This is a genomic window from Paenibacillus sp. 2TAF8 (assembly GCF_052114825.1).
In the GTDB taxonomy this organism is placed as follows: Bacteria; Bacillota; Bacilli; order Paenibacillales; family Paenibacillaceae; genus Paenibacillus.
Map to the genome: position 1 here is coordinate 1 of NZ_JBFRFN010000022.1, position 57,671 is coordinate 57,671.

52 protein-coding genes and 1 riboswitch (1 of these 53 running past the window's edge) are annotated in these 57,671 nt (G+C 47.3%); of the genes, 40 read left to right on the plus strand and 12 right to left on the minus strand.

Going from position 1 to position 57,671, the window contains the following annotated elements; genetic code table 11:
• Positions 1 to 332: hypothetical protein (locus AB4Z30_RS24230; RefSeq protein ID WP_441930000.1), on the plus strand; the 332-nt coding region annotated here is incomplete at its 5' end.
• Between the two features lie 71 nt (positions 333 to 403).
• Here AB4Z30_RS24230 and AB4Z30_RS24235 read toward each other — a convergent pair.
• Complete coding sequence (locus AB4Z30_RS24235; RefSeq protein WP_441930001.1) at positions 404 to 799, minus strand: type II toxin-antitoxin system death-on-curing family toxin; 396 nt, start codon at positions 797 to 799, stop codon at positions 404 to 406.
• 1 nt (position 800) lies between these two features.
• On the minus strand, positions 801 to 1,094 hold the full coding sequence (locus AB4Z30_RS24240) for an AbrB/MazE/SpoVT family DNA-binding domain-containing protein (RefSeq protein WP_441930002.1): 294 nt from the start codon (positions 1,092 to 1,094) through the stop codon (positions 801 to 803).
• Positions 1,095 to 1,337: 243 nt separating this feature from the next.
• On the opposite strand from AB4Z30_RS24240, the gene AB4Z30_RS24245 reads away from it, so the two are divergent.
• The 3 genes from AB4Z30_RS24245 to AB4Z30_RS24255 all read left to right on the plus strand — a co-directional run bounded on the left by AB4Z30_RS24245 (position 1,338) and on the right by AB4Z30_RS24255 (position 3,966).
• On the plus strand, positions 1,338 to 2,075 hold the full coding sequence (locus AB4Z30_RS24245) for an ABC transporter ATP-binding protein (protein WP_441930003.1): 738 nt from the start codon (positions 1,338 to 1,340) through the stop codon (positions 2,073 to 2,075).
• A 16-nt stretch (positions 2,076 to 2,091) separates the two neighbouring features.
• Positions 2,092 to 3,345, plus strand: a complete 1,254-nt coding sequence (locus AB4Z30_RS24250) for an ABC transporter permease (RefSeq protein ID WP_441930004.1) — start codon at positions 2,092 to 2,094, stop codon at positions 3,343 to 3,345.
• A gap of 210 nt (positions 3,346 to 3,555) precedes the next feature.
• Positions 3,556 to 3,966 carry a hypothetical protein gene (locus AB4Z30_RS24255; protein ID WP_441930005.1) on the plus strand — a complete coding sequence of 137 codons (411 nt, stop codon included), beginning with the start codon at positions 3,556 to 3,558 and terminating at the stop codon, positions 3,964 to 3,966.
• Positions 3,967 to 5,081: 1,115 nt separating this feature from the next.
• Here AB4Z30_RS24255 and AB4Z30_RS24260 read toward each other — a convergent pair.
• On the minus strand, positions 5,082 to 6,350 hold the full coding sequence (locus tag AB4Z30_RS24260; RefSeq protein WP_441930006.1) for an NAD(P)/FAD-dependent oxidoreductase: 1,269 nt from the start codon (positions 6,348 to 6,350) through the stop codon (positions 5,082 to 5,084).
• A gap of 194 nt (positions 6,351 to 6,544) precedes the next feature.
• Here AB4Z30_RS24260 and AB4Z30_RS24265 point away from each other — a divergent pair, with 194 nt between their 5' ends.
• The 5 genes from AB4Z30_RS24265 (at position 6,545) to mutY (ending at position 12,163) form a co-directional block, all read left to right on the plus strand.
• The gene (locus tag AB4Z30_RS24265; protein WP_441930007.1) at positions 6,545 to 8,239 is read left to right on the plus strand and encodes a two-component system sensor histidine kinase NtrB; all 1,695 of its coding nucleotides are present in this window, start codon (positions 6,545 to 6,547) and stop codon (positions 8,237 to 8,239) included.
• Positions 8,240 to 8,460: 221 nt separating this feature from the next.
• On the plus strand, positions 8,461 to 8,895 hold the full coding sequence (locus AB4Z30_RS24270; protein WP_090924929.1) for a BrxA/BrxB family bacilliredoxin: 435 nt from the start codon (positions 8,461 to 8,463) through the stop codon (positions 8,893 to 8,895).
• Between the two features lie 187 nt (positions 8,896 to 9,082).
• Complete coding sequence (gene nadE, locus AB4Z30_RS24275; protein WP_441930008.1) at positions 9,083 to 9,892, plus strand: ammonia-dependent NAD(+) synthetase; 810 nt, start codon at positions 9,083 to 9,085, stop codon at positions 9,890 to 9,892.
• 363 nt (positions 9,893 to 10,255) lie between these two features.
• A complete protein-coding gene (gene acpS, locus AB4Z30_RS24280) occupies positions 10,256 to 10,672 on the plus strand; it encodes a holo-ACP synthase (RefSeq protein WP_441930009.1) in 417 nt (138 codons plus the stop codon).
• A gap of 102 nt (positions 10,673 to 10,774) precedes the next feature.
• Entirely contained in the window at positions 10,775 to 12,163 is a 1,389-nt protein-coding gene (gene mutY, locus AB4Z30_RS24285; protein ID WP_441930010.1) for an A/G-specific adenine glycosylase, read from the plus strand.
• Between the two features lie 775 nt (positions 12,164 to 12,938).
• On the opposite strand, the gene AB4Z30_RS24290 is transcribed toward mutY, so the two are convergent.
• Positions 12,939 to 13,550 (minus strand): superoxide dismutase, encoded by a 612-nt coding sequence (locus tag AB4Z30_RS24290; protein ID WP_123066845.1) that lies wholly within the window; start codon positions 13,548 to 13,550, stop codon positions 12,939 to 12,941.
• 419 nt (positions 13,551 to 13,969) lie between these two features.
• Between AB4Z30_RS24290 and AB4Z30_RS24295 the strand changes: the two genes are divergently transcribed.
• The 9 genes from AB4Z30_RS24295 to AB4Z30_RS24335 all read left to right on the plus strand — a co-directional run bounded on the left by AB4Z30_RS24295 (position 13,970) and on the right by AB4Z30_RS24335 (position 23,462).
• On the plus strand, positions 13,970 to 14,395 hold the full coding sequence (locus tag AB4Z30_RS24295; RefSeq protein ID WP_342554104.1) for a GNAT family N-acetyltransferase: 426 nt from the start codon (positions 13,970 to 13,972) through the stop codon (positions 14,393 to 14,395).
• Between the two features lie 299 nt (positions 14,396 to 14,694).
• Positions 14,695 to 15,300 (plus strand): signal peptidase I, encoded by a 606-nt coding sequence (gene lepB, locus AB4Z30_RS24300; RefSeq protein WP_441930011.1) that lies wholly within the window; start codon positions 14,695 to 14,697, stop codon positions 15,298 to 15,300.
• Positions 15,301 to 15,477: 177 nt separating this feature from the next.
• Positions 15,478 to 17,445 (plus strand): tRNA epoxyqueuosine(34) reductase QueG, encoded by a 1,968-nt coding sequence (gene queG, locus AB4Z30_RS24305; protein ID WP_441930012.1) that lies wholly within the window; start codon positions 15,478 to 15,480, stop codon positions 17,443 to 17,445.
• A gap of 15 nt (positions 17,446 to 17,460) precedes the next feature.
• Positions 17,461 to 18,486, plus strand: coding sequence for an HD domain-containing phosphohydrolase (locus AB4Z30_RS24310; protein WP_441930013.1), 1,026 nt, complete (start codon positions 17,461 to 17,463; stop codon positions 18,484 to 18,486).
• Positions 18,487 to 18,665: 179 nt separating this feature from the next.
• On the plus strand, positions 18,666 to 18,929 hold the full coding sequence (locus AB4Z30_RS24315; protein WP_441930014.1) for a YneF family protein: 264 nt from the start codon (positions 18,666 to 18,668) through the stop codon (positions 18,927 to 18,929).
• 55 nt (positions 18,930 to 18,984) lie between these two features.
• Entirely contained in the window at positions 18,985 to 19,578 is a 594-nt protein-coding gene (folE, locus tag AB4Z30_RS24320; RefSeq protein WP_441930015.1) for a GTP cyclohydrolase I FolE, read from the plus strand.
• A gap of 112 nt (positions 19,579 to 19,690) precedes the next feature.
• Entirely contained in the window at positions 19,691 to 20,563 is an 873-nt protein-coding gene (locus AB4Z30_RS24325; RefSeq protein WP_441930016.1) for a lipoate--protein ligase family protein, read from the plus strand.
• A 71-nt stretch (positions 20,564 to 20,634) separates the two neighbouring features.
• A complete protein-coding gene (locus AB4Z30_RS24330; protein WP_251511618.1) occupies positions 20,635 to 20,859 on the plus strand; it encodes a hypothetical protein in 225 nt (74 codons plus the stop codon).
• 326 nt (positions 20,860 to 21,185) lie between these two features.
• Positions 21,186 to 23,462, plus strand: a complete 2,277-nt coding sequence (locus tag AB4Z30_RS24335) for an S-layer homology domain-containing protein (RefSeq protein ID WP_441930017.1) — start codon at positions 21,186 to 21,188, stop codon at positions 23,460 to 23,462.
• Between the two features lie 138 nt (positions 23,463 to 23,600).
• Here the strand turns inward: AB4Z30_RS24335 and AB4Z30_RS24340 are convergent, their stop codons facing one another.
• On the minus strand, positions 23,601 to 24,893 hold the full coding sequence (locus tag AB4Z30_RS24340; RefSeq protein ID WP_441930018.1) for a Fe-Mn family superoxide dismutase: 1,293 nt from the start codon (positions 24,891 to 24,893) through the stop codon (positions 23,601 to 23,603).
• Positions 24,894 to 25,097: 204 nt separating this feature from the next.
• Positions 25,098 to 26,117, minus strand: coding sequence for an alpha/beta hydrolase (locus tag AB4Z30_RS24345; protein WP_441930019.1), 1,020 nt, complete (start codon positions 26,115 to 26,117; stop codon positions 25,098 to 25,100).
• 425 nt (positions 26,118 to 26,542) lie between these two features.
• Here AB4Z30_RS24345 and AB4Z30_RS24350 point away from each other — a divergent pair, with 425 nt between their 5' ends.
• Positions 26,543 to 27,286, plus strand: coding sequence for an IclR family transcriptional regulator (locus AB4Z30_RS24350; RefSeq protein ID WP_441930020.1), 744 nt, complete (start codon positions 26,543 to 26,545; stop codon positions 27,284 to 27,286).
• 159 nt (positions 27,287 to 27,445) lie between these two features.
• Positions 27,446 to 27,559, plus strand: a riboswitch (TPP riboswitch).
• Between the two features lie 492 nt (positions 27,560 to 28,051).
• The gene (thiC, locus tag AB4Z30_RS24355; RefSeq protein WP_441930072.1) at positions 28,052 to 29,830 is read left to right on the plus strand and encodes a phosphomethylpyrimidine synthase ThiC; all 1,779 of its coding nucleotides are present in this window, start codon (positions 28,052 to 28,054) and stop codon (positions 29,828 to 29,830) included.
• Between the two features lie 78 nt (positions 29,831 to 29,908).
• Here the strand turns inward: thiC and AB4Z30_RS24360 are convergent, their stop codons facing one another.
• The 5 genes from AB4Z30_RS24360 to AB4Z30_RS24380 all read right to left on the minus strand — a co-directional run bounded on the left by AB4Z30_RS24360 (position 29,909) and on the right by AB4Z30_RS24380 (position 33,820).
• Positions 29,909 to 30,352: a hypothetical protein gene (locus tag AB4Z30_RS24360; protein WP_441930021.1), complete on the minus strand. Its 444-nt coding sequence runs from the start codon at positions 30,350 to 30,352 to the stop codon at positions 29,909 to 29,911.
• A 97-nt stretch (positions 30,353 to 30,449) separates the two neighbouring features.
• On the minus strand, positions 30,450 to 31,124 hold the full coding sequence (locus AB4Z30_RS24365) for a hypothetical protein (protein ID WP_441930022.1): 675 nt from the start codon (positions 31,122 to 31,124) through the stop codon (positions 30,450 to 30,452).
• Positions 31,125 to 31,262: 138 nt separating this feature from the next.
• Positions 31,263 to 31,430 (minus strand): hypothetical protein, encoded by a 168-nt coding sequence (locus AB4Z30_RS24370; protein ID WP_186375609.1) that lies wholly within the window; start codon positions 31,428 to 31,430, stop codon positions 31,263 to 31,265.
• A 500-nt stretch (positions 31,431 to 31,930) separates the two neighbouring features.
• On the minus strand, positions 31,931 to 32,788 hold the full coding sequence (locus AB4Z30_RS24375) for a zinc ribbon domain-containing protein (protein ID WP_441930023.1): 858 nt from the start codon (positions 32,786 to 32,788) through the stop codon (positions 31,931 to 31,933).
• 81 nt (positions 32,789 to 32,869) lie between these two features.
• A complete protein-coding gene (locus AB4Z30_RS24380; protein ID WP_441930024.1) occupies positions 32,870 to 33,820 on the minus strand; it encodes a helix-turn-helix transcriptional regulator in 951 nt (316 codons plus the stop codon).
• A 344-nt stretch (positions 33,821 to 34,164) separates the two neighbouring features.
• Here AB4Z30_RS24380 and AB4Z30_RS24385 point away from each other — a divergent pair, with 344 nt between their 5' ends.
• The 7 genes from AB4Z30_RS24385 to AB4Z30_RS24415 all read left to right on the plus strand — a co-directional run bounded on the left by AB4Z30_RS24385 (position 34,165) and on the right by AB4Z30_RS24415 (position 39,406).
• On the plus strand, positions 34,165 to 34,863 hold the full coding sequence (locus tag AB4Z30_RS24385) for a response regulator transcription factor (protein ID WP_441930025.1): 699 nt from the start codon (positions 34,165 to 34,167) through the stop codon (positions 34,861 to 34,863).
• On the plus strand, positions 34,856 to 35,962 hold the full coding sequence (locus AB4Z30_RS24390) for an ATP-binding protein (protein ID WP_441930026.1): 1,107 nt from the start codon (positions 34,856 to 34,858) through the stop codon (positions 35,960 to 35,962). Before AB4Z30_RS24385 ends, AB4Z30_RS24390 begins: the two co-directional genes overlap by 8 nt.
• Before the next feature lie 79 nt (positions 35,963 to 36,041).
• On the plus strand, positions 36,042 to 36,908 hold the full coding sequence (locus AB4Z30_RS24395) for a M15 family metallopeptidase (protein ID WP_441930027.1): 867 nt from the start codon (positions 36,042 to 36,044) through the stop codon (positions 36,906 to 36,908).
• Positions 36,909 to 37,077: 169 nt separating this feature from the next.
• Positions 37,078 to 37,719, plus strand: coding sequence for a VanZ family protein (locus tag AB4Z30_RS24400; RefSeq protein ID WP_441930028.1), 642 nt, complete (start codon positions 37,078 to 37,080; stop codon positions 37,717 to 37,719).
• Positions 37,720 to 37,823: 104 nt separating this feature from the next.
• A complete protein-coding gene (locus AB4Z30_RS24405; RefSeq protein WP_441930029.1) occupies positions 37,824 to 38,033 on the plus strand; it encodes a hypothetical protein in 210 nt (69 codons plus the stop codon).
• A 638-nt stretch (positions 38,034 to 38,671) separates the two neighbouring features.
• Positions 38,672 to 39,079 (plus strand): hypothetical protein, encoded by a 408-nt coding sequence (locus AB4Z30_RS24410; RefSeq protein ID WP_441930030.1) that lies wholly within the window; start codon positions 38,672 to 38,674, stop codon positions 39,077 to 39,079.
• 12 nt (positions 39,080 to 39,091) lie between these two features.
• Complete coding sequence (locus AB4Z30_RS24415; RefSeq protein ID WP_441930031.1) at positions 39,092 to 39,406, plus strand: hypothetical protein; 315 nt, start codon at positions 39,092 to 39,094, stop codon at positions 39,404 to 39,406.
• A gap of 193 nt (positions 39,407 to 39,599) precedes the next feature.
• Here the strand turns inward: AB4Z30_RS24415 and acnA are convergent, their stop codons facing one another.
• Positions 39,600 to 42,314: an aconitate hydratase AcnA gene (gene acnA / locus AB4Z30_RS24420; RefSeq protein ID WP_441930032.1), complete on the minus strand. Its 2,715-nt coding sequence runs from the start codon at positions 42,312 to 42,314 to the stop codon at positions 39,600 to 39,602.
• 340 nt (positions 42,315 to 42,654) lie between these two features.
• On the opposite strand from acnA, the gene AB4Z30_RS24425 reads away from it, so the two are divergent.
• The 13 genes from AB4Z30_RS24425 to AB4Z30_RS24485 all read left to right on the plus strand — a co-directional run.
• Positions 42,655 to 43,674, plus strand: a complete 1,020-nt coding sequence (locus AB4Z30_RS24425) for an amidase domain-containing protein (protein WP_441930033.1) — start codon at positions 42,655 to 42,657, stop codon at positions 43,672 to 43,674.
• Positions 43,675 to 43,813: 139 nt separating this feature from the next.
• On the plus strand, positions 43,814 to 44,914 hold the full coding sequence (locus AB4Z30_RS24430; protein ID WP_441930034.1) for a D-alanine--D-alanine ligase: 1,101 nt from the start codon (positions 43,814 to 43,816) through the stop codon (positions 44,912 to 44,914).
• A 59-nt stretch (positions 44,915 to 44,973) separates the two neighbouring features.
• Positions 44,974 to 45,297, plus strand: a complete 324-nt coding sequence (locus AB4Z30_RS24435; RefSeq protein WP_110899160.1) for a hypothetical protein — start codon at positions 44,974 to 44,976, stop codon at positions 45,295 to 45,297.
• 195 nt (positions 45,298 to 45,492) lie between these two features.
• Positions 45,493 to 46,494 carry a UV DNA damage repair endonuclease UvsE gene (gene uvsE, locus AB4Z30_RS24440; protein WP_441930035.1) on the plus strand — a complete coding sequence of 334 codons (1,002 nt, stop codon included), beginning with the start codon at positions 45,493 to 45,495 and terminating at the stop codon, positions 46,492 to 46,494.
• Positions 46,495 to 46,603: 109 nt separating this feature from the next.
• Positions 46,604 to 47,467, plus strand: coding sequence for an inositol monophosphatase family protein (locus AB4Z30_RS24445; RefSeq protein WP_441930036.1), 864 nt, complete (start codon positions 46,604 to 46,606; stop codon positions 47,465 to 47,467).
• 291 nt (positions 47,468 to 47,758) lie between these two features.
• Entirely contained in the window at positions 47,759 to 48,076 is a 318-nt protein-coding gene (locus tag AB4Z30_RS24450; RefSeq protein WP_441930037.1) for a hypothetical protein, read from the plus strand.
• A 269-nt stretch (positions 48,077 to 48,345) separates the two neighbouring features.
• Positions 48,346 to 49,671, plus strand: a complete 1,326-nt coding sequence (locus tag AB4Z30_RS24455) for a stalk domain-containing protein (RefSeq protein WP_441930038.1) — start codon at positions 48,346 to 48,348, stop codon at positions 49,669 to 49,671.
• A 767-nt stretch (positions 49,672 to 50,438) separates the two neighbouring features.
• Complete coding sequence (locus AB4Z30_RS24460; protein WP_441930039.1) at positions 50,439 to 52,226, plus strand: cache domain-containing sensor histidine kinase; 1,788 nt, start codon at positions 50,439 to 50,441, stop codon at positions 52,224 to 52,226.
• Positions 52,201 to 53,754: a response regulator transcription factor gene (locus AB4Z30_RS24465; RefSeq protein ID WP_441930040.1), complete on the plus strand. Its 1,554-nt coding sequence runs from the start codon at positions 52,201 to 52,203 to the stop codon at positions 53,752 to 53,754. The genes AB4Z30_RS24460 and AB4Z30_RS24465 overlap by 26 nt, the downstream gene beginning before the upstream one ends.
• Positions 53,755 to 54,011: 257 nt before the next feature.
• Positions 54,012 to 55,301 carry an ABC transporter substrate-binding protein gene (locus tag AB4Z30_RS24470; RefSeq protein WP_441930041.1) on the plus strand — a complete coding sequence of 430 codons (1,290 nt, stop codon included), beginning with the start codon at positions 54,012 to 54,014 and terminating at the stop codon, positions 55,299 to 55,301.
• A gap of 139 nt (positions 55,302 to 55,440) precedes the next feature.
• The gene (locus AB4Z30_RS24475; RefSeq protein ID WP_441930042.1) at positions 55,441 to 56,343 is read left to right on the plus strand and encodes a carbohydrate ABC transporter permease; all 903 of its coding nucleotides are present in this window, start codon (positions 55,441 to 55,443) and stop codon (positions 56,341 to 56,343) included.
• Positions 56,344 to 56,345: 2 nt separating this feature from the next.
• A complete protein-coding gene (locus AB4Z30_RS24480; protein ID WP_090924547.1) occupies positions 56,346 to 57,185 on the plus strand; it encodes a carbohydrate ABC transporter permease in 840 nt (279 codons plus the stop codon).
• Positions 57,186 to 57,399: 214 nt separating this feature from the next.
• Positions 57,400 to 57,671, plus strand: the 5' portion of a protein-coding gene (locus AB4Z30_RS24485; protein WP_441930073.1) for a rhamnogalacturonan acetylesterase. It continues 913 nt past the right edge of the window; 272 of the gene's 1,185 nt are visible here — the first part of the coding sequence; it begins with the start codon at positions 57,400 to 57,402; its stop codon lies beyond the right edge, outside the window.

Here is a 57,671-nt window from a genome sequence, read left to right on the forward strand (position 1 = left end):
GATCTAATCTAGGTCTGAACGTGAAAGCGGAAGGGGAGAGTGCAACAATGGCTCAATCCGAACGCAATAGTAACGTGAACGACCGTGAGCGCAACGCAAGCAGCAACTATGCCAGCGAAAATCGCGGCATGCTGGATCTAGGTCTGAACGTGAAAGCGGAAGGGGAGAGTGCAACAATGGCTCAATCCGAACGCAATAGTAACGTGAACGACCGTGAGCGCAACGCAAGCAGCAACTATGCCAGCGAAAATCGCGGCATGCTGGATCTTGGTCTGAACGCTAATGCGGATGCAGAAAGCGAAACGATGAACATGGTGGAGAGCAATCGATGATATGAGTTTTTCACTGTAATATGAAGAAGCAGGGGCTCCGGAGCCCCTGCTTGTTTTTATGAGATTAGAACCTATAACTTTTTTGAATGTTCATCAATGATGTGTACGATGTTATCGAATGAGTACTTTCCTTCAGCTATATGAACCATAAATTCAACAGCGTAAGCACGCTCCATTTTAAGATGATAACCATTGACGCGTAGAAAAGATTTGGTTACGAGATATGCAGTTCTCTTGTTCCCGTTATGAAAACAATGGTTTTTGACCAATGACTCCAGCAAAGCAGTGGCTTTATCGAATAAGGAGGGGTAGGCATCATTTCCGAATAGACTTTGCATCGGTCTCATGACAGCTGAATCCAGCAAAGCGTAATCTTTAACCCCAGCTTGTTCTGAGTCATTCATCTTTTTCATCATGAAATGATGTGCAGCTACAACTTCTTCAGTAGAAAGAAAGATGGTTGTCATCTTAACGATCTCTTAAATCATTCAAGATATCTTCATCTTCTTCAAAAACATCATAAAAAGCCTCTAACACCTCTGGTCGTACATTTTCAGGTAGTTTTAATTGCTTGACTTTTTTAATAATAATCTCACCCTGATTATTTTCTACAAATTCAATCTCATCCCCCTGAGATACATGAAGCTTATCAAGCATAACTTTTGGGAGACTTATACCCAAACTATTTCCCATTCTGCTAATCTTACGGGATAAAATTTTTCTCTGAACGCTACTGTTCTTCAATTCAGCCCCACCATTCATGATATATTCCCCCTGTATTAATTAGTATGAACGAATTTAAAGGAGTGATACCGAAACTTTAAAGGTAGTTAATATAAAGGTGTAAGTATGTAAGGGTGTAAGTATGTAATAACATTTTAACATAGATCAATAGAAATGAATGCCCCACTTTTGCTCAATTTGATCAAACATGATAAACAAAACTCATTTACAATATAAATAGTTCATCACGTATAAAAAGGACAAGAACAGGAGTGTTAAGCCATGCAGCACGCATCGCAGGAAGAAATAGATTTACCTAATTCCATCCTGAACGTACATATTCGCGAAGCAGGTTACGCGCCAGGGCAGTCTACGATCCGGAATATTCGGATGCACGTGGCGCCGGGAGAGTTGGTCGGGATTATCGGGCCCAATGGTGCAGGTAAAAGTACAACCATCAAGACATTGCTTGGCCTGCTGGAGCATGCCGATTATGATGTAACCATTGGTGGGGAAGGGCGTTATGCCTACATTCCCGAACAGCCTGTTTTTTACGAGTATATGACCTTGTGGGAACATCTTGATCTGGCTGCTGCAGCGTATGAAATAGAAGAAGATGTATTCGTGGCGAGAGCGGAGGAACTGTTAGTCCGTTTTGGTATGGATCATGTCCGCAATGATCTGCCAGCGAGTTTCTCGAAGGGCATGCGTCAGAAAATGATGCTCATGATCGGTTTTCTCTCCTCACCGGATATCTATATTGTGGACGAGCCATTTATCGGTTTAGATCCACGTGCGACAAAGGATTTTCTGAAATTACTTGATGATGAGCGCCGCCGTGGAGCAGGCGTGTTAATGTCTACACATGTGCTCGATACGGCGGAACGGATCTGCGACCGTTTCATTCTGATTGCTGCAGGCAGGTCGGCAGCGGAAGGAACGTTAGATGAAATTCGTGCTACGGCTGGAATGCCGGAAGCGTCGTTGTTTGATTGTTTTGACACGTTAACATCGGATTGAAGAAAGGAGAAGCCTGATGGTTGAGCCCAAACGTTATACCCCGAATCTTCTATATCGGAGAAGACAGAAAGAGCATCTTCGAGAACAGTGGCGCAACTTCAAACTTGTGGTGGACTGGACAGTCTGGCTGTATCTGCTGATTCCGGGTCTGTTATATTTTATTGGCTGGTACACGAGTTTATGGACGAAAGCACTGCCAACATGGGCAACCGGTATATCATTTCCTCTACTAACGGGGATTATCGAACTGATCATCCTGACGGGTGGAGTTCTGCTTTTTATCGAGGAAGCCGATGTATTATTCTTGAAATCCAGAACAGTCTGGATGCGAACACTGATGATACGCGGGCTTTGGCGGGTGACGGTGTTACAATTTGGAAAAATGATGCTTATTACCGCGTTTATTGCCCCGCTGCTCGTTCGCGTGTATGAGATGTCACTATTACAGATCGTGCTGGCAAGTATTTGGCTAGGAAGCGCAGCTTCACTTCAAGTCATTGCTATACATATTATCAAAGTTCGATATACGGGATGGCGTCGCTGGCTTTCGTTGGCCTCACTTGTGCTCGCCATGGGATGGATGGCTGTTCGCACATCAGCTTGGATCTTAGGAGACACGTATACGTGGAAAATCATGCTCAGTATTGCCACCGTTCTGCTACTGCTCATTACGATGATCCAGATGAGATTACGCATGAAAGGTACGTTTGAAGGCGATGTGCGCGAGGATTTGCGAAGCAGGCTCAGATTGACTGCACTGATGTTAAGTCAGGCTGTGAGCAAGCCGAAGTCTCCGCAGACACGAACCATCGTATTTCGTAAACCTCGCAAATTATTTCGTAAACGTTCCATTCGGAATCGGACAGCAGAGATTGCGTTTAAAGCATTTTTTCGTAATTCCGAGACGTTGAAATTGTATCTGCAACTAGGTGGGTTGTCTATCGCAGCGGTAGCCTTGCCGCCGTTTCCAGTCAATGTCATCGTGTGTGGGTTACTGGCGGTTATGCTAACCGTGATGTTGTACCGTGCGTGGGATGGACTGGCAACCTCGGAGTATGTTCAGCTTGTTACGTATGATTCTGCTGCGCTGCATGAGGCAGGTTCCATCATGGTGCGTATGTTGTTGCTTCCACTTGTTGCGCTGGTGGGATATGTCATGGGATTGTTTTGGCTGGGCTGGCTTTCCGGTTTTCTGACAGCTGCATGCACGGTAGCATTAGGTTATGGTTCAGTGGCCGTTGCAGGCCTGATCAGGCAGACTCGTTCATGATTTGTTTTTGCATCACAAGGCTTGAAAGGAATTTGCTACCCGAAGCATATCACTTGGTTGAACTGCCCATGCTATAGAAGAAAAGGTATGTGAAGCATTTGAATGTTATGGATGTCCTGTTCATGTACGTCTTGATTCATGGATGGTCTTGTATTTCAACGGGTTTCACAGACTGAGGATATAAATATCTATAGTGAGGAGGGGTAGCGCATGATGGATAACGGTGAGCTTCAAGTACATTTTTCCGATCCTTCGGCACTGCTTGAGGCAAAAGCAACCTTGGAGGAATTAGGCTATAAGCCATATCAATCTGCACCACTTGAATTATATATCCCGACAGATCGCCAGGACCCGCAATCCGCTGTAGAAATAGTGCAATCACATGGAGGGAGTGCGGTGTTCGCTTCCTCAGTGGATGCACTGGATCAGTTCCAAAACGTATCCATTCCAGCACATCTTGTGAATGAGGACTGGAACGAGAGTTATGCACGCGGCGGGAGCCAGTCAGTAAATTACGGTCAGAATGTTGATCAAGGTGTAGACCAAGGCGAACATAATTATAGTGATGATCCCGTTTATGATGATTCGGCGGATGGATTTTCCGGCAGTGTTAAGGCTTGAAGGTAGAACTACGAAACAGGGAGAATCGGGAAATAGAGACATGGCTGTACCGAAGCTTAGAATTAGAGTGGCCACAACAGCAGTGCTTGATGCCATTAACAACTCTAATAACGTGACAACACCAGTCCTGACCAAAGTACCAAGAGCAGTACCAAGAGCAGTACCAAGAACATTCTAAGAACGGTACCAAGAGCAGTACAAGAACAGCACCAAGAGCAGTACAAGAGCAGTACAAGAACAGTACAAGAACAGTACAAGAACAGTACAAGAACAGTACTAACAACACACCAATTACAGTTTTGCACCAACATATTAGTCCGCAACTATTTTGCATTAAACGATAAGGTGTATCTGGAACAGCAATAGAGCTGTCAAAAGTGTTAAAACAAAACAAGGGCACCCCGGTCATGGATAATGACATAAGGGGTGCCTTTTGTTTTGCGCAAGCGTAGGGGGCAGTAGATTTTTTAGTGTCTCATCTGCCAGTGCTGTACCTGATCATTTTCTAACGATCACAGAGAACGCTATTTGCTCTATTTAGAGGTGTTTGAAAATCTAACGATCTCCAGAGAGCTTATTTTAGTAGAAATGGCTCATTTCAAGCTGGAAAGGCCTGTTTTGTGCCAAATAGCGTTCCTGGTGATCGTTAGAATTTAAAAAGGGTCAATTTTCACGAAATAAGGTTTGTGGTGATCGTTAGCGTTCAAACCTTATGCCTGCCCAACACGTAGTGCACTGCTTCATGACGAGGGTGGTCAGTCACAGCAACACAATGCAGTAAAACACAGTACAAATTCAACAAAGTACAATTCAACACAACACAACACAACACAACACAACACAACATAAACACAAACACAAACATAAACACAAACATAAACATAAACACAACACAAACACAAACACAACACAGTATAGTACAATGCAACATTTCATTTAAATAAGTGGGCATCAGTCCATACTACGCCCCGCAATTCATATATGAACACATTCTCCCAAAAGCCAGAGCCAATAGATAGGCCGTTTACCCCAAGAGGTGCTTACCTACCATCCAATTATCTCTGCATCTGATCACCAACCAACCAACCAACCAACCAACCAACCAACCAACCAACCTATACGTTGGCATGTCTGTACTCAGCAGCATTCATGCCAGCAGTGTATCCTGTGGAGAAAGCAGCGGTAATATTATAACCGCCGGTATAACCGTGAATATCGAGTACTTCTCCGCAAAAGAATAGTCCGGCCAGCAGCTTGGATTCCATCGTTTTAGGGTATATTTCCTTTAGGTGAACTCCGCCCCCGGTCACAAAGGCTTCCTTAAGGGATCTTGTGCCGTCTGCGCGGAAAGTAAAGGACTTCATTAGCTCGCACAGGTGACTTAACATGCCTTTCGGAAAATGGTGAAATGTGAGGTCGTCTCCAATTTCGGCACGTTTCATCAGTAGAGGAATCAGACGCTCAGGCACCCATGCTTTTAAAATATTTTTGACAGCCTTACGTGACTCCTGCTCTAGGCCTTGTTTCACTTGTGCTTCCAGCGCAGCAGGAGTAAGGTCAGGAAAAAGGTCGATGCTCATGGTGACCTGCGTAATTCCGGACTTCATCTGAACCTTGCGAATAAACTGACTGCAACGCAGGGCAACCGGGCCGGATACGCCAAAATGAGTGAAGAGCATATCTCCGCGATGGGAGATGACTGTTTTGCCCTTGGCATCCAGTACAGACAGAGCAATATCACGCAGAGACAAGCCCTGCAGCTCTTTGGATTGAATCCAGCTCTCACCGGATACAATCGGCACTTCGGTTGGATATAGCTCTGTAATGGTGTGGCCAGCTGCCTCAGCCCAAGGGTATCCGTCACCTGTGGAACCGGTTTGCGGCACGGATTTGCCGCCTGTGGCAATAATAACGGAGCGGCCGTGAATGATTTTGCCTGAAGCGAGCTTAACACCTTGCACTTGCTGGCCGTTATGAATAAGTTCTTTAACAGGCTCTTTCGTACGGATCTCGACGCCAAGAGAAACAATTTTCCCGACCAGCGCATCAACAACCGTCTTGGCTTTGTCCGTGACAGGGAACATTCTTCCGTTGTCTTCTTCTTTCAAGGCAATGCCGAGATTTTCGAAAAAACGCATGATGCCCTGGTTGTCCAAATTTTGAAACGAGCTATATAAAAAACGTCCATTACCCGGAATATGGCGAATTAACTCATCGGTTTCTTTCGCGTTTGTTACATTACAGCGCCCTCCGCCGGAGATGCCCAATTTGCGGCCCAATTGATCTCCTTTATCCAGTAGCAGCACAGAGGCTCCATGCTCGGCTGCAGCCACACAAGCCATCAGACCTGCGGATCCGCCACCGATTACGATAACGTCATACATTCGTGATTACCTTCTTTTTGATTGATTTTGTCTGTTTTTTATAGACAATGTCTACTACTGACTTTTTCTGAAATCAGACAGGGTTATAGGGTGTTCTTTTTTGCAGCCTTAAGCGATATATTGTAATATACTGTCGCCTATGTTTTAATCAGAATTAAATGAGGGAATGTGCGGGCAGAGGAGGAGATGACGTTGTGGTTGCGTTAAAGGACATTCTTTTACAAGTACTGCTTGCCGGATCGGCAGTATTCCTGATTCCCTTATTTTATCTGGGTCTCACCAAACAACAGGTCATGCGAATGGATCATGCAGATAAAGTGAATTTCAGTTTCGCGGCAACAAGTGTGATCAGTATGCTGCTCTGTCTGCTTTTTGCATTATCTGTAGGCTCCGAGACCGTTCCTATATCCCTGAGTATTATCCCGGTAACTCTTGCGATTCTATATTGTAAAGCCCACATAGGTGCTGCCTTGTCCATACTACATATTCTCTTCTATTTTCTGTTAGCACATCCCTATGATCTGTACGGATTTCTTCTTCATACGGGTATTCTTCTCTATCCTATTGTATGGTTGTCTGCCAAACGATTCAAGCATAATACATGTTCCCGCAAAATGAATACGGTCATCGCGCTGATTGCCGCTGAACTGGCTGTTGCAAGTTTGTTATGGATGGTTTATGTCTATCCTGATACGACATATTCCAAACTCTATCTGATTTTGTCGGCACTTGGATACATGGCAGGTGCACTCGCTGCTGGCAGCATGAGTCAGCTGTGGCTGGACCGGATGGGACGTTATCGCGGAATGGAACAGCAACTAGCTGAAGTGCATCACCATTACATGAGTGAAACGGAGAAACTGCACCAGATTCTGAATGCAGTGCCTCTTTCTATAGCCACGGTAGACGTCGACGGCAAAGTTGTATTTGTAAACGAACTGATGAAGCAAACGGCAAAAGAACAGCTACCCTGCACGTCAGCGCATAATTTGATTGGACAGCACGCCAGTCAATTTGTAGAGCAGGAGCAGGCGGAGAAAATGGAACACTGCATCCAGCAAGCCGTTGTGCATGCTGAAGTAAGTGTGTTGACGGTGCGATACGGATCGCATGTATTTCTTTCCCGAACTGTGCCCATCTATGCCAATGCTGCGAAAGATTCAAAGGAAGTCTCGGGAGCTATGCTCATTATACAGGATGTTACCGAGCTTGAGATGCTGCGCAACGAACTGGATAATGTGGATCGGCTAAGCTTGGTGGGACAGATGGCGGCAAGCATTACGCATGAGGTGCGCAATCCGATGGCTGTGGTGCGTGGATTTCTTCAGCTTATGCAGGAAAAAAGTCCGGATTCCCTGAATCATTATTATCGAATAGTAATGGAGGAACTGGATCGAGCCAACAGTATCATTAATGATTTTCTGTCTCTTGCTCAGAACCGGATCGCGGAGAAAGAAGAATCACAACTGCACGATATTATCCACGAACTGAGTCCCTTGCTCTGGGCTGACGCCAATCTTCGGGGACAGAGCATCGAGCTGATGCTGGCCCATAATGTGCCCAAGCTCCATCTGAATGCAAAAGAAATCAAACAGGTCGTACTTAATCTTGCTCGTAACGGAATGGAAGCGATGAACGATAAAGGAGTGCTCACCTTGGAAACACGCATGGTTGATGACAAGGTGGAGTTGTGTGTACACGATACGGGGCCGGGGATTCCGTCCGTGAAACAGGAGAAGCTGTTCGAGCCTTTTTACACAACCAAAGCAAAAGGCACCGGACTTGGATTGTCCATGTGTCTGAGCATTGTCGAGCGGCATAATGGTACAATCTCCGTTGAATCGGAAGAAGGGCAGGGAACGACATTTAAGGTTGCCTTTCAACGTTAGAGCGTCAGCATATTTTGCCAGACCATTAGCCATAATAATTGAGAGAAAGCTGTTCCGCAGGTGTTGTCTGAACCTTGCTTTCATTGCATGGGGATGTATAATAGGAATAGCACAGCGTGTATCCATTTTTTTCGATATGGACGCATTCGTTGGTGCATGGCTATTGTACTCTGACTTTTCAAACGAGATCATAGAACAACCATTATAAGGAGTGAAACTGAATGTCGATGTCATTTGATCAATACATGAGAGATATGGTTCAGCCAATGCGGGATGAGCTGACTCGTCTGGGAATCCAGGAGCTGCGTACACCGGAAGAGGTTGAAGCAAGCTTGCCGGATGCTAAAGGAACAGCACTCGTCGTAATTAACTCTGTTTGCGGATGTGCAGCAGGTCAATGTCGTCCAGGGGTTGCTCAGGCACTTCAGAACGATTTAACACCGGATCACCTCTACACTGTATTTGCAGGTCAAGACAAAGAAGCAACGGCAAAGGCTCGTGAATTCTTTGCACCATACCCACCATCCTCACCGTCCATCGCTTTGTTGAAAGACGGAGAACTCGTTCACTTTATCGAGCGTCACCAAGTGGAAGATCGTTCTGCAGAGGAAATCGCGGCTGACCTGACAAGTGCATTTGAACGTTATTGCCGTTAATCTGCTCCATAGAACGCCCCGCACTTCGGACGCCCGATGCCGGGGCGTTTCATTTTGGACAGATCAGGTTATTGAACCATTCGGGCTTTTCTAGCTGGACATCAAAATACCTTTCAAGCTAAGTATCAGAATACCTTCCAAATGGGGCATCAAAATCCTATCTTAGTAGAAACGGGGTGTATGAACGATGAGTTTGCAACAACAGATCATCGCTGAATTGAAGGTTAAACCAAGCATTAATGAAGCCGAGGAAGTACGCAAGCGTGTGGACTTTCTGAAAACGTATGTGAAAAATTCCGGTACCAAAGGACTGCTGATTGCAATCAGCGGCGGTATTGACAGTGCGGTAGCTACAGCACTTTGCAAACAAGCAACGGACGAGCTCACTGCAGAAAACAATCAAGAGTACAAAACGCTGGGTGTGTTCCAGCCTTATGGAGAACAAGCGGATATTCAGGATAGCTATGCTGTAGCCAAGGCATATGATCTCAAACATGTGGTAGAAACCAACATTGAAGAGGCCGTGAATGAAATCGCGCTCGAAGTAGAGCAGGGCTTCAAAGCCCTCGGCAGTCCGCGCCATATGACTCACCAAGGCAAGGGCAATGTAAAAGCAAGAACACGTATGGTGATGCAATATGCGCTTTCTTTTGAAGAAAACCTGCTAGTCGTAGGTACGGATCATGCATCCGAAGCAATTACAGGCTTTTACACCAAATGGGGCGACGGGGCCGTGGATATCACACCGCTGAGCACGCTGAACAAACGTCAGGTTCGTCAACTCGCTGTTTACCTGAAGGTGCCGCAATCCATACTGGATAAAGCTCCTTCGGCGGGGTTATGGGAAGGTCAAACCGATGAGGACGAGCTGGGTATTTCATACGAAGCGAACAGCGATTACCTTGAAGGTAAGCATATCGACCCGGCTGCGCAAGAACGTCTGGAGTCATTTTACACACGCACACATCACAAACGTAATGCGATTCCTGGTATTTAATTCGAGTGATCAAAGCATTGAACGTGTGAATGCCTCAGTGTGTGTAGCATTGTTATGAATTTGCATGGGAGGGCTTCGAAAGAGACTCTGGTTTGAAAAGGGGTCACTGCTTAGAGCGGTGGCTCTTTTTTGTTGTTTTCCATCATCGTATGCATTTTGTATTGGGTTGGGTTGGAACGGAGCGGATATCCAAGTTGATGGAGGTGTGTTTCGTTAAAATTTTAGCAAAATTGGAAATGCGGATAGTGGATGCTCGCATCCGTGTACGCCTCCTGCTACAATAGAATACGTGTTCGGAAAGTTGCGGATCGTTGAAGTATGGATTATCTTTTACAGCCTAAAAGATTAAGCGGGTGAATCGTTATGATATATGGCATTGGCAATGATGTATTAGAGATTAATCGTATGCGCAGGCTGTTGTCTGGTCGCCATGCAGAGGTGTTTATGAAACGTATATTAACTCCAGCTGAACGTGAGATCGCCGCTGGCCGCGGGAAAAGGATGACGGAATTTGTATCGGGGCGTTTCGCGGCCAAAGAGGCCGTGTCCAAAGCATTTGGCTGCGGGATCGGTGCTGTCATGGGTTTTACAGATATTGAAGTGTTGCCCGATCCGTCGGGTCGCCCGGTTGCTTCGTTGTCCAGTCAAGCTTGGGAACGTCTGCAGTTGCCGTATGACATACAATATGAGATTCATCTAAGCATTACCCATCAGACGGAGCTGGCAGCAGCATTTGCGATTGTGGAGCAAGTACATGAAGCGAATGGGCTAGATATATAAGATGGTTGGCGAACGAAAAGAGCATAGAGCAAGAGCAAATGAGTGAGAGTCAGACTGGGAGTCACATAACTGAGAATCGTGGATACAGGAAAGGAAGGGCATATGGGTTTACAAGAACAGAAACGACATTTCAGCGTGAACTTGCTGGATTGGTACATGATTAATCGTCGGGATTTACCGTGGCGTCGCCACAATAATCCGTATTTTACGTGGGTTTCGGAAATTATGCTGCAACAGACACGTGTAGATACGGTTATTCCGTATTTTAACCGATTCATCGGAAATTTCCCGACCGTACAGGCTCTTGCCGAGGCACCGGAGGAAGAGGTGCTGAAAAACTGGGAGGGGCTCGGATATTATTCAAGGGCACGTAATCTTCAGGCAGCGGCAAGGCAGGTTATGGAGCTGCATGGTGGAGAGATGCCGCAGGACAAGCAGAGCGTTTTTGCGTTAAAAGGGGTCGGCCCGTATACAGCCGGAGCCATTCTCAGCATTGCCTTCAACCAGCCGCAGCCAGCGGTGGACGGCAATGTGATGCGGGTGCTGTCCCGATATTTCCTCATTGATGAGGATATTATGAAGGGCAGCACCCGGGTTTTGATGGAAGAGCTCGCGGGAGAGCTCATTCCGGAAGGGCGGGCGCGTGATTTCAATCAGGCGCTGATGGAGCTTGGGGCGCTGGTGTGTACACCCAAAGCGCCGCACTGCTTGACTTGCCCAGTGATGGAGCATTGTTCCGGCAGAATTGCCGGAAGAGAGCTTACGCTGCCGGTCAAGACCAAAGCCAAGCCGCCGCGCCCTGAGCAGCGGCTGGTTGCTCTGGTGGAAGGCCGCGGCGCTCATCGCGGCCGTGTGCTTGTGCGCCAGCGCCCGGATACAGGCCTGCTGGCCCGGATGTGGGAGCTGCCGCATGTGCTGGCGGCGCCTGCCGCAGCGGGCAAGGCGGCAGCGCCGCTGGCGGATGAGCCGGCCATGGCTTTGCTGGCCGGCAGTCTGTGGGCGGAAGGCTTCGCTGCCCGCCCGGAAGGGCTGGCTACCCATGCGGAGCATGTGTTCAGCCACATTGTCTGGAGCCTGCAGGTGTACAAGTGTACGGAACAGGACCAGAGCAGCGAGCTTCCGCTGATCGCCGCGGAAGCCAGAGCCGCCTACGATGCGCAGGCGGCATCCCTAGCGGAAACAGCATCCGCTGATCCTGCTAAACTAAAGACAGATGCCGCGCCAACAGAACGCGCATCTGTAGCCGAAGATGGGTCAGAGCCTGACATGACCCCTTCGTCAAATCACCTAAGCTCGCTCAGTAAGCCTAGCGACTCCCTGTCAGCACCCATCGCCGCTCGTGCGGCACAGGAAGTCCTGACAGGTAAAGGCGATGGCCTCATGTATCAATGGATCGGCCCGGAAGATATGGAGAAACTCGCGTTCCCTAATGTATTTCTGAAGTTGCTACGCAACTATTTCGCTGGAGCCTATGATGAAGTTAACGATTAATAATGATGGCCAATTGGCTAAGCAATAGGATTAGATGAACCATCTCTAAGGGATGTGGGGAAGAAAGTGGAGAGGTGCCGTTATTGAATGGAGAGATTCCTTCTAACGATCTCCAGGAACCTTATTTTGCGAAAAATGAGGCCTGCAAAATTCTAACGATCATGAGAGACGCTATTTTCCTCGAAAACGTGTAGTTGGCGCAATATTACTTCGGAAATAGATAAATAGCGTCTCTGGAGATCGTTAGAATTTAGATTGGCTGAAAAAAGCGCAATAGCGTTCCTGGTGATCGTTAGCGCAGATTGGCATTGTTGAAAGGCGCCGCAGAGGTGAAGAGCTTTTTCGCGCCAGCGAGGACATGCAAGCGAGGACATGCTTCTAAATCCTCTGACTGTTGCTGTGCTCCGGAATATCCAGAACCATTCTGCTGGATCTTGAATGTCTCAGGTTATCGGACCGTATCTAAGCAAATTCCGGCGCTTTCAGAATATCCTGCATTTTTCTCGGCATTCCCCTGACGCATCCAGTCATGTTCCGGCAGAGGTTGCAACATCCCGTGACGCCCTCTACACGTCCTTGCGCATCCCGGAATTCCCACCATATCTTAACACCTCTTGACGCGCTCTGGAACGTGTGTTCATGTCTCGCCGTATTCTGCATGTCCAAGCACATGCAGGCATGTTCTGTGCATAAGTCCAAATACGCCCCACTCAACAAAAAAGAGCCTGAGTCGATCACAAGGATCGATTCAGGCTCTTTTATTCTATCCGCAGTCTTATTTCGCTGCAGCGTAACGTTTGTTAACTTCATCCCAGTTGATTACGTTCCAGAATGCACCGATGTAATCAGGGCGTTTGTTTTGATATTTCAGGTAGTAAGCGTGCTCCCATACGTCCAGACCCAGAACTGGAGTCAGACCTTCGAAGAGCGGGCTGTCTTGGTTAGGCGTGCTAGTGATGGACAATTTGCCATCTTTGCCTACAACGAGCCATGCCCAGCCAGAACCGAAACGAGTTGTAGCTGCTTTAGCGAAATCTTCTTTGAACTTGTCAAAGCCGCCAAGTTCGCTGTCGATTGCTGCTGCGATATCACCTGTTGGTGCGCCGCCGCCGTTTGGTCCAATGATTTCCCAGAACAAGCTGTGGTTAGCGTGTCCGCCGCCGTTGTTACGAACCGCTGTGCGGATGCTTTCTGGTACGCTGTCCAAGTTAGCGATCAGATCTTCCAAGCTTTTGTTTTGCAGTTCAGGAGCGCTTTCCAGAGCTGCGTTCAAGTTAGTTACGTAAGTGTTGTGATGGCGATCGTGGTGGATTTCCATCGTTTGTGCATCGATATGTGGTTCCAGTGCATCGTTAGCGTAAGGAAGTGCTGGTAATTGAAAAGCCATAGTGAAATACCTCCTGAGATTTTGGGATTTGTTGTTTAAGGTACATATGTAATAATACCCTTGCCATTATTATTAAACCGCATTCGGGACAATTAATCAACATTTTTGTTTATTAAGTCCCCCGAACCGTTAATCAAAAACCAGGCCAGAGATAACAAACATATTTTACCCATTATTACTAAAATTATAATATTTAGGCGAAAAAAAACGTTAAAATTCATACTTAATCAATGTAAACGTTTACAGTAAAGCGCTTTCAGAAGAAAATGCGTGTTTTATGGAGAAAAGTATGGTTTAATTGACGAAGAAGCGGTATTTTCTCGTTTTTTGTCATTATATGAACATCGGGTTTTTGGTAAAAGGGGACCCCCTTTTTTGTAAAACCTCATCTTAAGCTAACGAAAAGGGAGATTTGAAACATGCACGTTCGTTCCTTTCAGTTGAGTGATGCAAGCCAGATGACGGAGCTTCTCCAGGTTGCACTATCGGAAGAGTGTTATGAGAACACGATGGGCCCGTTTGCCCGTCAATTGTCATGGGATTCTGACCTGATCATGGTTGCGGAAGAAGAGGGAGACCTCGTCGGCGCTTTGATTGGTACGATTGATCAAAACCAGGGATGCATCTATCGTATTGCGGTTCATCCAGACTATCGTCGCCGCGGTGTCGGCAAAACTCTTGTCGAGGCTATGGAACAGCGGTTCCAGCAGCGCAAAGTCAGCCAAATTTGGGTGGCTGGTGATGAGCACAACAAAGCAGCCATGCCTTTATACGAAGCAATGGGGTATGGTGCCAGTAAGATTCTGAGTGCTTTTCAGAAACTTAGTATTTTGTCCAAGGCTTAATCGGTGCAGGTGAATTCGGTGTAGGTTAGACAAAGAAATAAAGAGATTTTCATTTTATATTAGGCATATCTGTTCACGCACTATGACGTGAGGGATATGCCTTTCTATTTGTATGAGGATGCAGCGCTTGATATGCAACCTGTTTTCCTTTTTTTCCAGATTGCGGTTAGAAAGAGTCTATTCGTTCGTATGCTGGTGGTCATCTCCAATTGTTTCGCTCTGACAAATAGAGTAGACTGAAAGGGAGTCTTACCTGTCAACAAATGTTTAATCTACAAATTGATAAATGAGGTGTCTCTTTGAATTCTAACATGCCTTCTGTGGAGCATTCGACTTTCGATGAGCAGAATCAGAATTCTGTGCCTGAGCAGTCTGGGAAGTCCTGGACAGCCGAACTGTGGGATTGGGTGAAGACCATTGTGGTTGCTTTTGTGATCATGATGCTGTTGAACCTGTTTGTATTTAATCTGTCGATGGTCAAAGGACAGTCCATGCAACCAACGCTGGTGGAGCATGATCGTCTGTTTGTAAACAAAATGGTATATCATTTCGGTGAACCATCCCGGTCGGATGTGGTTGTGCTTCGTGACCCGAGTGAAGGTACGGGGAAGAAGGATTACCTGGTGAAACGAATCGTGGGACTTCCCGGTGATACAATTGAGGTCAAGGACCATCATCTATATGTTAATGGCGTTCAGCAGACAGAGAGTTATACGGACATTGAAGTGCAAGACCCCGATTTTGGACCGATAACGCTGGAGTCGGATCGTTTCTTCGTGATGGGAGATAATCGACATGAGGGCAAAAGCAAGGACAGCCGCTTGTTTGGGAGTATAACTTCCAGCGAGATTGTCGGCAAAGCCGAGTTTATTTTCTGGCCATTCTCCGAGATGAAAAAGCTGTAAAATGTTGGACTACAACAACTTCGAAACGAAATTTGCGTTTAATCATACAGGCACGTAGACTGTACATTCTATTTTAAGCTAGACATATATCGTTATAGTTAAGCGCCTGGTCTCTTAAGTGAGGCGGGCGTTCATTGTTTAAGGGTTACGTGCCTGAAAGAAAAGAGGGAAGAGAAAATGACGAGCGTACGGACCGGGGCAGCACAGGCCGCCTCCGTATGGGAAGCGTTAAAGCAGGAGATCAAGGCAGCTGGCCCGGAACTGGGCATAGATGATATTGGGTTTGCTTCAGCGGACCCCTTTGTGTCGCTTAAATCGTTGYTGGAGCAGTCTCGGGATAAGGGATATGCGTCAGGATTTGAAGAACCGGATATTGAAAAAAGAGTGCATCCCGCCCTGCCAGATAGCGAACCTGCTTCCCTGATCGCCATAGCGGTAGCTTATCCGTCCAAAATGGTTAATCCGCCGAAGTCGGAGCCTGGCGCGTACCGTGGCATTTTTGCTCGTTCGGCTTGGGGGCAGGATTATCACCAGGTGCTTCGCGCGGCGATGGACAAGCTGGTGAACTTTATCCGTGAACGCGTACCGGAAGCGATCATTGAAAGTATGGTGGACACAGGTGCGCTTGTGGATCGTGCTGTATCGCAGCGAGCAGGGATCGGATTCAGTGCCAAGAACTGCTCGATTATATCGCCAAAATTCGGTTCGTGGATATTCCTGGGGGAGCTTGTCACGAACATTCCGTTCCCACCAGATACTCCCGTAACTGAGGATTGCGGTGAATGCACGAAATGCATTGATGCCTGTCCTACAGGTGCGCTGGTTGGCCCTGGCCAATTGAATGCGCAGCGCTGTATTTCTTTTTTAACCCAAACCAAAGGGTTCCTGGATGAAGAGTTTATGCTGAAAATCGGCAACCGACTGTACGGTTGTGATACGTGTCAGATTGTATGTCCGAAGAATCGGGGCAAAAACTGGGATCATCATCCTGAGTTTCATCCCGATCCGGAGGTTGTAAAGCCTTTGCTGCTGCCGCTGCTGGATATCGGCAACCGTGAATTCAAAGAGCGTTTCGGTCAAAGTTCCGCCGCTTGGCGGGGCAAAAAGCCGATCCAGCGCAATGCGGTCATCGCACTGGGCAATTTCAAAGACAAAAGCGCTGTACCGAAGCTCACGCAGGTACTGAAACGTGATCCGCGTCCGGAGCTGCGGGGGACCGCTGCCTGGGCGCTGAGCAGAATTGGAGGAGAAGACGCCATGAGAGCTATTGGGGAAGCTGCCGCGATCGAACAAGATGGGAACGTGCTAAGTATGCTGCAGAAGGCCAAGGAGAGATTGTTATCATCCGAGACCTTACCCGATTCGTCACAGGCTGAGCAAGTCAATGTGACGAAGCATGTGCAAGAGATAAAGGAAGAACAAGTGGAGAAACAACAACAAGCAGGTACAGTGGACGCTTTGCATTACACACAAGCTGCATCTTTATCTCAGGTAAGAGACACGGAGTTTGGAAAGGACACACCGTGGACTACGAATGGGAGTACAAGTGAAGGCGACAGTGAGCCTGAGGGGTCTGTTTCCTCTACCAAGCCCGAAGCAGCCGCATGGAAGCCTTCCGCAGTAACAGGGCTTCACGGCAAACCTGTGTATTATGATGAGGTGCTGACACCGATTGGAACACTTACCTTATGCGCAACTGACGAGGGGCTATGTCATATCGATTTTGGTGCTTTTCATGTAAGGGAGGCTCATCTCCAGCAGTGGGCACGTACGTGGGTCGGGGAGTATCGATATGAGAAGAATGAAGAGAAGCTTAGCGAAGCTGCTGAACAGTTACGGCAGTATTTTGCAGGAGAGCGAAAGATGTTCGACTTGCAAATCCAGCGATATGGCACCGCATTCCAGCTACAAGTTTGGGAGGTTCTGTCCGATATATCTTATGGAGAAGCCTTAACTCACCAACAGGTTGCGGAAAAAATCGGCAGGCCCAAGGCTGTACGCGCAGTTTTGGATGCCATCAGCAAGAATCCGATCCCGATTATTATTCCCTGTCACCGCATAAGCGGTAAAGACGGAACCCTGGTGGGTTACGCAGGCGGTCTGCAAACCAAGGAGCAATTGCTCGCATTGGAGCAGCAATCGTAAGAGCGGGGGACGTTCATGAAGTATGTAAACGTGGAAAGCGTGGAGGCGGGAGAGATTTTGGGCAAAACAGTATACTCCAGTAACGGTACGGTATTGCTGTCTGCCGGAGTCGAACTTACCGTGTTTATGGTCAATACGTTGAAGCGTATCGGGGTAACCACGCTGTACATCCAGGATGAAGCGTTTAAAGATGTGGATACAGAAGATATTCTGGATGAAGCCACGAAACGAGCCATTATCAATGAGATGAGCGTTACGCTGGAAGCGGTACGATCCGGAAAAGACTGGAGCCCGAAGAAAGTCGCGCTTAGTATAGACAAGTTATTGAATGATGTCCTGAATGGGCGCGAACTGCTGGTGCAGTTAACCGATATCCGAACCCAGGACAATGCACAATATGTTCACGCGATGAACGTCTGTTTGTTGTCTTCCGTTATTGGGCTGAATATGGGACTCAATTACAATCAGCTCAAGGATCTGGCTGTAGGCGCCCTGCTACATGATATTGGAAAAGTAGGCGAAACTCCTGGTACGATGCCTTCTTCTAAGCTACATCATACATGGCGCGGCTTTGAAGTGATCAAAAATAAACGTGAGTTTAGCTTGCTCGTTGCACACACTGCGCTACAGCATCATGAACATGAGGATGGCAGCGGTGTACCAAGAGGCATCAGGGGCAAAGATATCCATCTATTCGCCAAAATTGTCAGTGCGGCTAACATCTATGATAATCTCATCAACGGTTTGTCAGGTAGTAGCATGCTGCCGCATGAAGCGTGTGAGGAGATGATGGCGATGTCCGGGACGAAGCTGGACCGGGATATTCTGATTGAGTTTAACAAAAGTGTATCTGTATATCCCAACGGGACTGCTGTTCGGTTGTCTACGAAGGAAACGGGCGTCATTGTCCGCCAGCACCGTGGTCTGCCGGGCAGACCGATCATTCGGGTGGCCCGTGGTAGCACACGTTATTCTCTGGATGTGGTTGAGATTGATCTGGCCAAACAAACAACGGTCTTTATCGAAGGTGTGCTGAGTTAAAGCAGGAAAACTGGAAAATGCGTTTGCTCAGGACGTGTGGAAATGCTATGATAACTCTCAGGAAATCTGGTCGGTGTCATGTCTTCATCATGGATATAAATCTTTATTGATCATGATGTGTACAAGCACAGATCATTCGTTTTTTTAGATTGCATATTGCATACAGAGGTGTCTAAGAGATGGAGATTGTAATACCGATTATTACATTGATTGTGGGTCTGGTCGGTGGATTTTTCATCGGGGTGTTTTACCTGCGTAAACAGCTTGAGAAAATGCAAAGCGACCCTGACATGCTACAGAAAATGGCGAAACAAATGGGTTACAACCTGAATGGCAAGCAAATGCAGCGTGCCCAGCAGATGATGAAGAACCAGCAACCAGGCACAAAAATGCCTCAGCCGACTCAACATCCTGCGCGTAAAAACTCGGGCCGCCGAAAATAATAGCTGTGGGTGATTAATCGCTTGCAGGATGTGGTTCGAAAGGAGGCGCTTGAAAGTGGCTGGTGTTAAAGATTATTTGAATTCGAAAGTATCCGACAATCGGGAGAAGATCGAGTACCATGTCGAACAGATTCTCAAATTAATTGGAGAAGATAGTACACGTGAGGGGCTTCTGGAAACGCCTGCGCGTGTAACCCGAATGTACGAAGAGATTTTTGGTGGATATGAAGTAGATCCCCGTGACGTGCTGGGTGTCACCTTTGACGAGAATCACGAAGAGCTGGTCATCGTGAAAGATATCGTGTACTACAGTCAGTGCGAGCACCATATGGCACCGTTCTTTGGTAAAGTCCATATTGGATATGTACCGAGCGGGAAAATTGTGGGTCTGAGCAAAATGGCACGCCTGGTCGAAGCGGTAACACGCCGTCTTCAAGTACAGGAACGAATTACATCACAAATTGCGGATATTCTGGCAGAGACTGTTGAACCCCATGGGGTAATGGTGGTTGTTGAAGGCGAGCACTTGTGCATGTGCTCCCGTGGTGTGAAGAAACCGGGCAGCAAGACGGTAACGTCTGCTGTACGTGGCTCTTTCCGCGATAACCCTGCACAGCGTGCCGAGTTTCTGTCTTTGGTGAAAGAGTAAATGATAAATAAGCCGAGTTCCTTGGGGAACCGGCTTATTTATATGGGCGTTGTTTTCGTAATGTCGCAGGGTCTGAAACTACATATGAATTGATAGTCGGAGGTTATGGACGATGAGTTTATCTTCCCAATCCAATCAACTGCCAGAGTCGGAGAAGAGTGTTTCGACTGAAAAAAGGATATTACCTGACAAGCATACATCTCTGCGTTTGCAGATTTGGGAGACACCCCTTATGCGCCCTGACAGCAGCGTTCTTGATGCTTTTGCATGGGAAGAAGTGATGTGTAGACGCGTAGGTGCTGGACATCTGCCTGTTGCTCATATTTGGCGGCATCCCGATGCCTTTGTTGCGGGTCTGCGTGACCGTAGGCTGCCGCGCGCAGTTGAAGCGATGGAACGTATTCGAGGCGAGGGTACAGCCGTATGTGTACGGCCTTCTGGTGGAGCCGCAGTTCCGTTGAATCCGGGAGTTGTGAATGTGTCGCTGATCTTGCCTAATCCGGGCCATGCGATTAATATTCATGATGATTTCCGCGAGATGGCTTCGATTATCGCCGAGTCGTTAATCCCTTGGACAACTCAGGCAGAGACCGGTGAAGTGCAGGGGGCTTTCTGCCCCGGGGATTATGATGTCAGTGTAGGCGGTTTGAAATTTTGCGGGATTGCCCAGCGGCGTCAGGCCAAAGCCTATATCATCACGGCATTTATCATTGTGGAGGATCAGGGGGATCGGCTTGCTTCTGAAGTGCGTAGATTCTATGAAGAGGCCTCGGGGGGAGTAGCCAAAGGATATCCTGAAGTAAAACTTGGTACCATGGCAAGTTTGCAGGAGCTGGCAGGCGTGCCGTCAAGTGCAGCGTATACCGCATCGCTGGTGCGTACCCTGCGCAGAAGGTACCCATATGCAGAGATAGAGCGGGTGCTTTCTGTTGGTACGGATGAAGTTTTGCTAACAGCAGAGCAGATGAAACTGCGGTACGACTAGGTTCTTTTTCGGCAGGCTTGGAATTGGGTAACAGAGATGGTATGATGTGATTTCGGAAGGAGAGGATTAGAGTGGAAACATTGAGATATACATACCTGTATGAAGTCGTTTCGACAGGTGAAAAATCAGAATTCAGCCAGATGGCAACCAGTAAAGAAGAGGCTGCTGCCTTGATTGTGGCACGTATTGCTGATCTGGAGTTCACAGAAGAGTCCGATATCAAACTCGGTGATCTGATCGCCATTAGCAAACAGGTTGGCGACAACTATGTAGCGTGCGAGGGTTGTGCTTCTTAACATAGCTATGTTATGTATGAAGTGTAATATGAAGTTGATATTTATGCGAATCTCTAATGAGAGGTTCGCTTTTTTTTGCGTGGATTTCATCTTGCGAGTCAGATAACATCGATAAAACGTGAAATATGTCGTATTTTGTTCAGAAAATGTTCAGAATATTTTGATATGATCTCCCCATAAATATAGACGAAATTTCTTTGAGAAGGGAGATTAAAGATATGCAGGCTGCTAAACAGGGAAATAGAAAGGTCCATAGTTTAACAAAGATTTGTATAGTCATGATCTTGATGCTGGCTTTACCGTTTTCGACATGGGGGGCAAAGGTAGTGGAGGCAGATTCAGGATTTGAAGTGGTATCTCCTCACTTGCTCTCACCTACGTCGGCTAAAATCACTATAAGATTAGATCATACAGCTACAATATATTATGATCTGCAATCAACACCTTTTCCAAGTACCTCTGACTCTAGCCTAGAGGAATACAAGGCCAATGCAATCTCAAATCAGACGTTTTTTGAGATTCAACAGGGGGTAGATAAGACGATTATTCTTACTAATTTAACCCGTGAAACCAATTATTCAGTTGTTATCATGGAAGAACAAGGAGAGGGCAATCCTGTCAAAATCCTTGTAGCGGAAGGTTTTCAAACTTTGGTGACTCCAGATAATGTAAAGGCAACGTTAGTTAGTGATAAAGTGCATCTGACCTGGACGAAGGAGCCTGAGCGGACATACACCGTCTATAAGTATGAAGGTACTGCCGCTCCTGCTAATCCAGCCGATTGGATTGATATAACCAATACCCTTTCAGTAGAAAATGAAGTTCCGGACTTGGTAGATGGAAAAACGTATATTTTTGCTGTAACGTCCACGTATCAAGATAGCCAGGAACATTCTGTATCCGATTATGTCGTTTCTAACGTAATCACACCTGGGTTGCCAGCAGCACCAGCAGCACTTACTCCTCAGACTATTAATGGACAAGTTCAGTTGAATTGGAATAGTGTATTTGGGGCAGACGGGTATGTCGTATATATGTATCAAGGCAGTACTGCGCCACAAGATCCTGAGAGTTGGACTAAAGTAGCGGGGCCAATGAGTGCATTGCAGTATACCGTTTCAAATCTAACGAGCGGTCTGCCTTATGTATTTGCTGTTCGATCTTCAAGCAGTGCGGGGATGTCAGAGTTTAAAGTGTCCGCCTCGGTAACACCGCAATCTCAAGGCAATAGCGGGGGAGAAGTGGTCGTGTCGCCTTCTCCAACACCTTCTACATCTTCACCTACTTCTCCATCTCCATCACCGGTCTCTTCTGCTCCACAGAAGGAGATTATTAAAGTGGATGTGGCAAATGGCGAGCAGGCATCCACCATTGATTCGTTGGAAATCATCCGGACTCGTGGAACAGATGGTACGATAAAAGACGAGCTTGGATTGAATCCAAATAAAGCGCAATCGGTCATTGACCAGTTGAAGAAAACGGGATCACGTACCGCTGTTGTTCTGATTCCAGACGTGAAAGATGAAGTCTCTCAGTGGGACGTGAAACTAGCGCGGGAATCAATTAAGTTGTTCACTGAACAAGGAATTGAATTGGTTATTTCCAATCCAAACGTGAAAGTAACCATCCCAGCCTCATCTATGAAAGACAGAACAGATGATGTATATTTCCGCCTGGTGCCTGTAAAGAAACAGGAGACACGTCAGACCATTGAACAAAGGTTGCTGACTAACGAGACGATTACTCAAATCGCTGGCACCAAAGACATTCAGGTTCTGGGACGTCCGATGACCATTGAAACGAATCTGCAAAGTCGTCCAGTAACGCTTGTCCTGCCAGTAGACAGCAAACAGCTTGCAGGTGTGAAACCAGCGGATCTTGGCGTGTACATCGAACACAGCAACGGAACAAAAGAGCTGGTACACGGTAAAGTAGTGACATTGAATAAAGATAATAACCAGCAAGGCATCGAGATCAATGTGGATCAGTTCAGTACCTTTTCTGTGGTACGGGTCAAAGACTGGGCTGATGACACGGCAAAAGCCAAACCGTATATTCGCGGGTATACAGACGGTCGTTTCCAACCGGAGTGGTTCGTAACACGTGCCGAGATGGCGGCACTTATTACGCGCGTAACAGGCACTGTGGAGGCTAAGAGTGAAGCATCATTTACTGATGTTAAAGGTGGCCACTGGGCTTATGACAGTATCTCTTCTGCTGTCCAAGCCGGGTACTTCTCAGGGTACACAGACGGCAGCTTCCAACCGGAACAAGGGATGACACGAGCAGAGATGGCGGGTGTATTACAACATTTGCTGAAAGGTGAACAGGCGACGACATCCGAAGCAATGACTACATTCACGGATGTGAAGCAGCACTGGGCCCAGGAAGCAATCGCTCGGCTAGATGCAGCAGGTGTTCTTACGGGATACACGGACGGTACATTCCGTCCTGAAAAGCTTGTATCGCGTGCTGAAGCCGTGACCATAATCAACAAATTGATTGGTCTTCAGCCTGCAGCAACAACGCTAAAAACCTGGTCGGATGTGTCTGATACCCATTGGGCTTACCAAGCGATTCAGGCCGCATCCATCAAGGAATAATGACGAGCATATTGAACTCGTGAAAATAAATAAAGTTAGTTGGACAAATTATCGGCTTGCATGGCGATAAGGGAGACATGTTCTAAAGAGATATCTTCAGTCTTTGACTGGAGATATCTCTTTTTTTACATTCGTTGCCTAATAAGGCGGCCACAGTAGCTTTCGTGCCGTTTCGTACCGTTCCGCGACAGCAGGCCAGTAGACGACATTCCACCAGTCTTCAATATACTTTTTTCGTTCGTTTTGATGCTTGAGATAGTAGGCGTGCTCCCATACATCCAGTGGAAGAAGTGGAACGATGTCCGATTGGGACAAATTCTGATGTTTTTCAGCCTGCAAAATTTCCAAACGATGTGCTCTCGGACTCCAGACCAGCATGGCCCAGCCGCTACCTTCCACCTTGTTAGCAGCCTCGGTAAATTGATTTTTGAATGCTTCATAGCTGCCAAAATCACGTTTGATCTGCTCTGCAAGCATGCCTGTAGGTTTACCGCCACCGACCGGGTTCATAATGGTCCAGAAGATGGTATGCAAATAATGCCCTGCTCCATTAAAGGCTAGCTCACGCTCCCAATGTTTGATGAGTTCAAAATTGTTCTTTTTTCGGGATTCCGCGAGTTTCTTCTCCGCAACGTTCAAACCGTCCACATAGGACTGATGGTGCTTGTCATGATGAATGCGCATCGTCAGTTCGTCAATATGCGGCTCCAGCGCATTATACGCGTAAGGGAGGGGAGGCAACGTATGCCCGCCAATGGGAACCGGCTTTTCTTTTACCGGGGTAGAAGCAGGCAGGGTTTGAGCAGGAGCCACCCCACTCGGCGATGGTTGGAGTGACGACGATTGCACCTGTGCGGAAGCAGCAGGGGATGCATTGGTTTGCCCGACAGAAGAAGCATGTAATTCCGTTGCTTCTAGACGTGCGTTCGGAGTGACCTTGGAGTTAATGTTGTGTAGAGCATTCTCCAGCAGTATCGATGATGCTGGTTCTGTTTCCCGCAAAATGCCCGGCTGGCTCAGCGTTTCTAATACCCCCAGGAAATACTCCGATTCGCGAATGATATGCAAAATGAAAGTTTGAGCAAGTGGGACTGCACGCACCGCTGCACTTTGCTCAAGCATGATATAAAGCTGCTTTATAAACTCTCTGGACTGATGCTGTGATGTCTGGACGAGTTGATCGATACTTCGCATGATATAGGGAGCAGGCGGCTGGGTTGCTGGCAGCAGCTGTTTTATCAACTGATTCGCCACTCGCTCACTGTTCGCAAAGGCGGCTTCCCAGTCCTCCAGAAGTTTAACGTAGGAGGGTTCAAGGTCTGGAACCAGTGCGCGTAGAATGAGCGTATGTTCTTTCTCTTGCTCTTTCCAGAAACGGATTTCTTCCAGCGTCCGTAGTGGAAGCAGATGGCCGTATCCATCGCAGTTCATATGCGTTATACCTCCAATCTTTCAGATTATTTTACGAATAAGGTACTTCTTTCAAGGCATGTGCCAACATACGAACCCGCTGTTCGTCCAATTACCTTTGCTCTGTCTCAACAGTGTATTCTTGGGACGCATTGTCCTATGAGTATAAAAAAAGAGCCCCAGAGGGCTCTAGACATATCGAAATGTTGTATATCATTTTTAATATTACTGCTGGTTTTGCTGTACATCCTCACTGCTTGTCTTCGTCACGTGACTAAGGAAAGTCGATACGCGGCGCAGATATTCCTTCGGATGCTCCCGGAAGATCAGTTCATGATGCGCGCCTTGCACAATCCATTCTTCTGAATAAGGATTCGTCTGATTGGCGGCAAGTTGTTCAGCAATCGGGTAAGGGGCCTTCTCATCTTCTGTACCGTGAATAAAGAAGATCGGGAAAGGATAGTCCTTTTTCTTCACTTCCTGATAGGGTATTTGTTGCAGGCCGGTACCGTTCAAGACAGGGAAGAGTAACTTCATAATCTCCAGCGTTGGTTGACGAGGGAGATTAATCTGATTATGAATGTTGTGGTACAACGTATCGGGCTCCAGCAGGAAGGTACTGTCCAGAATCATGGCATCCACTTCATTGGTCAGAAGTCCAGTCTGTAGTGAAGTCCCTGCTCCCATGGAAAATCCCCAGACAACCAGTTCCTGTGCTCCACGCTGCTTCGCAAACTGAATGGCTCCCAGCAATTGCTGAGACTCGGCTTTGCCGCCAGTAGCCACGGCTCGGTTCACCTGAGAGGCAAAGCCGTAATCGAACATGACCACATTAAACCCGAGCTGGTGTGCGTAATGAGCCAGATCATACATAGGCACCCAGGTTTCCTCACGGTTCGCTCCGTAGCCGTGGCTGAAGATAATAGTTTTGCCTGTATCGGTGTTTGCAGGGATATACCAGCCCTGCATGGTTCGGCTACCGTCGGCTGCAGGGAATGTAATGTCTTCATATTTCATGTTTTTGGCCTGCATCGGGTTCGAAAACACCGGTGCGACCGTAGGGTTGGAGAGCACCCATGCAATATAACCGTGTAAGGCAATAAAACAGAACAACAGAAAAAATACAACGGAGAGCAGCAACGCTACGATAATATGCTTGAACCGAATCAGCCTTGGTGACAATGAAGAGGGCAGATCGGACACTTTGGTATGCAGCGGGGCTTCGCTCTGTGATGTCGGATACATGCACGCCCCTCCTTTAAATTTCGGTTGAAGAACAATTTTGCAAGATCATAACGACGTGAAAAAAATAGCATTTTGATTCTTCTAAATACGTATTTACGACGATGACACATCCTGATGCTAAAGTCATATTTTTATTCTTATATCTGAAAGGGTTCCTGTCTTTATCGTATGTCTCGATATAGTCAAAGTCAATCAAATGAAGGCATTTGTTACGCAATTGTTATATAGTTCTTAAGATATAGAGGTAACAATTCCATAGTGTGTAAATTACAGGAGATTAGGATGGGTAAAATGGATATTTTGTTCATTTTTCAGCTTGCACAGCACCTTCAAAACGGTTCTTTTTAGTTTACAGATGAGACCGTTTCTCATATAATTTATGTAACCAAGTTTCATGTGATGAAACATGAGGAGGGCATCATGCCATGGAAGACCGCAAGCTAACCGTTCGGGCTGTAGAACGGGCGCTGGATATATTATTATGTTTTACCACACGCAGTGATCTTGGACTCACCGAAATTGCCAGCCAGATCGGTTTACACAAGAGTACGGTGCATCGGTTGATGGCTACGCTGGAGGATCGGGGGTTCGTGATACGAGATGCAGCGACTGAAAAATACCGACTAGGCATCCGCATCTGGGAACTGTCCGCACATATGTCACGTAGTGATGATCCTGCGATTTTACTGTTGCCTGCAATGGAACGGCTACGGGATCGGTTGGGTGAGACTGTAAGTCTCTACCTTCGTGATGGCAGTGAACGGATACGTATTCAAGCAGTACAGAGCGATCAGGCCATTCGGCGGGTCGCGCCAGTAGGTGTCAGACTGCCGCTTTCCGTAGGCGCTTCCAGCAAAGTGTTAATGGCATTTGCCGCTGATGAGGATCGCGAGGAACTGATGAACGGCCCGGAATGGCCTGTATTTATCGACCCGGACGTGTATCTGGCACAGATGGAAGACATTCGTGTGAACGGCTATGCTACCAGTTATGAGGAACGTGAGCCGGGAGCTGCTGCCGTCTCCGTGCCAATTATGGATCGCAGAGGTAGCATTGCAGCAGCACTTTCCGTGTCTGGACCTGTTAGCAGGCTCTCGCAAGAGACATTACATGAGTACGCACCTGTGTTGAAAGAAGCTGCTCTGCAAATGGGACTTATGTTGTCGTAGGCGGGCTCTTGTTTGAAGTTTTGCTCGAAAGGGATTTTATCTCTGGAATATTAAGGTTGTATTTATGTCCAGATTACGCTAGTCTGTAATGGACGACCCGGCGGGGTCGGTTGAATGTTATATTTTAAGTTGAACAGCGGCTTGATTGCCGCAATACGTTTACGTTACTGGGGGAGTCCGAATTGTCCGGACTGAGACGGGATCGCATGAGATTCCGGACCCTTTGCACCTGATCTGGATCATACCAGCGTAGGGAAGTAATCGGCCATATGACCACAAACACTACGGGCGTTAACTTGGGATAGATGCTGTTTTGCGGCAGATAGATCTTGTTGCGAGTGTGGTGATGGACATCAGTCGGTTCCTTCGGAACCGGCTTTTTTATATACAGCGGTAAGCAGAGACTCATTCGTTGTGCTTCACGATCGTTAAGTCCCTTGAAGAAAGCATGAGATTCGCAGATTAGTGCGGACGGGATGATCGGAGAGCATAACAAATGCCAACATCAATGCTTGAATGTCAAGGTGAAGTGTCTCAGTTTCATGTTCGTGCTGACTGTACATAAAAATCTGTCTCTTGGATCTTATTTGGCTGCTTGGGCAGGATCATTCCTGCTGTGCTTCTGTGCTCTTGGGATTCCCGGGCAGGTGTGGTAGTTGCAACTGACGCAATTGTGGAGACATAGCGCAAAAGAAGATCACAGAGGAGGAAACAGGAGACATGAGTACACATAACCAAACGGGGCAGCAGATGGGGATAGAGGAAATGGGACACGATGGTCATCCGATGGAAAAGGAAACCGGAGTGGCTGGAGGGGTTCAACCCTTCCCGGGCAGCCGCAAAGTCTACATTCAGGGCTCACGACCGGACATCGCTGTACCGGAGCGTGAAATTGCCCTTCATGACACGAATACTCCCCAAGGGGTGGAGCATAATGAGCCGCTGCGTGTCTACGATACGAGCGGCCCGATGACCGATCCCGAATTCCAGATGGATATTCGGAAGGGGTTACCTGCGCTCCGAAATCACTGGATTATGGAGCGCGGTGACGTCGAAGAATATGAGGGGCGAGCGGTTAAGCCGGAGGATAACGGATTGAAGTCCGGAGGCCGAAGAGCCGGGGCAGAAGAGTACCCGGGATTCCGCGGGCAACCGCTACGTGCTAAGGCCGGGAATTGTGTCACACAGATGCATTATGCGCGGCAAGGCGTGATTACGCCAGAGATGGAGTACGCTGCTATACGTGAAGGTGTAGAGCCTGAATTCGTGCGGCAAGAACTGGCAAGTGGGCGGGCAATTCTTCCCTCCAACATCAATCACCCGGAGAGTGAGCCGATGCTGATCGGTCGTCATTTTCATGTGAAGATCAACGCTAATATTGGTAATTCCGCTGTATCTTCCTCCATCGAGGAGGAGGTCGAGAAGATGACCTGGGCTGTGCGCTGGGGATCGGATACGGTGATGGATCTCTCGACAGGCAAAAACATTCATTCGACACGGGAATGGATCATCCGTAACTCCCCGGTGCCGATTGGTACAGTACCGCTCTATCAGGCGCTGGAGAAGGTGAATGGCGAGGCGGAGGCGCTCACCTGGGAGTTGTACCGAGATACGCTGATTGAACAAGCAGAGCAAGGTGTGGACTATTTTACAATTCATGCAGGTGTGTTGCTCCGCTATATTCCGATGACAGCGAAACGGATGACGGGCATTGTGTCTAGAGGCGGGTCAATTATGGCAGCGTGGTGTCTGGCACATCATCAGGAGAACTTCTTGTACACCCACTTTGAAGAAATCTGTGAGATTATGAAAAGGTATGACGTAGCGTTCTCCCTCGGAGATGGACTGCGTCCAGGCAGCATCTATGATGCCAATGACGAGGCACAGATGGCGGAGCTGGCAACGCTCGGGGAATTAACGCAGATTGCGTGGAAGCATGATGTGCAGGTCATGATTGAAGGGCCGGGACATGTGCCGATGCACAAGATCAAAGAAAATGTGGATTTGCAGATGGAAATCTGCCAGGAAGCGCCGTTCTATACTCTCGGACCGCTGACCACGGACATTGCACCGGGATATGATCATATTACGTCTGCGATTGGGGCAGCGATGATCGGTTGGTTTGGTACGTCCATGCTCTGTTATGTCACGCCGAAGGAGCATCTGGGGCTTCCGAACAAGGATGATGTACGTGAAGGGGTTATCGCTTATAAAATAGCCGCTCATGCCGCTGATTTGGCCAAAGGCCACCCACGCGCCCAGCGCCGGGATGATGCGCTGTCGAAGGCACGTTTCGAGTTTCGCTGGCGGGATCAGTTTAATCTGTCTCTTGACCCGGAACGGGCACTGTCTTACCACGATGAGACGTTACCCGCAGAAGGGGCGAAGGAGGCACATTTCTGCTCCATGTGCGGGCCAAAGTTCTGCAGTATGCGTATCACGCAGGACATCCGTGCCTTTGCCGCTGATCGCGGTCTGAAGGACGAGGAGGCAGTCGCCGCCGGGATGCAGGCGAAAGCGGAGGAGTATCGGTCGCGGTCGTAAGCTTCCACAATAGAAAAAGTGACCCGACAGGACTGTAGTGCCTGAGCTTGGGTCACTTTTTTATGGTTAAGTCACAGGTTACTCGTAATATCCCTTCGCATACACGGCTGCTGTTGAGAAGCAGAGATGTTTCATTTCATCCTGCTGATTTTCGGGTGGCATCTCCAGGAACCACGGCTCCTTCATATCCTCTCGGGTCATGGGTACCGGACGCCACAGAATCAAACCGATCTGATCAAATTGATAACTGCAACCAAGCTCGGGATCTTCTCGGTCATATGGCGCAATCGCATCCAGTTGCGGTATCAGAACGTCAGCTTCGGTGCCGAGCAGATTGRGTTCTCCCAGCATACATGTAAACTCATCACTTTCATAAAACTCAATAAAATGTGCTTTGCCTTCGGCGTCATACTCCACTTTGGGATCAAAGCTGAAAGCTTCCGTTTGTTCAACTTCATTCTGTGTCATGCCCAGCCGGATATCCCCGATAGATTGACCTGGTTCAACCGAGAGATTTTTCATGGTTTCGCTACCTCCGAAATAAAAGTGTACATACGTTTAACTATGGTGATTAGGTCCCTGTTAGTTTTACCTTGCAACGAGTGTGCTTCCAAGCTACCTATACTTTCTTCGTGATACCGATATCCCGCTCCAGATTCGCGCCTAATAAAGAAAGCGGCGTATATATGGTAATACCTGCATTGGCAGACGCCTGCTCAGCAGCAGGAGCCATGGAGAGCTGAGCAGCGACAATACAAGTATCTTTGCGTTCAAGAGCAAGCTGCTGCAAGGCTTCTTTTAATGCCTTGATATAGCCTTCTTGATCACCTCGCATAACCATGTCGAATAGACCGGGGAATAACACAGACTCTAACTCAGGCTTGTCCTTTCCTGCCAAGTGTCGATCTAAATAGTCACGGTATCGAGCCATCGTCGGCTCTACGGTGGCGGGGTTGGTAAACGCAAGCAAATACCGCTTCGGATGTTTCACCATCATCGCGAGCAACGAATCGTCAATACCCGTTACCATAATCGGTAACGGTTGTATTTGTTCCAGCACGGCTGCGAACAGGGTGCATGTCACAAGAATGGCGTCAGCGTGACAGCGGCTCATCCATTGCAGTGTCTGATTTACTTTTTCCCGAACAAGGGCACTATTGAACTCATCATCATGCTTGAGCCGATCAAGACCGGGGTCTACATAATGAACCAGTTCGAGATTATAGGAAGTCAGTGCTTGTTCAATCAACCTGATATTGGAGTAGTGCGCGTGAAAACAGGCAATGGTGCTCATAGGCAATCCCCTTTATGTAGAGTGACTATAAGACGCGCCTGGATCACATAATGTGCGTGAACCATCGGTAAGAAACTTCGCGTCTGAAATGTCACCTTTTACACGTAGTATAGGGAGCAGCCACAGAGATGTAAAGAGTTATCTCATGTTCATGGATACGTTCTTCTTCGCCATTTTTTGCTGTAAAATTTCATGGAAGGATAGGCCTTGAGTGTTCTCATTTTCCTTTTTGGGCGCATTGGTCTCCGTGTTGCGCGGATATTGGTGGTGATACGGGATCATTTGCTGAATAGGCATGCGGATCATCTTGGTTTCCTCCTTACATGCATGATGGACATGCATCGTTAGTTTGTATGTATTTTCAATATTCGTTTTGTTGGTGATAACAGAATGAACTTGCCTTGTACACATATAGGTACATATGACTTGTTACATGAAGAGGCGGAGATACAATCGTTATTCCGACTCGGATGTAGTGATTTTACCCGGTATTCAGAAGATGTAAACGGTTTTAGGGAAATTCAGGAACAAAGAACCTGATATGAAAGGAAAGGTATGGGATCATGGTATCGGTTGTTATGCGAATGGTCCTAATTTTAGGGAAGTCAATGGTGCTTACCTCTAAGACATATGTCCAAGTGACTAGGTATGGTATATGCTAACTAACTTGGTTCTATGGTCGGGGTATATTGCTCGAAAAATGTAACAAAAGCTGCCAGGATTCCTTGGCAGCTTTAGATTTTCTTATTCAATTCCCTCTTTAAATAGCCTTCTTGAAGAGGGGATATCCGTTAGTATTACTTGTTTTACCTGCGTTCGTTTACCGCAATATATACATCCACCTGTGTATGTTCTGGATCTAAACTCCGCTCATCGTAATACTCAAAATCTCCAGTAAATGTTCTGTCACTCTGATGGCTCCACGCCCACACCGCTCCCCACACTTCGCTGACAACTTCAACCATCGGTCCAGTTCTCGAAGTAAACACTGCATAGGTAGCAGGAGGTAAATGTACCTCATCGAAACCTTCAGGCAATAGTTCTCTCTCGCCGACGTCATGTCCGATCAAAATGGTATATTCACCGGCAATGCCATCTGCGTAATCCGTGTAACAGCCGTAGCGTGGAGCTTCAGTAGACGGAATGTGTTCGGAGGCAAAATAACGCCCCCACAACGCACCGATGCTGCCTTGGCCGCTCATCTCAACCGCGTTGGTTGTACGTGCGGACAGTCCGGCTAGGCGTTTGCCCGGAAGGGTGACATAGCGAGCAGGCTCCCCGGAAAAAGGAGCATTCTTTGCTGGATCAGCTGTATCTGTAGGAGAGAGTTGCTCATCTGGACTTGTTTTCCCTGGCATAGTTTTCTCTAATACAGCAGTCCCGTCTTCACCGCTCTTTACATTTCCTGCATTACGCCATCGCTTAAGAAAAGGGAGTTGGTTGCGCAGCATCGAACGGGCTGATTCCTCGTCCATGCCTTCTTCCCTGAGAATGGTGGTGCACATCTCGGTCATGCCTTCTAACGTCATGCCTGGCTGCTCAAACTTGCCATTTTTGTAACAATAAATGCAGTATTCCCGGGTGGTGCTACCATCTAACTCCGTGCCGAATTGCTCGGTGCTGGTTAGTGGCATTCCACAGCTTTGACATACGGTAACGTTCATTAATCATTCCTCCTCGGTTTTATGTACAACTTCAAACTGAACATAGTTAAAGTATACGGGGAGGAACTGGACAGCTGTCTGTCAGGTTTGAGTTGAGGTTTTATAATTTTGCACAATCTGCTCTGCCATACGGCACACATTGTCACGAATATGCAAAGGCTCCAATACCTCTACGTCCGCGCCAAAGCTGAGAATAAAGCCATATAACCAGTTATCCTCAGGGAAAGCGATCTGGCTAATATAATACCCGTTGCCGTCAGGCAATACATTTTCGATACCAAACCATTCTTCCGCGAGATGACGGGCACGGGCATGGAATTTCAGCGTAAGTCCAATGTGATTGTTCGGACGGCTCCATTCCTGCTGCCACGGCCTGTCCTGAAGGTTGATGGATTGGCGTTCAAAATGCTGCTCGGCAAGCACAACCTCTTTCATCCGCACCAGCTTGAACATACGGAATTCATTCCGTTCATGGCAAAAGGCGTACAGATACCACGCGTGCCTTTTTAGTACAAGGGTGTGTGGATCAACCGTGCGACAGGTCTCTGCACCTTCGGCGCTGCAATAGGCAAAATGAATGCATTGAAGTTGATCGATTCCCTGATCAATGACTTTTAATTTCTGTTGCAGTGCTTCAGGGTGTGTCCACGTTGAATAATCCACGATGAATCGGTGTGTGCTTGCCTGGAAATCTTCATTTTTGGCTTCCGGTACGATACTGCTCAGCTTCTCTACCAATAACTCACGCGCAGTATTCGTATGAGTGGTTGAAATGCTGCGCAGTGCCGTGACGATGGAAGCAAGATCCTTGTCAGTTAACAAGTTGCGATCCAGCCGGTAACCTTCTGCCAGACCGATTCCACCGCTTGCGCCCTGATATGTCAACACCGGAATTCCAGCTTGTCCTAATGTGTCGATGTCCCGATAAATCGTACGTATGGATACTTCAAACATGTCAGCTAGGTCTTTCGCCTGTAATCGCCTGCGATTAATGAGCAGTACTACAATGGCTAACAAACGCTCCAGTTTCATAGCTACGGTTTCCTTTCATTTATGGGTCTATATAAATGGAATATTTCTTTTACACTTGAACGGAGAGGACAGAAAAAACCTGGAGAAGCGAAGCGCTCGCTGAGAGCTTTCTGAAAGAAAGCTGCTTCGGAAGCATATGCTTATCACCGGATTTTCCCTGTAGAAAAGGGAATCAAAAAAATCTGGGGATAACAGCGATCGGAGGGTTAGTCTGTCATCGGAGTGGACTGTGTAAAACTTTTGTTCTACTTATATAACATTGCTTTCAATTGTGTATCTGGAAGTTATCTGTTAGATTCATAGGTATTATATGCTCAGCATCCCATATAGGAGTGAAATAAGCAATGAAGCGAATTACGATTCTGATAGCGGACGATGAAATAGAGATCGCGGATCTGGTTGCTTTACATCTACAAAAAGAAGGCTATCATACCGTCAAGGCATCTGACGGACAGTCGGCACTACAGGCCGTTCAGACACAAGCTATTGATCTGGCGGTACTGGACATTATGATGCCGGGAATGGACGGGTATGAGGTAACCCGTAAAATCCGGGAGCAGCATCATTTTCCGATCATATTCCTGAGTGCGAAAACGTCAGACATGGATAAAATTACAGGGCTCGTGATGGGTGCCGATGATTATATGACCAAGCCATTTAATCCGATGGAACTTGTGGCTCGCGTTAACTCTCAACTACGGCGTTCTTTGCAATTCAGCCAGTCCACAGCTGCAGCGCAGCGCTCGGTTTTAGAAAAAGGCGGACTTGTCATTGTACCGGACCAACATAGCGTGACACTTTACGGCAAACCGCTGGAGTTAACACCGAAGGAATTTGACATCTTAGTGTTGCTTGCCAGCAATCCTAAACAGGTTTTCAGTACAGAAAGCATTTTTGAAAAAGTTTGGGGCGAGGCGTATTTTGAGAGCGGCAATACCGTCATGGTACATATTCGAACACTGCGCAAGAAGCTCGGAGAAGATGTGAACAAGAACAAGTTCATCAAAACCATCTGGGGTGTGGGGTACACGTTCAATGACTAAACGGAGAAGTTTTCGCACAACGATGATTATGATGCTTGGTCTGAGTATGTTGGCTTCTGGCGTCGTAACATTTATCGTGTATAAGCTGTTACAGATGTACTACGCTGGGGTGAGACGGGAAGATCCGCTGGCGGAATACCGGAATATGATGAGAAGTATTGGCGATTTATATGTCTTTATGCTGCTCTTTATCCCGCTTGCGATTTTATTTTTCTACTTGTTTACCAGGCGTTATGTCACGTATTTCAAAGAGATTTCCGCAGGCATTAATCACTTGGCGAATGGAGACTTTCAGCATCGTGTGCAGATTTCGTCCAAGGATGAATTGGGTTCGATTGCAGAGAGTGTGAATATGGCGAGCCAGAAGCTGCGAGAGGCAATGGAACGAGGGGATTTTGCCGAGAACAGCAAAGACCAGCTCATCGTAAACCTTGCGCATGATCTGCGTACACCGTTAACTTCCGTGCTGGGCTATCTGGATTTGTTAATGAAGGACGAGCAGTTGACAGAGGAACAGGCACGTCATTTCACAGCAATTGCGTTTACCAAGTCCCAGCGGCTGGAGAAACTGATTGATGATCTGTTTGAGATCACACGGATGAACCACGGCAGGCTGCCTGTGCGCAAGACACAACTGGATCTGAGCGAGCTGTTGAAGCAGATGAACGAGGAGCTTTATCCTGTTTTTGAAAAGAATCATTTGCTCACCCGTCTAAAGATTGATAACGATCTTACCGTATCCGGAGATGGGGAGTTACTCGCCCGTGTGTTCGAGAACCTGCTGATTAATGCTGCGCGGCATGGTAAGGACGGCATGTACGTGGACATTAACGGATTCCGGGATGGCAATCAAGTGGTCATTCAGGTTATCAATTATGGGGGGCACATTCATCCCGATGATCTGCCGCACATCTTCGATATGTATTACACCGGAGATCGAGCACGGACCGTGCAAGAGGGAGGCACGGGTCTTGGGCTGTTTATCGCACGTAATATCGTGGAGCAGCATGACGGTGTAATATCGGCTGTAAGTGATGTGGTACACACGATGTTTGAGGTTCGTCTGCCTGTTTTCCAGCAGGTTTCTCAAGAAACTTAAGAAAAATTTAAACATTGCCCTGCGTTTTCTTTAAATTGTTTTGTCTATCCTTGAATCATGAGAGGAAGGAGGAACAATCATGAAAAAGTGGGGCTTTCTACTATGCATCATGTTGCTCGGGTATATTGTGACGCAATCGACGGCTGCTTTGCAGCAGAAAGAAGAGATGCCGATTGTCATTTTGGACACCGATGAAAAATACGCGGGTTACCAAGAAGCTGCAACTCAAGAAATGAAACAGCAAATACATAAAGGCAATCTCGTATTGATCAATTCAGAACATCCAATTCACCCGGAAGGTATTCGTTCCGATATTGTATATGTAGCGGATGAAGAAGATTTGCTTCAGGGTTATGGCATCATGGATCAGACGTTGATGTTATCCCGTGAGGTCACAGCAAAATTTCAGAAGATGGTTGAGGCTGCTGGTAAAGAGGGAGTGCGCTATTTCCTGATGAGCAGCGGTTACAGAGATTTTGAGAAGCAGGACGAGCTGTATCGGCAAAAGGGTTCGGACTATGCGTTGCCTGCGGGTTACAGCGAGCACAATCTGGGGTTATCCCTGGATATAGGTTCAAGTCTGGCTGCAATGAGTGAGGCTCCTGAGGGAGTGTGGCTGGAAAAAAACGCGTGGAAATACGGCTTTATTTTGCGATATCCCAAAGATAAAGTGAACGTGACAGGCATCCAATATGAACCCTGGCATTTCAGATATGTTGGCATGCCGCATAGTGCGGTGATGTACAAGAACCATATGGTTTTGGAAGAGTATCTGGAGATGTTAAAAGAAAAGAAAGACGTGACGGTTGATCTCGATGGCGCTACATATGATATCCATTATTATCAGGTTTCGAAGGATACGAAGATTTATCTGCCAGAGAATGATGCCTATGACATCTCCGGTGATAATATGCAAGGAGTTATTGTTACGGTTAAGAAAAGCTAGTGACCAACTGTTGCTAGAATGATTTGTAGATCTAACAGCCGAAGGCTTGATATATATTGGATGCATACGAATCGGTTTAAAACAGGACGCCATCGGCTGGGATTAACAAAATAGGTCAAAATACGGCTGGTATACGGCTTCACGGCCTGATCGGGGAGGTAAAGACAGCATGAGACAGAATAAGCCGAACGAACAGTATAGGCAACAGGGACAAAAAAATCATCAAAAAATCAAACTTTTTGATGTAAACCAACGTCATAAGAATCATAGCCACCATCGCAATGAGATAAAACCGAATCTGCTTCGAATCGTCTGGATTGCTCTATTCGTGATCTATCTCTATTTGCTGACCAAGCTGATTTTATTTAAAGGAGAACCCGTGGATGTAGGACTGGTATGGGACAGACTGATGGCGTTGCTGCGTCAACCAGATCTGATTCATACACGAACTGTAAATCTGACGCCATTTCAGGAGATCAAACGAGACTGGCATAGTCTCTCCGTGCATCATCGATCAGGAACAGCAATTCACTTGGTGGGCAATATCCTTGCATTTGTACCGTTTGGTGTATGGATTACGGCCATGGTACGCCTTTCTTTTTTCGCCGGGATTCATGTGCTGTTTCTATCCTTTTTACTTAGCCTGGGATATGAAGTGACACAGTTGCTGACGGGGATGGGCATCTTTGATGTGGATGATCTTATGCTGAATACCCTTGGTGGAATGATCGGATATGTGTTGTATATCGTATTACTGGTATTGAACAGGCTATTCAATGAAGGAAGATCGAGAGTAGTGGTGAATAACTAGATTATTAGCGATGAGAATCCCTAGGAGAGTAATTAGACGAAATAGTGATAGTTATAACTGTGAGAAAGAGCCCATTCTCGTGGCCTGTCTAAGGAGGAATTACATTGATTATTATGGCTGTACTATTCATTAGTGCAGGGTTTATGTTTCTGGTATATCCGCAGAGTACAACAGGTGTTACAGACCAGCAAATCAAGGAGCGTCGATCCGCAGCAAGGTGGATCGGAGCAACTTTGATCGTCATGTCGTGTTTCTTTCTGACCATGGGCACAGTGCAGCTGCTCGATCAATCCTCACATTATATTGGGCATTAAGAGAATCTCCCTATAAACGCACAGCTTGTAGCGATGCGTGAGAGGGAGTTTTTTTATAAAGGCACGGAGGTGGCGGGGATTTAGGAAAACCCGAAAACCCGAAAACCCGAAAACCCGAAAACCTAAATCTATAATCACCATTGTTCTGTTCCTCTCGCAGCGCTAACGATCATGACAGACCTTATTTGGCTGATTTTGCCGAGTTATAAATTCTAACGATCACCAGAAACGCTATTTTCTCAATTTCATCTGAAAACAGGATAAATTCGGGGGGATTTACTTAAATAGCGTTCCTACGGATCGTTAGAATTTCAAACGGCTGCTTTGGGGCGAATTAAGGCTTCTCATGATCGTTAGAGTCGTTAAAATTTAMGGTTGCCCGTTCCTTGGCGTTTATTTCTTAACTTTAGCTCCTTTCCTGCGACGGATACAATCTTGTCTCGTTCACCAACGGGAATCTATATCTGGATGTTACACTTTAGAGCGTTTGCTTGAGTTGTTTTAAGCGGACACTTTTGCGATACTGTTTAATAGTTTAGTTGAGAGACACCGATGAGATGCTCTAATTCTGTATCTTAAAGAAGAGGCGATGTTCGCCAATACCTGTAGGTTCACTACACTAGGAGGAGGGGATTGAATTGATTTTGTTAGCTAAACAGCTTACCGAAAGAATGAGAGCGCTGATCGCTATCGAAAGCGAGATCGCAGACGCAACACATAGACAAGAAGGGCAACATGTCGTAAGAGAGTTGGAAGAGAAAAGGTCCACTCAGATTCGCAGCTTCACGCGAGATGAATTATTAGTGATCAAAACGGTAATGAATGTTGGCCGATGCGAAAGAGGTTATCGTTATTATGCCAACTCAGAGCAGTCAGATTATTATGAGATCATTCACCTGCCTATTGAGTTGAACGAACATGAGTTGATGCAGAAGTATTCTTATTATCTGGTACATAAAACGGAAAGCGAGCTTGCAGATGGTATGGAGTATTACACGGCTGTTTCTGAACAGCTGAAGGAAGGTATGGCTATTCTGAAACTCTAGGAGGTAGATCGGATGATTATGAAAATTTCATATTACACACCTGACGGTTTCTATTATTATGTCCCTGACGAGTATGCAGAGCAGATCGAAGCGTGGAGAAGCGAATTTTCTGATTTTCTGCAAAGTATTGAAGGTAAACATCCGTTCACTCAATATATGGAATCGTTTAATTTCGATGATGGACTGGAATATGGGACGTATACTCGTAGTTACGGCGGGGATGACTTTATGGATTGGATCAACGTGGAAAAGTTAAAATGCAGGGGAATCTATCGCATTCCTGCACCACCAGACGATTCAGAGGTGGGAATCAGGATCGATTTTTGAGTAGATTGCAGCAGAAAGGTATCAACAGCAAAGCGAAAATGACTAAAACAAAGCAAAAATGACTGACGCAAAACAACATTAAACCCGAGTCCCACCTCAATACTCAGAATTAAAAGCCCCACTTCATCGTGCATGCTATGCACAGGAAGCGGGGCTTCGTTATTTCATTTTATCTCATGAAAGATAAAGTGTATTAAGCTTTTTTCATCATTTGACGCAGTACTGTTTGCAGGATACCACCGTTGTGATAGTAATCCACATCAACCATACTGTCCAGACGAGCGATGACAGGGAAGTCGAACTGTGTACCGTCTTCACGAGTTACGGTTACTTTCAATTCTTGACCTGGTTTCACATCGTTGCTCAAACCTGTGATATCAAATGTCTCACGTCCGTTCAGGCCGAGGCTGGACCAGCCGTGACCTTCCTGAAATTGCAACGGCATAACGCCCATACCTACCAAGTTACTGCGGTGGATACGCTCGAAACTTTCTGCGATAACGGCTTTGACGCCGAGCAAGAACGTTCCTTTGGCTGCCCAGTCACGGGAGCTTCCTGTACCATATTCTTTACCTGCGATAACGATCAGGTTCTGTCCTTCATCCTGATACTTCATGGAAGCATCGTAGATGGACATCTCTTCGTCCGTTGGCAAGTATTTCGTAATACCGCCTTCAGTTCCTGGAGCTACCTGGTTACGAATACGGATGTTGGCGAAAGTACCGCGCATCATGACTTCATGGTTACCACGGCGTGAACCGTAGGAGTTGAAGTCTTTGCGCTCTACGCCATGCTCTTTCAGGTACAGTCCGGCTGGACTGGACGGAGCAATGTTACCTGCTGGTGAGATGTGATCCGTTGTTACGGAATCACCCAGCAACGCCATTACGCGTGCAGAGCGGATGTCAGCGATATCGTTCAGCTTATCGCCAAGCTCCTGGAAGAACGGCGGGTTCTGGATGTATGTGGAGTTCGGATCCCACTCATACAGTTCGCCTTCCGGTACAGCGATGTTGTTCCAGCGCTCATTGGCAGTAAACACATTCTCATATTTGTTGCGGAACATCTGAGCATTCAGGGAGCTTGCAATAGTATCCTTGATCTCTTCCGAGCTAGGCCAGAGGTCTTTCAGGAATACAGGTTGATTATTTTGATCGTGACCGATTGGATCGGTTTCGAAGTCGATATCTACTGTACCTGCGAGTGCGTATGCAACAACGAGTGGTGGAGAAGCCAAGTAGTTCGCTTTTACTTGTGCGTGTACACGGCCTTCGAAGTTACGGTTACCGGACAGTACAGCAGCAACAGTCATATCGTTGGCAGTAATCGCTTCACTCACTTCATCCGGCAGTGGGCCGGAGTTACCGATACAAGTTGCACAGCCGTATCCGGCAACGTTGAATCCGAGTTTGTCGAGATACGGGATCAGGCCTGCTTTTTCCAGATACTCGGTAACTACGAGGGAACCTGGAGTCAAGCTGCTTTTCACATATCCTGGTTTAGTCAGACCCAGTTCAACTGCTTTTTTCGCAAGCAAACCTGCGCCGACCATAACGCTAGGGTTAGATGTATTCGTACAGCTTGTGATCGCCGCGATGACTACAGCTCCAGCTTTCATTTCAGTTGTGGAACCGTCAGGGTGCTTCACAGGCACTTTTTGTTCAATCTTCTCATCGCTCAGTCCATATCCGCCTTTGTCGACAGGTGTACGGATGATGCTGTTGAAGCTTTCTTTCATTTGAGTCAGCTCGATACGGTCTTGTGGACGTTTAGGTCCTGCAAGACTTGGTACAACAGAGCCAAGATCCAGTTCGATTACATCCGTGAATTCCGGATCAACGGTGCTGGAAGTACGGAACATGCCTTGAGCTTTGTAATAAGCTTCAACCAGTTCTACTTGCTCATCGGAACGTCCAGTGCTGCGCAGGTAGTTCAATGTTTCGCTGTCTACCGGGAAGAAACCGATCGTTGCGCCGTATTCCGGTGCCATGTTAGCAACAGTTGCACGGTCAGCAAGACCGATGTTGGCAAGGCCTGGTCCATAGAACTCAACGAATTTGCCGACAACGCCTTTTTTACGAAGCATTTGAGTAACAGTGAGCGCGAGGTCAGTTGCTGTTGCGCCTTCGCTCAGGTTACCTGTCAATTTGAAACCGATAACGTCTGGTGTTACAAAATAAAGCGGTTGGCCAAGCATACCTGCTTCAGCCTCGATACCACCTACACCCCAGCCGACAACGCCGAGACCGTTGATCATGGTGGTGTGAGAGTCCGTACCTACGAGGGAATCCGGGAATACAACCGTTTCACCATCAACCGTTTTGGTTGCAGCCACGGAAGCAAGGTACTCCAGGTTAACCTGGTGAACGATCCCTGTGGATGGTGGAACAGCACGGAAGTTATTGAATGCCGTTTGTGCCCAGCGAAGGAAGCGATAACGCTCTTCGTTACGCTCGAACTCCACTTTGATGTTGTAATCGAGTGCATCACTGGTTCCGAAAGCATCGACCATAACGGAGTGGTCAATAACGAGATCAACAGGAACGAGCGGGTTGATCTGTTTCGGATCGCCGCCTGCTTTTTTCACGGTGTCACGCATTGCTGCAAGATCAACAACAACCGGTACACCCGTGAAATCCTGCAATACGATCCGCGCAGGGATAAACGGGATTTCCTTATTATTATCACGGCCTTCTGCCCAGCCGGTCAGTTGTTTAACATGTTCTTCGGTGATAGCACGTCCGTCGAATTGACGAATTGCCGCTTCAAGCAGAACTTTAATCGAGAAGGGAAGCTTGGAAAGGTCGCCGTGGCCACCTTCCTGAAGAGCATCAAGACTGTAGTAGCGGTAAGACTTGCCTCCAACCTCAAGCGTACGAGCGGCGGAGAAATGGTTCTTGGCTGACATACATGTACCTCCTTAAAATGTGTCGGTGAGATGAAGAAAACGTTCATTTCTAATGAAGAACAGGCCTTCACCGTTCCGTGTTCTTGTTCAGTGGTTTCATCAGGTGAAACGTAATTTCATAATCATAACTTTAGTTTTAAGTATACCGTTTTCACATCCGTACGTAAAGGGCTTTTTGCCTGTGCAAGCAAGCGTTTGAACGAATGAAGGCGTTTTCTGCATTCTGGTATGAGTGTGGATGAATTTGATCTTTTCAGGTCACAGATTTAGGTGCCTCATCTGAGCCGTGTACATACAAACAAGGTTCTCCTCATATGAATAGTAGGAGCAGATTGAACTCATGCCAAAGGGGGACACAGGCTTGGAACGCGAATGGAAGAGTGCCTTATACACGTACGTCAACCAGTACAATCGCTGTGAGATCGATTACCGTCCACAGACGAGTGAACGGATCGTCACCGATCCCGAATTTGTGATGGAACGGGGAGAACGCATGGCAAGACTGGATGAATGGTATCGCAAACGGCGCGCTGTACCTCTTCGCAGCGAGACCAGCGCCAAGCTTGTGCGTACGCTCATTGATGGATCTGACGAAGCGGTTGTGGAAGTGCAACTGTACAGCAGACTGTTCTATGAAAAGAGTGGCATCACCCACCGAGAGGATCGGATCGAACGGGAACGGTTAACCTTTTTGCGAGAAAATGGACGATGGAGCATTGCGCGTGTGGAAAGGGAAGTGCCGGAGCGACGTCCAGCGGGGGAAGGACGTCCTTACCAACAAGCCGATTTTGTACAGGCGGTGAATCGGCCGCTTCTGAATCGGGAAGTACTGGGTCAAGGCAGAAGTGCCAAAAGGCATATTTACCGCCGAGATCTGGCTGTTGCGTACGCGGATAGGTGGTGGAATGCAGGCAATCCTGCATTTGAAGAATTCGATGTAGACTGCACGAATTATGTGTCCCAATGTCTCTTTGCAGGGGAAGCACCCATCCACTATACTGGTAGGAGAGAAGCGGGCTGGTGGTATAAAGGGTATGTGAACGGCTCGGAAATGTGGAGTTACAGCTGGGCTGTATCCAACAGTTTAGCAAGATATCTTTCCGGTAGCAGCTGGGGGCTGACAGCTACCGAGGTGGATCGTCCTGAGCAGCTTATGCTCGGCGATGTTATTTTCTACGACTGGGATGGTGACGGAAGATTCCAGCACAGCACGGTGGTTACCGCTTTTGATGCGGGGGGCATGCCGCTTGTGAACGCCCATACAGTCAGCAGTCGCCATCGTTTCTGGGATTACCGGGATTCATATGCCTGGACGGAGCGGACGATGTATCGGCTTTTTCATATCGCAGACGAGTTTTAAAAAGGGAAAGATTTGCGGGATGCGGTGACGCAGACAGCCCGTTCCGTGTAAAATAAGAACAGAGACCGGAAGCAGCAGGGCAATTGCCTGTAATAGCTGCGCAGATAGCATCACGTACAGATATAATCGGAGGTTACGCATGAGTATGAATAAATTAAAAGTAGGCGTCGTATACGGCGGAAAATCAGGCGAGCACGAAGTGTCGCTGCAAACGGCGTTTGCTGTAACAAATGCATTTGATTACGAAAAGTATGAACTGGTTCCTTTTTATATTTCCAAGCAGGGGACGTGGAAAAAAGGAGCCGTGATGCACGCACCTTTTGCACGCATTGAAGATCTGAAACTGGAAAACTTCCCGGGCGGCACTCAGGACGCGCTAAATGCATTGTTTGCGCGTTTGTACGGCGGGGCGGAAGCGCTCGACATCATGTTCCCGTTGCTTCATGGTACGTTCGGTGAAGATGGCACGATCCAGGGGATGTTCGAGATGGCCGATATGCCGTATGTGGGTGCAGGCGTGTTGGCATCGGCAGGCGGTATGGACAAAGTCGTGATGAAAAAGCTGTTCGCCCAAGCTGGTATTGACCAGTGTGCCTTTACGTATTTTAACGCGACACAATGGAAACAGGCTGAACACGAAATGATCGTACAGGTCGAAGACCAGCTGGGTTATCCGTGTTTCATTAAACCAGCCAACCTTGGCTCCAGCGTAGGTATTTCCAAAGCGCGTAACCGCGATGAACTGAAAACAGCGATTGAGTTTGCACTCCGGTATGATACCAAAGTAGTCATTGAGGAATTTGTGGAAGCACGCGAAGTTGAGGTTAGTGTTCTCGGCAATGATGAACCGATGGCATCGGTTCCAGGCGAGATTGTATCCTCTGGTGAGTATTATGATTATGCAGCCAAATACATCGACGGTCAGTCCCAGATGCTGATTCCTGCACCGCTCGACCCTGAGGCAGCAGATCGCGTTCGTGAAGCGGCTTTGCAGGCGTTCCGTGCTATCGAGGGTAACGGCATCTCGCGCGCAGATTTCTTCATTCGCAAATCGGATGGAGCACTGCTGATTAATGAAGTGAACACGATGCCGGGCTTCACTCCGTTCAGCATGTACCCGCTTTTGTGGCGCGAGACAGGTGTGTCGTATGCCGAATTGCTGGATCGCATGATCGAACTGGGACTGGAACGGTATAACCGCAAACAGGCACTGAATTACGAAAACGGCGTTCAGGCATAACCTGGACGATCCGCTATCCAGGCTGGATTTCCACTATCAGGAGATTGGGAGGAATGTGCATGGGATTTCAGACAGAGTTTAATTCCGTATGTAAATTCAAAAGCGAGCAGGAGCTCTTCGAACTGCTGGAATACGGTCGTGGCAAAATGGTTAAACAAGGCTTCCGGGTGTTCCCGACCGGGCAAAAGGTCATTGCTTACACCCCGGACAATGTAGCCGTAGCGATTGTGAAAATTGTTGCTTCCATTGCGGAAATCAATTTTCAGAATCAAGAAGTGACAGAAGTAGAGATGCAGCTCATTCGCAAGCTGACGGAGGAAGAGTCACGTATCCAGACGGCGCTTGCCGATGAGATGTTCTTTGGGGAGCAGGCGCAGGAATAGAACCTATGGATAGGGCTGTCACTGGAGCTTAGCTTTACGGGATAACTTCTTTCACAGAGTGCGGGAGGATTTGCAAACATGCGATTATGCTCCCTTGTTTAGGGTAAAACTTGGTTATATATCATGTCGGTTGATCTCCGCGGCTGCTCACAGCCGTGCAGAGTCTGTCCGTCCTAAACAGAGAGGAAGAAATTCATGCTTGTACGTTTCGGTTACGTGGCAATGTCGGTGTTGGTGGAGAATGCTTCGCCTTCCAAGACCATGACGATGGCCAGTTTTAACAAAATCGACGACAGGGAAGCGGCCATTCGCAAGCTGGAACGCATTGCAGCCGAGAACCTGCACAATACATTACGTTTACTTCGGCATAATAAAGGTAGCCATATTCATGTATATCGTTTTTCTTCGAAATTAATTCCACTGGCAACCCATCAGGATCTGAGTGACTGGGACCCGTTTCCGGCACTGAAGCAGGACTTTGAAGCGATTGGTGATTTCGTGAAGGAGAATCAGATGCGCGTATCCTTTCATCCGGATCATTTTACCGTGCTGAGCACCCCTCGCGAAGAGGTGCTGCGCAACTCGATGAAGGATCTTCGTCATCATGTCCGAATGCTGGACGCCATGGGCCTCAACGCGACAGCCAAGAACAATATTCATATTGGTGGTGCATATGGGGACAAGTCTTCAGCGGCACGTCGTTTTGAAGAGAATTTTATGAAGCTGGACCGGGACATTCAGGAGCGGCTGACGCTTGAAAATGATGATAAAACGTTCAATTCACCTGAGACATTGGCAGTATGTCAGAACCTCGGGTTGCCGATGGTACTGGATATACATCACCAATGGGTGAACAACGAAGGCGAGCAACCCTGGGAGCTGTGGCCGGATATTTTAAAGACTTGGCAATCACCGTTGGCCCAGGCCGATGCACCGCCAAACCAGCCATTAGTCCCCAAAATCCATGTATCCAGTCCTAAAAGTGAAAAGGACCTTCGCGGTCATGCGGATGGAGTGGAGGTCGAGCCAATACTTGATTTTCTGCGTCATATTGCAGCGGATACACCGGCCCTTGATGTAATGATTGAGGCGAAGCGCAAGGATGAAGCCCTGGTGCAGCTGATGCAGAAACTGGCCTTTTATCAGGATGAAGGTGTTGAATGGGTGGACGAGTCCACGGTACGTATTCATTCGTGAAGCCAAAAGGGGCTTGGGCAGCAAGAAACTTTACGAATGCTCAGACGTATACTTCTAAAAAGTATTTTTAACTTTTTCGTAGATTGATATAGAAAGTAGAGTGAACGCTTTGAGTGAAAAGGAAAAGGTACCTTATGTCGTGACAAGCAAAAGCTATACTGCCGTTGCCATTAATGCTGCGTCCAAGGCGGGCGAGTGGATCAAGAGCCGTCTGGGTACGGTAAGTGAACTCGGAACGAAGTATTCTCCTCAGGATCTGGTGACCGAAGTGGATAAAGGTGCAGAGCAGATGATTCGCCGCCTGATTCTGACCCATTTTCCAGACCACGCTATTCTGGGGGAAGAGGGAGTTGAACCGGGGCCGGAAGCTTCAGCAATAGCGCTGAAGGAAGCAGCAGAGGAAGAGTACCTCTGGATTGTTGATCCGGTGGATGGAACGACGAACTTTGTGCACGGATTCCCATTCTATTCGGTGTCCATTGCGCTGGCACATAAGGGTGAAGTGATTGTGGGTGTCATCTATGACCCTTCCCGGGATGAATTGTTTGTTGCGGAAAAAGGAAAAGGAGCCTACGTACATGGAAACCGGATGACGGTATCGGGTGAAGACACACTTGCGCAGAGCCTTGTGGCAGTAGGATTCCCGGCAGATACAACATTTGCGTTGCCACTGAATATGGCTGCTGTTCAGGCTCTTGCTCCGCAGGTGCGCAATCTGCGTGCAGGCGGTTCGGCCGCGATTCATCTGGCTTATGTTGCTGCTGGACGCCTGAGTGCATATACGGAAGTGGGCCTCAAACCGTGGGATATTGCCGCAGGTGCACTCCTGGTTGCGGAATCCGGCGGTAAAGTGACGGATACGATCGGAACATCATATACGCTAGCGGTGAACCATATCGTTGCCAGCAATGGCAAGATTCATGATGCATTGACGGATGTTTTGAAAGAAGCCAAGGCTACCGGGCTGGAATAATCTGAAGGCAGCTTTGGTTTGGTATAAGCTATTTATATAATATGAACTATTCTTTTACACGTTAACGAAGGGGGCAGAAAAAACCTGGAAAAGCGAAGCGTTCGCCTAAAAGCTTTCTGCAAGAAAGCTGCATCGGAAGCATACGCTTATCACCGGATTTTCTCCTTTGGAAAAGGGAATCCAAAAAATCTGGGGATAACAGCTACCCTCAAGGTTATTCTGTCATCGGAGTGGACTGTGTAAAATCTTTAGTTTAACTTATATACTATTATATCAAAGGAGAGAATTACGATGGATGAATCCAAAGAACTGGAACGACGGCTTAGCGATATGCTGACGGAAGGAGACATGGAAGCGTCCGGTGATGCTGAAGAGCGGGAACGTCAGCTCATTCCTCCGAAGTACGAGGTACGTATTCAGACAGAACGAGACCCCATTGTGGAGGAAACGTTAAAGTTTCGTACCATGGCTCGTGAACTAGATGATCGGTATGACCGGTATCTGGATCTTGCTGCTGGGAAAGAAACGAAGGCAAATGGCGCACCAACGCCAAGTGGGCGTGCAGATCAAGATCAAGTTAGGGATTCAGATTCGGATAGCGAAGCGTAACATCCAGGGAACTACGACCATCAATCGACATACCGCCTATCAGTAGGCACACTATCATTCAGGTTGCTCTCATGAATAGAGTCGGATTTTTAATAATAATAGACTTCCCGGCAAAGGGAGGTCTATTATTTTGCGCGCACATTTAGGCAAGAGGACAAAGCTATATTTGTAGTGATAGAATAGAGGTACACAAGCATATGTCATCGGAATGATTGGTGTACTATATAATCGTGTAAAAGCTGGATTTAACTAAAGGAGTGTTCACAAGAATGAAGCGTAAACGTATTTGGAAAAACACCGCCGCAGGCCTGAGTGCCAGCATGCTGGCGGGTATGTTGCTGTTCACATCGTCCGCATTGCCGGCACATGCTGCCGATGCCAAAACGGGCGTATTACCTGTCGCTCCAAATGAAGCATCGCTTACAGCAACCAAGAAAGATGCTACTGCGGTAACAAAAGAGTTCCGAATCGTCACATTGGGTGACTCCATTACCGTAGGATATGAGCCAAAAATGACTACGTTGCCTTACGGTTACGTTGAGCGTTTACAGGAACAGGGCTTGCTCCATGGACGTACACAGGTGGATAACTTCGGCATCGCTGGACTTAAAACGAGTGGTTTGAAGAACTTTACCGATGCGATCAAGGAAAGCAAGACGCTGACTTCAGAAGCGATTCAACCGAGTCTGCCTGATCCAAGAGCAGGACAGATCGGAGCTAATACGGCTGCAATCCGTGAAAGCATTGCACAGGCTAATCTTGTTGCGATGACGATTGGCGGCAATGATGTTTCGGAACTCCTTGGTACAGCGACTACGATGAGCGACCAAGAGCTGCAAGAGAAAGTGAAAGAACTGCTATTAACGTATACAACCAATGTTACTGCTATCATTAATGATATTCATGAGATTAATCCATCTGCTCGAATTGTTATTGCTGACCAGTATCAGCCGATGCCGGAAGTAGCGGGCAAAGAGCTGTATGCCAAACTGATGCAGGCTTCCCAAGGATTCACACAAACGATTGATGGCATTGCTGCTCAGTTCGCAGCTCAGGGTGCAGATGTGAAAGTCGCTCATGTAGCCAAAGACTTTGTTGGCGGTGAGGGAACGATGACACATATGATCAAAAACCGTGATTTTCACCCGAATCAGCTCGGATATGCGGCTATTGCTGAAGAGTTTGCAAAAACCATTTGGGGTGACTACACGAAACTGACTGCGCCAGATGCGGGCCAACCGATGAACATCATCGTAAGTGGCAAGACACTTAACACACCGTATAAACCAGTCATTCGTAACGGCAAAAACTTCGTCGCGATCCAGGATATCGTGAATGCAGTGGGTGCCAAAACTATTTGGGATAATAAAACGTCAACTGCAACCATTACCTACGGTGACCGCACAGTAGCTGTAAAAATCGGAGCGAATGCCGTGAAAGTGAACGGTGCATCCGTTGCCGTGGATACGCCTGCCTTTCTGAACAAAGTAGGCAAAGAAGCGAAAACCTATGTTCCGGTAGCTATGGTAGCGGAGGGTCTTGGTTTTGATGTGCAGTATATCGCGAAGCTCAAGACGGTATTTGTTAACCCGTAAGGTTTTACCTCACACATATGATGAAGTGGCGAAGCAGGGTTTATACCTGACTCGTCACTTTTTTTTGCTGTTCTTCTAAGAGGGGAAGATGACGTGAGTACACATTTCTGGTGAGATTTTGTGAATTCTGCTGAAATGTATTGAAATTGCTCCAAAATATTTGATTAAAGTAGTAAAGGTAGTGGACAACTAATGCAATGCAGTAAAAGCTGTAGATGATTAATGCGAGATGGAATGATTAGCGGGTGATGTGTGTGGAGGGGCAGAGTTATTCTAACGATCAGGAGAAGCCTTATTTTGCTTGAAATAAGCCTTTTGAAATTCTAACGATCCGTATGGACCCTATTTAGGGTGATTCCTTCGATTTATCCTTTTTTCGCATGGAATTGGGTCAAATAGCGTCGCTGGTGATCGTTAGATTTTGAAAACACATCGAAATGGCCAAATAAGGTCTGCTGTGATCGTTAGAATTATTGGTGTACTGTGTTGTTGATCATATTTCTTCGAAACCCATGCCCTCACAGCAAAATAATAGTTGTATACCTGTTCAGATGACTCTATACGTTGCATAAATATGACTTGTCATCCGACCATGGATGTGTAAATATGAAAATAACTTACAAGTAAGCTGGATTGTGCGTTCAGGAGAATAACGAACAAATTCAAACTTGCTGCATGTTCGAACCAATGAAGACCTTGTTCATCCCTTTAGTTAGTCCAGCATCCCCAAAACAGCAACCCTTCGCCAAGCAAAGGAGCGCTCCCGAGTGAGTAAATATAAAAACGCTTTCAACACACTGCCCATTCACCACAAAACGATGTTGCTGATTGGCTTTTTGATGCTGATCAGCTTTGCTTTCTACGTATCTGTCATGCAGTACGTGTTAAATATTTATGACCGCCAGATCTATGAGAAGTCATCACAGGTGCTCAATATGTCATCGGTTGGCATCGAGAACAAGCTACGGGAGTTATCCAATCTGTCCTTCAAAGTGATGTCGGATGAGCCGCTGCAACAGTATCTGCTGCAACTGGAGAAGGCGGAGACCGGATACGAGCGGAACAGTCTTCGTAAAAAGATTACAAACCGACTCGTTGCCTACGCCGGTTCCGAGAAATACGTGTACTCCATGATCTTTATCGACAACGATAACAATGTTATGGCGGCAGGTAATCGGGAAGGCATCTCAGAAGCGAAGCAAAAGGAACTGATTTCGCTCGGTGAGCAATATTCAGGTTCCAACGTCTGGCTGGCAAGTGGGGATCAACAGGCGAGGCTACTGTCGGTTAGACAGGTGAAGTCTTTTACTGGCGGAGCATTTACGCTGGATAAACTGGGAACCCTGATTATCCGTGTGCGGCTGGATCGGATCGTCCAGGATCAGATGCAGGAACCAGCGGAGGACTCGCAGTTGCTCATCGTCGATGGGACAGAAGTCATTTACCCAACTGAATCCCACGTAAGCCAATCCGAAATCGCAGCAGAGTTGAAGCGGACTCAACCCTACGGGATTGCCACGTTAGAGCAAGGCAAATATTTTGTAGCAAGAGCCCATTCATCCTATACCAGCTGGAATTATTTATATACCACGCCATTTGATCAGATGTTCAAGCAGATTCAATTTGTCAAACAGCTGGTCATGGTCATTTTTATTATGATCTTCCTGGTGGCCCTTGTGATTGGAGCCAAATTCTCGCGCAGTATCACCCATCCGATTGCTCAATTAATCAAGAAAATGCGTAATATTGAAAAAGGGGATCTGGATAAACTGGAGGAAGCAGCCCTTGGCAACATTCCCGTATCTCCGCAAAATGAAGTCGGACTTCTACATCGAACGTTTAAAATGATGTTACAACGGATTCGAGAGCTAATAGACGAGAATTATGCGAAGCAGCTCGTCATTCGTGAGACAGAATTGAAAGCGCTTCAAGCGCAGATTAACCCGCACTTTTTATATAACACGCTCGAATCCATTAACTGGCTTGCCAAAGTGCAGAAACAGCATCAAATCTCCGAGATGGTCGAAGCGCTTGGTTTCCTGCTACGCAGCTCGGTCAATATGTCCGAGAAATGGATTACGCTGGAACGGGAGCTAGACATCGTGCGCAGCTATGTGACCATTCAGCGTACCCGGTTTGAGGAAAGACTTGATTTTGACATGCATATTGCCCCTGAGGTTGGAACTGCACGAATACCCAAACTAACGTTGCAACCACTTGTGGAAAATGCCATTCATTATGCGCTGGAACCAAGTATCGAACCTTGCCAGATTCGAATCCGTGCCAGAGCAGAAGGGGAGCATATTCGGATTGAAGTCGAGGATAACGGGCCGGGCATGACCTCCGAATTCATGGAACGTTTACAGGAAGGGCAGATTCAGACCAGAGGGCAGGGCATAGGGCTTACGAATATTCAGGAACGTCTAAGGTTGACCTTTGGTGATGAAGGCACGATGAGCATAAATAGCAAGCCTGGATCAGGAACTGTAGTATCGATCAGCATACCTTGGATTAGAGAGGACGATGACGATGTACAAAGTGATGCTCGTAGATGATGAACGTGTCATTCTGGAGGGGATTTCTCAGGTGGTTGACTGGGCGGCTGCAGGAACAGAACTTGTGGATACAGCCAGAAATGGAGTGGAAGCACTGGGCAAAATCGAAAGTGCCAAACCCGATATCATCATTACCGACATTTCCATGCCGGGTCTGGACGGTCTAGGTCTAATCGAGAAGGCTTCCGAAGCTTATCCCGCAGTACGTTTCATCATGTTATCCGGCTACAAGGAGTTTGAGTATGCTCGCAAGGCGATGCAATATGGGGTAAAGCATTATCTGCTCAAACCGTGTAACGAGAGTCAGATTCATGATGCCTTGGTTGAGTTGTTACAAGAGCGTCAGGATGCGCAGGTAAAAGAACATGTGGCGGGAGAGATCAAGCAGCGTCTGCAACGAGTACTTCCCCATGTGAAGGAACAGTTTCTGCTGGAGTTCATGACCAATCGCACGTATGGGCCCGTGGATTTGGCGTATTATCAGGATTTGTTCAATCTGGAGCTTCAACAGAACAGCGTGCGTTTACTGTTGCTTCGGATTGTGGATGAGCATGATTACAGTCATTTATTTGCGATTAAAAATATAGCTGCCGATCTGCTTCCGGGTGTACTGTTAAGCACCACGATTGAAGGCAAGCTTTTGATTGTGCTGGCAGATACCGCGGATGTAGATGTGCTGCAGGATCGAATTGATGCGGTTCGCGAGGCGTTTACCCGTCTCTACAGATTAGAGTTGACGGCTGCTCTCAGCGAAGCGGATCATATGACAGAGTCCCGACGATTGTTCCGTGAGGTGATGCAGTACTTGAATCATCGCTTTTTCATTGGAGAGGGCAAGCTTATTACCAAAAATGATGTGGTGCTGGCAGGGGAATGTGACGGTGTGAATGTGGAGCAGGATGCTGAGCAGCTGTGCCAGTTAATTAAATCGGGCAATACGGAAGAAGTTGCCGCAGAGGTATATCGTCTGTTCGTGCAGCTGGCAGACCAGAAGCTGGATATCGAGGTAACGCGTGCTTATGTAGTGCAGCTATACTCTGCCATGATTCAAGTCTGTCCGCCAGAGGAGGCAACCGATTTCACGCAGCGAATGGCGGAACTTACGCATATCGATACGCTTGCTGATTTGAATACGTTTGTGGCAGATAGTGCTGCCCGTTTAACCGCTGGTTATTATAAAAACTACATCAGCCGCCAATCTTCGGCGGTGGAGAAAATGATGGACATCGTGGATCGTCACTATGGTGAGGCTGACCTTTCCTTGAGCGGAGTGGCGCATCAGATGTTGTATATGAATCCAGACTACCTTGGCAAAATTTTCAAAAAAGTCACCGGAGAAAATTTCTCTAATTACGTCAATCGTCTGCGCATTGAAAGGGCGTGTGAACATATCCGAAGAGGTGGAGATGTGAAGGTGTTTGAGTTGGCTGAATTATTTGGTTTTGGAGGTAACTCGCAATATTTCAGTCAGGTGTTCAAAAAATGGACCGGGATGACACCTACCGAATTCCGCAGATTTGGCATCTAACAATGAATTGTCAATAACTAGTCCGTATACATGCGATGTAATTCCATATCTCAAGAGGAGGATAACCGGCGCTTGAAGCGCCAGGGATGTCCTCCTCTGTTTTTTGAACCAACAAGACGGTTTTGTGTATTCAACTTGGATCGTACTTTTGCGAAAATGACATTATCAAGTTTGTGAAAGCGTTATCAGAACATCGTTTAAGAAGATGGAGATAACCCGTTCACAGTACCATATCAACATAAAAAGGGGAGAATGGCATGGTGAAAAAGGCAATATTCCTGATGATGGCTGCATTGCTTGTTTTTACAGCGGCATGTAGCTCAGGTGGAGGCAGCGAACAGGGATCCGGGAGCAAGGGTGATTCGGTAAATCTGCGTATCGCTTGGTGGGGCTCGGATACACGGCATGAATATACACAGAAGGTCATCGATCTGTATAAAACGAAAAATCCAAACGTCAAGATTGATGTGGAATATGCTTCTTTTGACGACTACTGGAAAAAGCTTGCCCCGCAAGCCGCAGCCAACCAGTTGCCTGACATTATTCAGATGGATATTTCCTACATCAGCCAATATGCACAGAACGGTCAGCTTGAAGATCTCGCACCGTATTTGGGCAATCAGATCAAGGTGGATGATGTGGCCGAGAATGTCATCAGCACAGGTGTAATTAACGGCAAACAGTACGGTGTACCTGCTGGGGTTAACGTACTTGGTTTCCAATTTGATCCTGCGTTGCTTAAGAAAGCTGGCGTAGATGCCATGCCGGAAAATCTGACATGGGAATCCTACGAAGCGCTTGGTAAACAAGTAGCAGAGAAGGGACTGTATCTGGATGGCGGTGTAGCGCCGGATATCTTCTTCCACTACTTCCTGCGTACCAAAGGCAAATCACTCTACAATCCGGAAGGAACCGGGCTTGGTTATGATGACGATGCTCTGTTCGTAGAGTTCTTCGGATTAATGCAACGCATGATTGAGCAGAAGGCAGCGCCTTCGCCGGATGTGGCTAATCAAACGAAAGGCATCATTGAAGAGTCGGATTTGGTCAAAGAAAAAGGCATCGGCGTATGGCAATGGTCGAACCAATTCGTTGCGTTGCAACAGGTAGCTAACCGTCCGCTTGCGATTGCGCCAATGCCGGGACCGGATATGGAGAAAGGGCTTTATATGCAGCCAAGTATGTACTGGGGTGTAACGTCCAACTCCAAGGTGAAGGAAGAAGCAGCGAAGTTCATTGACTTCTGGGTGAATGACGAAGAAGCGAACAAACTGATCAAAGGAGAGCGCGGTGTGCCGATCTCCGGAAAAATCAAAGAGGCTATTGCTCCTGAACTGAGCGATGCAACGAAACAGGTATTCGAATTCGTGGCATCGATGGAGCCGAAAGCTTCTCCAATGAGCCCGCCACCACCGGTTGGATCACCTGAGGTCATTTCCTCACTCGCTGATGTCGTGGAAGAGCTGAACTTTGGTAAAATTACTGCCGAACAGGCGGCACAGACCTTCCGCAAAAATGCAGAATCCGTGCTTGCCAACAATAAATAACAATTGAATGATGGCTTGCTCGTCCCGCTTGCAGGGATGGACGGGAAACGGGCTGCTCGCTGACGGCGAGGGCCTTTCCCCGTCCTGTCTGTAACATGAAGGCGTCAGCAAGCTGATCCATGAAGGAGGTACGTTCCACTTGAGGCAGTATTCTTCATTGCGCAGAAACTTGACGGGATATGCTTTTATCAGCCCATTTATTATTGGTTTTCTTGGATTTACGCTCATCCCGATGTTCGTTTCCCTCTACATGTCGTTTACAAGTTATAACCTGTTCACCTCTCCCAAATGGATCGGGATGGACAACTATACCAAGATGTTTTTTGATGATCCAAAATACTGGAATTCGGTTAAGGTTACGTTTTTATATGTATTTATCGGGGTGCCGTTAAGGCTGATTTTTGCCCTCTTTGTCGCAATGATCCTGAACACGGGCTCTCGCATGGTGGGAACGTACCGTACATTGTACTATCTGCCCTCCATCATCGGGGGGAGCGTGGCTGTATCGATTATGTGGCGTAACCTGTTCAGTAACGAAGGTGTCATTAACAGTGCGATGACCGCCATAGGCATTGGTCCGGTAAGTTGGTTTGGCGATCCCGATGCGGCGCTTGTTATGCTGATTTCCCTGTCCGTGTGGCAGTTCGGTTCATCGATGCTGATCTTTCTGGCAGGTCTGAAAAATATCTCTCCCGAGATGTATGAGGCCGCAGGGGTGGATGGTGCGAATCCCGTTCGGAAATTTTTCAGCATAACGCTGCCGCTGCTCAGCCCAATCGTGCTGTTCAACCTGATTATGCAGACGATCGGTGCATTTATGACCTTTGTGCCTGCGTACATCATCTCCAAAGGAGAGGGCGGCCCGATGGACGGTACGATGCTGTACTCGTTATATCTGTTCCGTCAGGCATTTATGTTTAACAACATGGGTTATGCTTCTGCGATGGCTTGGGTGATGTTGATCATGATTGGTGTACTTACAGCGGCTGTGTTCCTGACATCCAAGTTCTGGGTGTTCTACGAATCTGAAGGAGGGAAGTAATCATGGTGTGGAGAAATGTAAAATGGCCAATCTATCATCTGTTCGTTGCCGCACTTGCCCTTCTGATGCTCTACCCAGTGCTGTGGATGTTATTCAGTTCTTTCAAGGAGAGCCGGACGATTTTTGTAACAGCAGAGAGCCTGTTTCCGACCGAATGGATCTGGTCGAACTATGTGGATGGCTGGAAAGGAACGGCTGGGCGGCCGTTTATGGACTATATCACCAATTCACTGATCATTGTGGTGATCTCTACCATTGGGGCAGTGCTGTCGTCGTCACTGATCGCGTTTGGTTTTGCCAGATTGAATTTTAAAGGACGTACCTTCTGGTTTTCTCTGATGATGCTTACGCTAATGTTGCCACATGATGTGGTATTGGTTCCGCAGTATATTATCTTTACCAAGCTGGGCTGGCTGAACACGATTCTGCCGATTGTTGTACCTACCTTCTTCGGGATGCCATTCTTCATCTTCCTGATGGTGCAGTTTATTCGCACGATTCCGAAGGAGCTGGACGAGGCCGCAACGATTGATGGCTGTAACAAATTCAGGCTTTATATTCAGATCATCATGCCCCTGATCAAATCTTCGCTGGCGACAGCGGCAATCTTCTCCTTTTACTGGAGATGGGAGGATTTGCTCGGACCCGTGCTGTATCTGAACTCGCCTGATAAATATACCGTATCGATGGCACTCAAAATGTTCCTTGATAGCGAATCTGCATCTAACTGGGGTGCGATGTTTGCAATGTCGATTGTCAGTCTGGTGCCGGTTGTGGCTGTATTCTTTATCTTCCAGAAGCAGATTGTGCAAGGCATGAGCACGAGTGGTCTGAAGGGGTAACAAGGCAAGATCGAAATATTCCAAAACAAGGTCGCTCAAACTAATAATAATACATGGAGGAGAAAAATTAGTGGATGCAGCAGACTTGGCAAACGCAGAACATGCAGAACAGAGCGAACGAGTCGAACAAAAAAGTTCCTCGTGGAAGTTTAGTTTTGGTCCTATCGCTCAAGCTGATCATAGATCAGAAATCCTATCGGCATCCACTGTAGCTATGAGCAAACCCGATAAGGAAGTTGGCAAAGAAAGCCTCCATACGAATGTAGGAAAAGAAGATGGCTATGTGGCTGTTTCGTCAACAACGATATACGATGAGAGCAAGGGATTCGGATTCGAGCCAGGTTCGTTGGTATATGAGAAGCAGCGGTACGATGAGCAAGAAACTGAAGGGTTTTCCTCAAAAGGGGTTTATCCTCCGCAAGGGCAGGAAACAATGTCTACCCGCTTGCGTTCCAGCTTTTGCATCCCGCTCAAGGCGTCATTTGT

What these genes read in the sequence shown, in the direction of transcription:
- AB4Z30_RS24430 (WP_441930034.1), top strand. Translation starts at nt 43,814, where the DNA reads ATGAGTATGAATAAATTAAAAGTAGGCGTCGTATACGGCGGAAAATCA.
- AB4Z30_RS24370 (WP_186375609.1), bottom strand. Translation starts at nt 31,430, where the DNA reads ATGATCCGCATGCCTATTCAGCAAATGATCCCGTATCACCACCAATAT.
- AB4Z30_RS24235 (WP_441930001.1), bottom strand. Translation starts at nt 799, where the DNA reads ATGACAACCATCTTTCTTTCTACTGAAGAAGTTGTAGCTGCACATCAT.
- acpS (WP_441930009.1), top strand. Translation starts at nt 10,256, where the DNA reads ATGATATATGGCATTGGCAATGATGTATTAGAGATTAATCGTATGCGC.
- AB4Z30_RS24340 (WP_441930018.1), bottom strand. Translation starts at nt 24,893, where the DNA reads ATGAACTGCGATGGATACGGCCATCTGCTTCCACTACGGACGCTGGAA.
- nadE (WP_441930008.1), top strand. Translation starts at nt 9,083, where the DNA reads ATGAGTTTGCAACAACAGATCATCGCTGAATTGAAGGTTAAACCAAGC.
- AB4Z30_RS24295 (WP_342554104.1), top strand. Translation starts at nt 13,970, where the DNA reads ATGCACGTTCGTTCCTTTCAGTTGAGTGATGCAAGCCAGATGACGGAG.
- AB4Z30_RS24470 (WP_441930041.1), top strand. Translation starts at nt 54,012, where the DNA reads ATGGTGAAAAAGGCAATATTCCTGATGATGGCTGCATTGCTTGTTTTT.
- mutY (WP_441930010.1), top strand. Translation starts at nt 10,775, where the DNA reads ATGGGTTTACAAGAACAGAAACGACATTTCAGCGTGAACTTGCTGGAT.
- thiC (WP_441930072.1), top strand. Translation starts at nt 28,052, where the DNA reads ATGGGACACGATGGTCATCCGATGGAAAAGGAAACCGGAGTGGCTGGA.
- AB4Z30_RS24345 (WP_441930019.1), bottom strand. Translation starts at nt 26,117, where the DNA reads ATGTATCCGACATCACAGAGCGAAGCCCCGCTGCATACCAAAGTGTCC.
- AB4Z30_RS24260 (WP_441930006.1), bottom strand. Translation starts at nt 6,350, where the DNA reads ATGTATGACGTTATCGTAATCGGTGGCGGATCCGCAGGTCTGATGGCT.
- AB4Z30_RS24255 (WP_441930005.1), top strand. Translation starts at nt 3,556, where the DNA reads ATGATGGATAACGGTGAGCTTCAAGTACATTTTTCCGATCCTTCGGCA.
- AB4Z30_RS24415 (WP_441930031.1), top strand. Translation starts at nt 39,092, where the DNA reads ATGATTATGAAAATTTCATATTACACACCTGACGGTTTCTATTATTAT.
- AB4Z30_RS24315 (WP_441930014.1), top strand. Translation starts at nt 18,666, where the DNA reads ATGGAGATTGTAATACCGATTATTACATTGATTGTGGGTCTGGTCGGT.
- AB4Z30_RS24385 (WP_441930025.1), top strand. Translation starts at nt 34,165, where the DNA reads ATGAAGCGAATTACGATTCTGATAGCGGACGATGAAATAGAGATCGCG.
- AB4Z30_RS24245 (WP_441930003.1), top strand. Translation starts at nt 1,338, where the DNA reads ATGCAGCACGCATCGCAGGAAGAAATAGATTTACCTAATTCCATCCTG.
- AB4Z30_RS24240 (WP_441930002.1), bottom strand. Translation starts at nt 1,094, where the DNA reads ATGAATGGTGGGGCTGAATTGAAGAACAGTAGCGTTCAGAGAAAAATT.
- AB4Z30_RS24465 (WP_441930040.1), top strand. Translation starts at nt 52,201, where the DNA reads ATGTACAAAGTGATGCTCGTAGATGATGAACGTGTCATTCTGGAGGGG.
- AB4Z30_RS24435 (WP_110899160.1), top strand. Translation starts at nt 44,974, where the DNA reads ATGGGATTTCAGACAGAGTTTAATTCCGTATGTAAATTCAAAAGCGAG.
- AB4Z30_RS24380 (WP_441930024.1), bottom strand. Translation starts at nt 33,820, where the DNA reads ATGAAACTGGAGCGTTTGTTAGCCATTGTAGTACTGCTCATTAATCGC.
- AB4Z30_RS24425 (WP_441930033.1), top strand. Translation starts at nt 42,655, where the DNA reads ATGCCAAAGGGGGACACAGGCTTGGAACGCGAATGGAAGAGTGCCTTA.
- AB4Z30_RS24270 (WP_090924929.1), top strand. Translation starts at nt 8,461, where the DNA reads ATGTCGATGTCATTTGATCAATACATGAGAGATATGGTTCAGCCAATG.
- AB4Z30_RS24395 (WP_441930027.1), top strand. Translation starts at nt 36,042, where the DNA reads ATGAAAAAGTGGGGCTTTCTACTATGCATCATGTTGCTCGGGTATATT.
- AB4Z30_RS24390 (WP_441930026.1), top strand. Translation starts at nt 34,856, where the DNA reads ATGACTAAACGGAGAAGTTTTCGCACAACGATGATTATGATGCTTGGT.
- AB4Z30_RS24310 (WP_441930013.1), top strand. Translation starts at nt 17,461, where the DNA reads ATGAAGTATGTAAACGTGGAAAGCGTGGAGGCGGGAGAGATTTTGGGC.
- AB4Z30_RS24455 (WP_441930038.1), top strand. Translation starts at nt 48,346, where the DNA reads ATGAAGCGTAAACGTATTTGGAAAAACACCGCCGCAGGCCTGAGTGCC.
- AB4Z30_RS24325 (WP_441930016.1), top strand. Translation starts at nt 19,691, where the DNA reads ATGAGTTTATCTTCCCAATCCAATCAACTGCCAGAGTCGGAGAAGAGT.
- AB4Z30_RS24480 (WP_090924547.1), top strand. Translation starts at nt 56,346, where the DNA reads ATGGTGTGGAGAAATGTAAAATGGCCAATCTATCATCTGTTCGTTGCC.
- AB4Z30_RS24375 (WP_441930023.1), bottom strand. Translation starts at nt 32,788, where the DNA reads ATGAACGTTACCGTATGTCAAAGCTGTGGAATGCCACTAACCAGCACC.
- AB4Z30_RS24400 (WP_441930028.1), top strand. Translation starts at nt 37,078, where the DNA reads ATGAGACAGAATAAGCCGAACGAACAGTATAGGCAACAGGGACAAAAA.
- uvsE (WP_441930035.1), top strand. Translation starts at nt 45,493, where the DNA reads ATGCTTGTACGTTTCGGTTACGTGGCAATGTCGGTGTTGGTGGAGAAT.
- AB4Z30_RS24350 (WP_441930020.1), top strand. Translation starts at nt 26,543, where the DNA reads ATGGAAGACCGCAAGCTAACCGTTCGGGCTGTAGAACGGGCGCTGGAT.
- AB4Z30_RS24250 (WP_441930004.1), top strand. Translation starts at nt 2,092, where the DNA reads ATGGTTGAGCCCAAACGTTATACCCCGAATCTTCTATATCGGAGAAGA.
- AB4Z30_RS24450 (WP_441930037.1), top strand. Translation starts at nt 47,759, where the DNA reads ATGGATGAATCCAAAGAACTGGAACGACGGCTTAGCGATATGCTGACG.
- acnA (WP_441930032.1), bottom strand. Translation starts at nt 42,314, where the DNA reads ATGTCAGCCAAGAACCATTTCTCCGCCGCTCGTACGCTTGAGGTTGGA.
- AB4Z30_RS24365 (WP_441930022.1), bottom strand. Translation starts at nt 31,124, where the DNA reads ATGAGCACCATTGCCTGTTTTCACGCGCACTACTCCAATATCAGGTTG.
- AB4Z30_RS24290 (WP_123066845.1), bottom strand. Translation starts at nt 13,550, where the DNA reads ATGGCTTTTCAATTACCAGCACTTCCTTACGCTAACGATGCACTGGAA.